The sequence below is a fragment of the Herbaspirillum rubrisubalbicans genome, assembly GCF_003719195.1.
GTDB classification, from domain to species: domain Bacteria; phylum Pseudomonadota; class Gammaproteobacteria; order Burkholderiales; family Burkholderiaceae_D; genus Herbaspirillum; species Herbaspirillum rubrisubalbicans.
The window spans coordinates 2,586,639-2,644,309 of the sequence record NZ_CP024996.1 but is presented as its reverse complement, the minus strand read 5'-3'; the positions used below and the strand labels follow the sequence as shown (position 1 = coordinate 2,644,309).

The following is a 57,671-nucleotide window of genomic DNA, read 5'->3' as shown; positions in this document are numbered from 1 at the left end:
GAGCGGCATCCAGCCGGCTCCCCTGGGAGGACTGGCATTGCTGCTGGCGCAGCAGCGCGAACACGTCTACCGCTTCCAAAGTGCGCCCCTGCAACAGGCGCTGCAGCAGCTTCTGCCAGCCTACATGGTGCCCGGGGCGCTGATGGCGCTGGACGAGCTACCCCTGAGCGCCACCGGCAAGGTGGACCGCAAGCGCCTGCCCAGGCCGGCCATGCGTGCGGCACTGGCATCGGCCACCTCCGCCGTGGCCGACACTCCATTGGCCCAGCTCTGGCAACAAGCGCTGGGCGTGAGCACACTCACGCCCGACAGTGACTTCTTCGCCCTGGGTGGCGACAGCCTGATTGCGGTGCGTCTCATCGAGCGTATCCGTCATACCCTCCACGCCAATGTGGCGCTGACCGATCTGTTCGAGGCCTCGGGCTTTGGCGCTTTCGAGCGCCGCGTCCTGGCCGCACCTGCTATGGCAGAGACGCACAGTGCTGGCTTGCACCCCGACCCTGTCCACTGGGCCGAGCCCTTCCCGCTGACCGATGTGCAACAGGCTTACTGGATAGGCCGCAAGGCAGGTTTCGAACTGGGCGGCATCTCGACCCATATCTATGCAGAGATCGAGGTGGAGGGCTTCTCCATCGAGCAGTTGCAATCGAGCTGGCAGGCCGTGGTCAGGCGCCACGGCATGCTGCGCGCCGTCATCAGCGACGATGGGCTGCAACAGTGCCTGCCCGAGGTGCCTCCCTACGTCATCACCTACCACGATCTGCGCCAGGCCGACGACGCGGCACACCTGCATTGGCAAGAACAGACCCGCCAGCAGTTGTCGCATGCGGTCCACGACACCACGCGCTGGCCGCTCTTCGCCATTCACGCCGCCAGCCTGGACGCGCAGCGCATCCGCATCTGCATCAGCCTGGATAACCTGATCTGCGATGGCCGCTCCATGCGCCTGATCCTGGCGGAGTGGTCGGCCCGGCTGCGTCACCCGGAACAGTCATGGCCGCTGCTCAGCGCCAGCTTCCGCGACTATGTCCTGTTCCGCGAGGCCCAGCCGGTCAACCAGCAATCGCTGCATTACTGGCTCACACGCCTGCAACAGCTGCCGCCGCCGCCTGTCCTGCCGATGCAGGCCAGGACCAGCGATGCGCTGCCGCATTTCACGCGGCGCCAGATGCGGCTGTCAGCGGATCGCTGGCAACGTCTGCAAGGCTTTGCCACCCAGCGCGGCCTGACCATCAATGCCCTGCTGCTGACGGCCTATGCCGAGCTCATTGCCCACTGGTCGGCGCGTGCCGACTTCACGCTGAGCCTGACCTTGTTCAATCGTCCCGCCGTCCATGCCGACATCGATGGCATGGTGGGCGACTTCACCTCGCTGGTCCTGTTTGCCTTCGACGCCCGCACGCCGGCCAGCTTCCAGCAACGCGCCACGGCCGTGCAAGGCCAGATGTGGCAAGACCTGGAACACCAGGATGTGTCGGCGGTGAGGGTGCTGCGCGAAGCGGCGCGCCAGCGCGGCCAGTTGAACATGGTGGCCGCGCCCGTGGTCTTCACCAGCGGGCTGGGCGTGGCCCAGGGGGGCGATGATCACGACAGCTGGCTGGGGGACTTCGTCTATAGCGTCAGCCAGACGCCCCAGGTCTGGCTGGACCAGCAACTGGTGGAGCGCCACGGCAGGCTGGAGTTGAGCTGGGACAGCGTCGATGGCCTCTTCCCGGAGGGCTTGCTCGATGAGATGTTCCATGCCTACGAACTGCTCTTGCACACCCTGGCCGACCATGACAGCGCCTGGGCCACACCGGCCACGTTGTTGCTGCCGGAGCGGCATGCGCGCCTGCTGGAGAGCACCGCCAGCGCGCCTGCGGCCAACGATGCCGCACCCCAGGCGCATCTGCCCGAGGCCATCGCCGATCAGTTGACCAGCCTGCTGGGGGAGCTGGTGGAATTGCCTGCCCATCTGCTGCAGCGGCGCGACGCCTTGTTGCAGACCAACTTCTTCGAACTGGGCGCCAGCTCGCTAGAGTTGATCCGCCTGCATCAACGCCTGCAGCATCGCTTTGACCTGACCCTGCCGGTGGTCGATGTCTTCAGCCACACCACCCTGGCCAGCCTGGCGACCCATCTGGGACGCCTGGCTGGCCAGCAGCAGCCCGCTGATCCTGCCGCCGCCCCGGACAGCGCTTCCCGCCTTGAACGCCGGCGCAACAATGACCGCGCCCAGAAACGCCGCGCACTCTCCGAATAAGGGCCTGATCATGTCCACTACTTCCTCCTCCTTCATGAACGAACACTACGGCGACACCTTCCCGATTGCCATCGTCGGGGCCGGCTGCCGCATGGCCGATGCCGATGATCTCTTTTCCTTCTGGCGCAAGCTGGCCGACGGCGAAAACATGGTGCGTCGCCTCGACGCCGCCGCGCTGGCCGCAGCGGGTGTGGCGACGGGCATGGCGCAGCATCCGGCCCACGTGCCGGTGGCCGCCGTGATCCCCCAGGCCGACCATTTCGACTGGGGATTCTTTGGCTACTCGCGCCAGGAAGCCGAAACCATCGACCCGCAGCAGCGGCTCTTCCTCATGTGCGCCTGGGAAGCCCTGGAAATGGCGGGCTATCCGCCCGAGGCGCTGGGCCGCAACAATCGCATCGCCGTACTCGGCGCCTGCAAGATGAGTACCTATCCGGCCGGGCGCTTCGAGCAGGTCCAGGAGGTCTCCTCTCCGCTGACCTTCCAGCGCCTCATCGGCAACGACAAGGATTACCTGGCCACGCGCGTGTCCTACAAGCTCAACCTCACCGGCCCCAGCCTGACGGTGCAGACGGCCTGTTCCAGTTCGCTGGTGGCGGTGCACATGGCGTGCGAGCAACTGGTCAGCGGCGAATGCGACATGGCCCTGGCCGGCGGTGTCGGGCTGAGCTTTCCGCAGGAAAGCGGCTATCTGCACCGGGACGGCATGATCTTTTCGGCCCAGGGCCAATGTCGCCCGTTCGATGCCCAGGCCGATGGGGTGACCATCGGCAACGGCGCTGGCGTGGTTTTGCTCAAACCGCTGCAGCGAGCCCTGGCCGACGGAGATCCCATCCTCGCCGTCATCCGCGGCTCGGCCATCAACAATGATGGCCAACGCAAGGCCGGCTTTACCGCCCCCTCGGTGGAAGGCCAACAGGCCGTCATTACCGAAGCCTTGTCGCTGGCCGCCGTCTCGCCGGCCGACATCGGCTTGGTCGAGGCCCATGGCACCGGCACCCCGCTGGGCGATCCCATTGAAGTCCGGGCACTGACCCAGGCATGGCGTCCCCACACCTCGGCCGCCCAGTATTGCGCCCTCGGTTCGGTCAAATCCAATCTCGGCCATCTGGACACGGCGGCCGGCATTGCCAGCCTGCTCAAGGCGGCGCTGGCGGTCCATCACGCCCACATCCCGCCCAGCCTGGGCGTGGAGACACCCAACCCGGCCATCGACTGGCAAGACAGCCCCTTCTATGTGCCACCGGTGCTACTGCCCTGGCCGGACAGCCAGACACCCCGTCGCGCAGGCGTGAGCTCGTTCGCCATCGGCGGCACCAACTGCCATGTGGTGCTGGAAGAGGCCCCGCCGATCACTGCAGCCAGCGCCGACGATGCGATACAGCCGCACAAACATGTGCTGTTGCTCAGCGCCCGCAGCCAGCGCGCACTGAGCCTGCTGGCGCAGCGCCATCTCCAGCGCCTGGAAGATGCGCCCGCCCTGGACCTCGCCGATTACTGCGCCACCAGCCGTCATCACCGGCAACTGTATGGCTGGCGTCTGGCCGTGAGCGGCGCGGACAGGGAGGCGCTGATCGACGAACTGTACCGTTTCCTCGAACAAGTCCCGGCGAGCCTGCATCCGCAATGCTGGGTCATGGGTGCTGACGGCCCCGATGCCGCCGCTCTGGCCGGCATCCTCAGCCAACCGCAGCCCGACTGGCAGGCGCATGTCCTGTTGCGCAGCACGCCACGGCAGCGACAATTGCTGCCCACCGCCCCCTTCGAGGGTGAACGCTGCTGGTACAGTGCGCCGCCCGCCGCTGTGGAAGAAAGAACGTCCACCCCTTGGGAACACCTGTGCCAGACCGGTGAACAGCTCGGCGCCGAACTGGCGGCGGGGCTGGATCTGAGCCAGCTGGCACTGGAAGAACAAGGCGTCACCGCCCTGCATGCGCACTACGTGAGCATGGCCCTGGCCAGTCTGAAGGTGGTGTCCGAGGAGCAATGGAAGAGCGCCCGTCAATGCCTGCAGGACAGCGGCCTGCCGGACCGCTACCTCAATCTGCTGGCGCGGCTGCTACGCGACCTCGCCAGCGCAGGCCAGCTCAGTTGCCAGCGCCAGGACGGCCAGCCGCACTACCGCCGCCTGCGCCTGCCGCAGGCAGATCGCAGCGCCGAATGGCTGGCCACCATGCGCCAGCTCGGTTATGACCATCTGGCGCAACTGGTGGAGCGCAGCGGGCCGCGACTGGCCGACATGCTAAGCCTGAAGGTGAACCCGGTCAGCGTGGTATTCCCGGCGGCCTCCACGGAGGAAGTGGAACACATGTACCAGGACCAGCCCTATTCACGTTACCTCAACCAACTGGCTGCCGGCCTGCTGGCCCGCCATGCCGCCCAGAGCCCCGCGCCGCTGCGCATCCTGGAAATCGGCGGCGGCACCGGCGGCACCACGCGCGATATCCTCGCCGCCTTGCCGGCCGGGCGCTGCCAGCACTACAGCTTCACCGACATCGGGCCGCTATTTCTGCAGCGTGCGGCCAGGAAGTTCGCGGCCTATCCCTTCATGTCCTACGTACCGTTCGACATGAACCAGCCCGCCGCCACTCAGGCGCTGCCGCTGGCGCAATACGATGTCATCGTCGCCGCCAACGTGCTGCACAATGCCCCGCATCTGAGTCACATGCTGCGCAACCTGGCGGGCCTGCTGGCCCCCGGGGGGATCATCATGATGCGCGAGATCACCCAGCCCAAACCCCTGTTTGACTTCGTATTCGGTCCACTGGTCCCACCGCTGGATCCACAGGACCGACGCGCCGGCGAGCTGTTCGCCTCCCGCGAGATCTGGCAGGCCTCGCTGCAGGACGCCGGCTTCGAGGACTTCGCGGCCTTCCCCGCTGCGGATGATGCTGCCAGCAAGCTGGGGGAGCACATCCTGCTGGCGCGCCATGCCCAGGCGCGCCTTGCCCCGGCGGATCTGCCGGGGCAGCCGATCACTCTCACGGACCTGGCGCCGGGCGCCATCGTGGCGCAACTGCTAGATGGGCTCGATGCCGGCCAGACCAGCCCGCGTCTCTGCCTGGAGCAACTGTGCTGGCATCTCGACCTCAGCGACGCACCGCTGCCGCTGACGGCAAGCCTGCAACAGTGGCAGGACCACTTGCAACTGTCGGTACAGCTACCACAGCAACAACGCGCCCTGCTGTTATCGGCACGCCTGCGCCAACTGCGCGCCCTGCCCTGCCAGTTGCCCGCAGGCAGCCTGCCCGGCGGCAAGCTGGCCGACGCAGGCAACGCCTACGACAGCCTGCTGTCGAGCCTGCCGCAGCAAGAACCATCGCCCTATCATCATCAGATCGCCCGCTTATACTGGCCTCAACGGCAGACCGGCAGTAGCCAGTGGTTCCGCCATCCCGACCAGAGCCTGTCGCTGCGCAATGCGCAGGGACAAGCCCTCATGGTCTGGCAGGGACATCGACCGGTCACCGCTCTCCCGCAGCCATGGCGGCGTTCCGGTGAACCATCGGCGACTCTGTATCAGTGGGAATGGCAGCCCTGTCCCCAGAATGCACAGGGAGACGGCGCGCTGCCGCGCAAGCTCCTGTGGCTGGATGCCCAGCCTTGCCCAGCGGCGTGGATGCGCCTGTTGCAGGCAGCAGGGATCACGCTGATCCAGCCAGAACAGCCTGCTTCCTGGACGACCGCTGCACTGATCGCTTTGCTGACCCAGCATCAGCCCGACACGCTGTGCTATCGCGCGCATGACAGGGCTGGCGACGCGCCTGAAGAACAAGTCCAGGCCAGCCAGCAGCAACTGGGCGCACTGGCCGTGCTGGTCCAGGCAATAGCGGCATGGCCGCAACCCATGCGGCTGGTCCTGCTGACCGAACAGAGCCTGGCCGTCTGGCCGGACGACGTCGTACACCATCGCACCGGCCAGGCCTTGTCCTGCGTGCTGGGGGTGGCCCGCCATGAATATCCTGCGCTGGACGCGCTGCATCTGGAACTGGACCCATCGCAGCCGCCGACCACGGCCATGCTGCCCTGGCTGGCAGCGGCCAACGGCAACGTACAGACAGTGATCGCCCAGCGCGGCCAGCAACTCTGGCAGCGCCAGCTGGCGGCGGCACGCGTGCACTCGCTCGCCAGCCTACCCCAGGGCCGATGCGTTATCGTGGGCGGACTGGGAGAGATGGGACTGACGCTGGCGCACTGGCTGCAGCAGCAGGGCGTGCGCGATATCGTCTTGCTGGCACGCCGACGCGCCACTGCCGCCGAGCAGGCAAGGCTGCAGATGCTGAGCCTGGACGGCGCGCTGATCCAGGTCGATGCACAGGCCGACGCTACCGATCCCGCACAGTTCCGCGCCGCGCTGCAACGGCTGGCCGAGGGCCCGGCCATCGGTGCGATCTTCCATCTTGCCGGGGTCGTCAACGATGCACCGCTGGCGCGCTATGAAGCGACGAGCTGGCAGGCGTCGGTGAACACCAAGTACCTGCCGGCCCTGTTGCTGCACGAGTACGAAACCCAGCTATCGCCGCAATTGACGGTCTACTTCTCATCGGCGGCCACGGCCTTCGCGCCAGCGGGCCAGGCCACGCACGCTGGCGCCAACGCGCTGCTGGAAAGCCTGGCGCAGCAACGTAGCCAGGCCGGTTGCGACACCGTGGCGCTGGCCTGGGGGTTCTGGCGCGACATCGCACCGGACCAGCGCCAGGTACTGGCCAGCACCCTGGCGCAACGCGGAATGCTGGGCATGCGCAATAGTGAAGCGCTCGCCCTGCTGGCACAGGCGGTCGCAGGTGAACAGGCCGTGTATGTGGCCTGCCGTCTGGCCTCCACCTTGCCGGCAGAGGCCGTGGGAATCAACCATGCAGCGGCGCTCCCGACAGTGCAAGCCAGTCTGCCTGATGTCTCTGATGTGCGGGGGGTCTCCGGGTCTGGTCTGTTCGAGCAAGTAAGGCGAGACATGGCCGACCTGCTCAAGTGCGATGCCAACAGCCTGCATGGGCATAGCCAACTGATCCAGTCCGGCCTGGATTCGCTGCTATTGCTGGAATTGTGCGAGCGGCTCAACAAGCGCTACGGCATCGATATCTCGGCCAGCACTGCCTTCGCTTCGCAAACGCTGCAAGGCTTCGTTGATGCCCTGGCCGGGCTGATCCCGCAGCAACGCACGCAAGCCCACGGGCCAACGCAAGTGAGCTTGCAAGCGCTCACACCGACGCGCGAAGAAGATCAGACCGGCCCTTATCTGCGCCAGCAACTGGCGCAACTGCTCAAGTGCGCACCGGCCGAGATCGATCCGCTCACGCCGCTGATCCAGCTGGGGCTGGATTCCCTGCTACTGCTGGAACTCAACGAGAGTATCCGGCGCGATACCGGCGTGCATCTCTCTGCCGAAGATATCTTCAAGGCCAGCCATCTGCAGGCCCTCACCGAACTACTACGCCAGAAGCAAGCCCATGCCACCCCGGCCCCAGCGCAGGAAACCCCGCTGCTGCGCCAGGCGCTGCAAGCGCTGGAGCGGCAACGCCCCGGATGGCTGCTGGACAATGGCGATACCGCCCGTCCCGCCAGCGCCGCACCACCACGCCTGCAAGGGTTGCGCGCGCTGCGCTGGCAACAGGCACATGCAGACCGGCCGCCACAGCTCTATGTCGAATACGACAAGACCGAGTCCTTCCCCCTGGCCCGCTTCGAGCAAGCCTGGGACAGGCTGCTGCAACGGCACCCCATCCTGCGCTGCGGCATCGCCAGCGATGGCCAGTTGCGTCCGGTCGCCGAGGTACACCAGCGCATCACGCACCATCATCTGACGGCGCAGCAGGGCGACTCCCTGGCGGTAGCGCGCCAGCAGTTGCGGCAACGACTGAGCAGCTATCGTTTCGCACCGGGGGAATGGCCGCTGTTCCAGTGGCACGCCAGCCACCTTCCGGGGGAACGGCTGTGCCTGCATCTGCTGGTCCACACTCTGCTGGTGGATATCGAGAGCTTCCGCATCATGCTGCGTGAGCTGCACCTGCTCATCAACGATCCCGACTATGGCCTGCCCAGCCTGGCCTTTGACGGACTGGACTATCTGCATGCCGAAACAGCACTGAGCCAGACCCCCCTGGCGCAGTCGCATCTGCAGCAGTACCGCAACATCGTGGCCGGCTATCCCACGCCGCCCGAACTGCCGGTCCATGCCAGCCAGCGCGCAGGTGCTGCGCTGCTGACGTGGCGCCGCACCCTGGCGCGCCCGGACTGGCTGCAGCTGAAGCAACAAGGGGAACAAGCCGGCGTGAGCGGCACCGTAGTGCTGCTGGCGGCCTTGGCCATGGCGCTACAACCGTGGACGCAACAGTCCGCCTTTTCGCTGCGGCTGGACTATCCCGATCGCCTGCCGCTGCATGCCCACATCATGAACGTGATGCTCGATGCCAGCACCTGCGCCGTGCTGCCCTGCGACCTGACGGCCAGCCATGTCACGGCCCTCATGCAACAGTGCCAGCAGGCTCTGCAGCAACGCTTGCAGCTGTTCATCCCCGACCCCGCAGCAGTCTTGCAGGACCATCAGCACAGCACCCTGGGCAGCACCCATCTGGGGGCGCTGCCGCCGGTGGCCATGACCAGCCTACTGGGCGTGCGCCAGGCCTACAGCATCCCGGAAGTGTCCGATCCGCTGCTGGGCATGCCCAGCTACGAAACCGCCAGCCAAGCCGATACCTGGCTGCACCTGCAGGTGCTGGAAGAGGAAAGCGCCCTGCTCTACAACATCGACCTCGACACCAGGATATTCCCGGAAGAAGTCGGCGAGACTGTCATCCTGCGCCTGGAAGCGATCCTGCATGCGCTGGCCCGTTCAGCCGACAACTGGCAACGCCCGCCCACGGCGCTGATCCAGGCCGAGGCCGATCTTGCCGACATGGCCGCCTTTGCCGCTGAACTTCCCCGGCTGTCTTCGCTGCGCAAGAAAGGCCACCCATGAACGCCGACAAGAACTTGGCAACCAGGCCGCCGCACAAGGTCATCGTCTGCGGCACCCGTTTCGGCGAACACTACCTGGCGGCGCTGGCGCAGCAAAGACCGGGCTACCAGCTGTGCGGCATCCTGGCCAGAGGGAGTGCGCGCTCGGTCGCGCTGGCGCGGCAACTGGACATTCCCCTGTACCGGCAGGTGGATCAGTTACCCGCAGATATCGATATCGCCTGCGTGGCGGTGAGGACCAGCATCGTCGGCGGCGATGGCACACGGCTGGCCAGCGCATTACTGCAACGTGGCATCCATGTGCTTCAAGAGCATCCGCTGCACCCCACCGATACCCAGCGCCTCTTGAGCACGGCGCGCGAGCATGGCGTGCGGTACCAGATCAATACGCTGTATCCCCATCTGCCCGCCGGCCAGCGCTTCATCCAGTACGTGCGCCAGGGCCTGACGCAACAGCCGCTGTGGTTCATCGAGATGACGACCAGCCTGCAACTGCTGTACTCCAGCCTGGATATCCTGGGACGCGCCCTGGGCGGCTTGGCGCCCTTTGCTGTAAGCGCGCCCTTGAGCCTGGAGACGCTGCCCCGACCAGCGCACCCCTGGCCGTTTCGCTCGCTGCAGGGTGTGCTGGCGGGGATTCCCTTGAGCCTGCATCTGCAAACCTATCTGGACCACCGCGACCTGGACCACCACAGTCTGGTGATGCACCGGATCAGTTGCGGTGGACCGCAGGGCAATATCCTGCTGGCCAACAGCTATGGCCCCGTAGTCTGGAGCCACCCGATCTACGCGCCCAACTATCAGGAGGATGGCGCCGACGCCTCATACCTCCTCAACGGCGAAGCGCTGCGCAGCAGCCGCTATAACCGCCAGCCCACCTCCATCACCTTCGGGCCGGCGCAGGCGCCCAGCCTCAATGAGGCGGTCGAAGAGGACATTCCCCATGCCATCTTCCGGGCGCTGGACGAACTCATGCAGGAACCCAGCCCGGATAGTCCGCACTGGGTCCAGCATGGCCAGTCCTGGCTGGACATCATGCGCGCCGTCGGCCAGCCCGTCATGACCGAGCTGGCTCCGCCCTGCCCGCCCTTCCCTGATCCCGTTTCCTACGCCAGAGAACATGCCCATGCTGGACGCTAACCATCGCCGCAACCGGCTGGCCTACCAGGGTCTGGCCACCCTGCTGGAACACGCCGGGCTGGCCGACCATGCCCACTATCTGAACTGGGGCTATCACAGCGACTGCCCGGACAGGGACCAGGCCTGCCATCGCATCGCGGATCACGAGCCCAATCACAGCCAGGCCCGCCTGGTGCTGGAAATCATCGGCAAGACGCCCCTGGATGGCAAACGGATCATGGACATCGGCTGTGGCCGGGGTGGAGCGCTGGCCCTGCTGCAGCGTTTCTATGCGCCCACGCAACTGATAGGCATCGACATCAGCCCCAGCAATATCGCTTACTGCCGCCAGCAACACCAGGGGCGGCGCCTGCGCTTCCAGCTGGGGGACGCCTGCCGCCTGCCGCATCCCGACAATAGTGTGGATGTAGTGCTGAACATGGAATCCTCGGGCGCCTACAGCGACCTGCCGGCGTTTTTCGAACAGGTGCAGCGCATCCTGGCCCCGCAGGGTTATTTCTGTTTCAGCGACGTCATCGACCAGAACAGCCTGCCGCTGCTGCAAGAGGCCCTGACCCTGTGCGGCCTGGAGCTGCAGCAGCACCGCTCGGTCAGGCAAGAGGTGCTGGCTTCGCGCCGACGCGCCTCGCCCCATTTGTGGCGGCGATTGCAGCAGGTCCTGGCGGAGCTGGACAATCCCTCCTTGCACGCTGAACTGCAACAGTATCTGGCCAACCCCGACTCGCCCCTCTTTGCCGCTCTGGAAGAGGGCCGCGCCGACTACATCATCCAGCACTGGCGCAAGAGCACCCGGCGAGCGCAGCCGATTGGCCCTGCACTGCAGGAAGCGCTGCGCCAGCGCGGCCAGCGGCTGGAACAAGTGCAACAACCGCGACAAACACAGCCACCGACGCCACGGCCGGCCACGCCCGCCGAGCGGGGTGGCAGCTGGCTGCCGCTCAGTCATCCGGCCATGCAAGCCAGACCCGGTCATTGCCAACTGTTCGCGCTACCTTATGCAGGCGGCGGCGCGTCCATCTATCGGGACTGGACGTCGGCCAGCGCGCACTGGAGCCTGCATCCGCTCCAGTTGCCCGGGCACGAGAACCGGCTGGCCGAAGCCGCCCATGTGGACATGGACAAGCTGGTGCAGCAACTGGCCGCGGTATTACAGCCCTATGTGCAGCAGCCCTGGGCGCTGCTGGGCTGTAGCCTGGGCGGCAAAATCGCGTTCGAACTGGCGCGTCACTTCAGCGCCCAGGGAACACCGCCGCAGCATCTCATCGTGCTGGCCTGTCCCGCTCCCAGCGTGCCGGTACGACAAGCGCTTTCGCACCTGCCGCCGGCCCAGTTCGCCCACGCCGTGGCCCAACTGGGCGGCACGCCCACCGATATCCTGCAGCATACCGACATGATGCAGACCGTCATGCCGGCCCTGCGCAGCGACAGCCAGCTGGCCGAACACTATTGTTGCGCCAGTGACTGCAGCATCGATGCGCCCATCACGCTCTTCTATGCCGAGGACGATCATCTGGTCACGCCTGAGCAGGCGTTGCAATGGCGCAACCACACCCGTGGGCGGTTTTCAGCGCAAGCCGTGGCGGGCGGCCACTTCTTCCTGCGTCAGCAGCGGCCACAACTGCTGGCGTGCATCGATCAACTGCTGTCCAGCCCTTGGACAGAGGAAATAGCACACGCATGATCTCTTCCACACCAACCAGCCCCTACCTGCCCTTCAACGATACGCATCGCAGTGGCATGACCTTGTTCTGCCTGCACCACGCCGGTAGCAATGCGGCCAGCTTCCGCAGCTGGCAAGCCTATTTTGCCGGCTACGGCATCCACATCGCCCCCCTCGAATTGCCCGGACACGGAACGCGCCGCAGCCAATCCCTGCATACCAGCCATCTCACGCTGATCGAGGACATGAGCCACGCTTTGCTCGGGCTACTTCCCGAACGCTATGCCATCTATGGACACAGCCTGGGTGCGCTGCTGGGCTTTGAACTGGCCAGCGCCCTGCAAGCGCAGGGTCGGCCACCGCAGGCCTTGTTCGTTTCGGGCAGGCGACCGCCGCAACTGCCGACACCGATGCCCTGGCGTCATCAGATGGGCGATGCCGAGCTGGTCGAGCAATTGCTGGCACTGGGTGGCAATGGCACCACACTGCTGGCGCACCCGGAACTGCAAGCGCTTTTTCTTCCCGTCATCCGCGCCGACTTTGCCATCACCGAGTGCTATCAATACCAGCCCAGACCGGCGCTGCAATGCCCGCTGCATAGCTTCGTCGGAGAGCGTGATCCCGAAGTGAGCGCGGCACAAATGGCGCTGTGGCAAATGCATACAGCAGCGGACTTCAGCCAGCAGGTCATTGCGGGCGCACATTTCCCCGATGAACAAGCCCAGCAGGGGCTATGGCAGCAGATTGCACGCCGGGCGGTGCAGGGCAGGGAGAAGGTTTGATGATTTGATGGCTTGATCCCGACATCAACATCGATCATCGATAAAGACAAAGGCAAAGATAGAAACGGAATATCAACAACAAAAACAAGAACAGGCAAAGGCCTGCGCCTTTGCCTGTTTTTTTACTTGCTTCGACCAGTGATCACGCCACGACTACGCTGATCAACTGGCCCTGCGCTCCGCTCAGAAATCGTAACGCAGCTTCACGCCGAACTCCCGGCCTTCGCCCAGGGTACCGAACCTCAGTCCGTTGGAGGTAGCGGCATAGTTCAGATAACGCTTGTCGAAGGCATTGTTGATGTAGAAGCTCACATCGAGCTTGCTGGTAGCGCGCCACGACACCTGGCCATCCACCAGCATGTAGCCCTGCTGCTTCAGGCTATTGGCCGCATCGAACTGCTGCTGGCCGATGTAGCGCGCTGCCACGCGCGGACGTACCATGCCCACGTCGGTAGCAATGCGGCCGCTCAGGCTGGCCGCCAGGATATAGCGGGGCACGAAGGGCAGCTTGTTGCCGGTGTAGTCGGTGCTGCTGTTGACGTGATAGTCGGTGAAGATCGAATCGACCACCTGCGCATCCAGGCCCAGCGTCCAGTTGCGCAACACTTCAGCCGACAGGTTGGCTTCGATGCCGCGAGAGCGGGCTTGTCCGGCGTTGGTCAGGTACTGGCTGCCGACGATGCCCTGGTACAGCTGGGTATTGCGGCTTTCGATCTGAAACACGGCGGCGCGAGCGCTCACCTTCTGGTCCGGGGTGTTGAACTTGAGCCCCATCTCATAGTTCAGCGAGGTCTCGGGACGATAGGAGCGGCTGTCGTTGGCGCTGGTCGGCTGGAGATTGTAGCCGCCCGGCTTGTAACCCTGGCTGAGGCTGGCGTAGGAACGCAGCGAAGGTGTGAGCTGATAGCCCGTGCTCAACTTGCCCAGCGCCTTGTTGCTGCTGGTGCTGGCGGCATAGGCAGCCACCCCTTCGATGGGTAGCACCCCGGAGGTCTCGGCCTTGTCCTGCACCAGGCGCGCACCGGCGCTGACATCCCAACGCGGGGTAACGTGCCAGGTCCCGTCGACGAACACGGCGGCCGAGTCGGTGGTGGTCTGCGAGCTGTCGGTGCCGAAGGTCGGGAATAGCACGTAACTGCTGCGCTGCTTGTAGCGACCGTGTTCAAAGTAGGCGCCCACCACGCCATCCCATGCACGGCCCGTGCCGCGGGTGGCCAAGCGGACTTCCTGCGACAGACTCTCCTGGCTTTCGGGCATGGACTTGCCCTGCGCACCCAGCAGCCGCTCGCGGATATCGACCTTGTTGCGGGCCGTGACCAGGCTGAGGCGATAGTCGCTGAAGTCGTAATCGGCGCTCAGCGACATGTTGTCGATACAGCGCTTCATATAGGAGTTCATCGTAGCCAGCCCCGGTACGGAGTTGCCGTCCAGGATGACCCGGTTGCTGAAATTGGTGTAGGAGACGTAGTTGTCTTCGGCAGAGCGGACGCACTCATGGCTGGCCATGAAACGCACGTCCAGCGGCCCGCCCACGGGGGCATAGCGCAGCTTGACCTGACCGGCCACATCCTCGCGCATGCCCACATTGTCCTGCCCACTGGAGAGGCTACGCAGGAAGCCGTCGGCGCTGTCGTAAGCAATCACGGCTTCGCCATACAGGGAGTCCTTGACCAGCGGTCCTGAGATGGAAGCAGTGGTGGTGCGGCGGCCACGGTTGCCAAACCCACCTTCGACATGGCCGGCCAGTTCATTGTCAGGCTGGCGCGTGACGATATTGATCACCCCGGCGGCGGCATTGCGGCCAAACAGGCTGCCCTGGGGGCCTCGCAGCAGTTCCACCTGTTCCACATTGGTAAGCAGCTGCGACTGCGCCGTCACGAACTGCGGCACACCGTCCACATACATCACCACGGCCGGATTGTAGGTATTGAGGGAGGCCACGCCACGCAGCGACGGTGTGATGAACGCGCTGTTGCCCTGTTGCGGCAGATACAGGTCAGGCAAGGCGCGTTGCAGATCATCGGTGCGGCTGACGTTGGCTTGCTCCAGCGTCGCACCTGAGACTACGCTGATGGAGCCGTTGATCTTCTGCTCGGTCTTGCCCTGCTTGCTTGCCTGCACCGTCACCTCGGGCAGGGCGGCCCCTTGCGAAGCACTCTCCTGCGCCACGCCCAGCGGCGAATACAGAGTCATCGCCCCGGTGAGGGCCAGACAGATCGGCTTTCTTTGGAACATGTTTTTGTTGTCCTTAATCTCGTACCTGCAGGTGTCTTGAGAAGACCGCGATGGCATGCCAGCACGCCAATGCGATCCCCTCTCCACTGTTCACGGGCAAGAAACAAGGCTAAGAACAGATTACGCGCCGATGCCGCTATTGAGATCTGCATGCCAGTGTCCTCCCCGGGCAAATTACGCGAGGTAGCACAGATGACACCCCGCTCCAGAACATCGGCCTCGAACGCTACGCAACACCTTCCTGGTATCAAAAAGTTCACGGTTGAATGATTACGACGATTTACAGCGAATCAGATAATAACAATAATGATTCGCATTTGCATCAAAATTTGATAGTATCGCTCGCACGTCCTCCAGGCGTCCACGGCAAAACGTCAACGCCACCTCATGAACAAAAAGGGAAAACCGAGATGAGCATCATCAGCACCCACGACTGGCCCATCGTCCACTACCAGATGCCCGATCATGTCGCCGACGCCGACGCCGACGGCGTCATTGCGCAGCTCGACGCCGTGCTGGCGCGCGGCGCGAAATTCGTTCTGGTCTTTTCCGGGGCGGAGCTGCCGCGCGATTCTGCGCATTTCATGAAGCTGTATGCGCAGTGGAGCAAACGCACCCTGGCCGAACAACGCAAGTGGTGCCTGGGCGCAGTGCGCATCGAGCCTGACGAGCGCAAACGCAATGCCTTCTGGCGCAAGGCGCTGATTTATGTGATGTCCAGCCGCTCGCCCTATCCCTACAAGATCGTGGCCGACAAGGATGCCGCGCTGGCCCAGGCCAACCACTGGCTGGCCGCCTGAGCAGGCCGGATTCCAAGAAAGGTGCTGCCGTGCAAGCGACTCCTCTGACCCCATCGGATGCGGCCCCTCCTGAGGCTGCCTCTGCTTCCGCAGCGCGCGCTGCCCCTGCGCCTGGCGCAGTCTCCCGGCTGCTGGCGCTGACCCGTACGAGACCAGGTCCCCTGCTCATTGCCACGCTGGCCGGCATTGCTGCGGCCATCCTGAGCCTCACGCCCAACTTAGTGGCCTATCAGTTCAGCCTGGCGCTGCTGCATGCGTCGCTCGACCAGGAGCGCCTCATTGCCCTGGTCGGCTGGCTCATTGGCGGGACGCTGGCGGGGCGGCTGTGCTTCCTGGCCAGCCAGGTGAGCTCGCACCTGATGGCGGCAGACATCCAGACCGAGCTGCGCGGCCAGTTGCTCTCCAGGCTGGTCAATGTGCCACTGGGCTTTTTCCAGGACCATTCTTCACAGAAGATCCGGCAGGTGGTGATCGACGACGTCGAGCAACTCGAAGATGGCCTGGCCCATCTGATCCCGGAACTGACTTCGCACTTCATTGCACCGCTCATCGTCATCGCCGCCCTCTTCGCAGTGGACTGGCGACTCAGCCTGGCTTCGCTGTCGAGCCTGGTACTGGGGATGGTGGCCTGCATGCTGCTCATGCGCAAGCGGCACGACATTGCCCAGGACTTCTATCTCAACCAGGGCAAGCTGTTCAAGGCCATGACCGAGATCCTGCGCACCATGCCCGCCGCACGCCTGTTCAACAGCGGGGCCGCCATGCAGGCCCGGGTGGAAGAAGCCAATGGTGACTATGTCGGCACCGCCCATCGCTGGGTGCGTGGCGCGCTGCTGCCCAATCTGGTGATGCAGGTGCTGGTGAGCTCACCGCTGCTGTTGCTGCTGCCGCTGGGCCTGTGGTGGCACCAGCAGGGCAGCCTGGACCTGGCCACCCTGTGCTTCTTTGTCTTCTTCACGCCTGGGCTGGGCAACCTCTTGACCAAGCTGGCCGGTTTTTCCAATCGCTTCGTGCAACAGCAACAGGCCTTCGAACACCTGGACATATTGCTGGGCGCTCCTGAACAGAGCGAGGGCAGCCACACGTCCCTGCCCGAGAAAATCACCATCCGCTGCGAGCAGGTTTCGTTCTCCTATCACCAGCAGGCGGTGCTGGACAATCTCAGCCTGACCCTGCATCCCGGCACCACTACCGCCCTGGTCGGCGGCAGCGGTTCGGGCAAATCGACGCTGGTGAAGCTCTTGCTGCGTCACTGGGATGTGACCAGCGGCCGCATCCTGCTGGGTGAGCGACCGATCAACGACTACACGCGCGAGACATTGCGCCAGAACATCACCTGCATCTTCCAGGAAAACCAGCTCTTCGACATGAGCATTGCCGACAACATCCGCTTGGGCAAACCTACCGCCACCGAAGAGGAAGTCATCCAAGCAGCGCGGGCGGCACAGGCGCATGAGTTCATCATGGCGCTGCCGCAGGGCTACCAGACCCTGCTGGCGCCGGGCAGCGCACTGCTCTCGGGCGGCGAACAACAACGTCTGGCCATCGCCCGGGCCATTCTCAAGAATGCGCCCATCCTGCTGCTGGACGAAGCCACCTCCCAGGCCGACGCCCTCAATGAACATCGCATCCAACTGGCCCTCTCGGCCCTGGCCGCTGACAAGACCGTACTGGTCATCGCCCACCGCCTGAGCAGCATCGCGCACGCCGACCAGATCGTCGTGCTGGAACAAGGGCGCGTGGTCGAGCAAGGCCAGCATGCCGCACTGCTGCTGCAGCAAGGGCGCTATGCCAGCCTGTGGCAAATGCAGCACGCCCACGCCGTCACGCCCGCGCAGCCAACCTCCGAACCCTCTTCTCCCGCCCTCTCATGACGACCCGACAGACCCTGAGCTGGAAGCAGATTGTCCACACCTGGTTCGGCAACACCCCCGCCCAGGAACGGCGACGTTATCTGCGCGCACTGTGCATCATGATGCTGGATGGTCTGCTCAGCGCTATCCCCTATCTCTGCGCGGCCATCTTGCTGGGCAGCCTGCTGCGCGGGGCGCAGGCAGCACCACCTTACTGGACGGTGCTGCTGGCGTGCGCCTGCCCGCTGCTGCGGCTGCTGATGACTTCCTCGGCGCAGACTGCCCTGTTCATGGAGGGCTATCGCGTCACCGGGCAATTACGCTCCAGCCTGGTCGCCCACGCCATGAAGGTTCCTCTGGGCTTGCTCGCGCGCGCTTTTCCCAGCGAGCGCCTGTCGCGCTTCATCGTGCATGACCTGCGCTGGGTGGAAGAATTTTCTTCCTTCGGGATCGCCCAGCAGATCAGCAACGCGTTGCTGCTGACTGCCCTGATCGGCGCGCTGGGGTGGCTGGACCTGACGCTGGCCTTGTTGGTCGTGGTCTTGCTGGCCGTAGCGGTACTGGTGCTGGAGCAGATCGGGCGCAGGATGTTGGCCAGCGCACGGCAGCAGCAGGCGCAGCTGGAACAGGTCTCGCGCCATCTGGGCGAACTCAGCGCCGGCCTGCCGGTACTGCGCGCCTACCAGGACGATGCCCGCATCAAGCAGCGATTTACCCAGCACAACCAGCAACTGCGACAGTTTTACCAGCGCACCAGCTGGAAGCTGGCGCCAGGTCTGTTGCTCGCCAACAGCCTGTTCGGCCTAGTGATGGCAGCCGCCCTGAGCTTTGCCGGATGGCGCTATCTGGACGGCCATCTCGACGGCGCCCAACTGCTCATCGTGCTGGCGGTGCTGAGCACCCTGAGCCAGCCCATAGAATCCCTGTTGGCGCAACGCTTCCAGGCACTGGCCAGCAAGGAAGCCATGGCCGCTCATGCCGCCCTGCTGGCCCATCCCGCTCTTCCCGACGGCCACGCGGAGGTGGCAGCGGGAGAGGCGCAGATCCGGCTGGAGCAGGTCAGCTTCGGTTACCGGCCTGGCGAGCCGGTGCTGCACAATCTTGATCTCGATTTCCCCGCTGGCAAGACCACCGTGATCGTCGGCCCCAGCGGCGCGGGCAAGTCGACCCTGCTGCAACTGCTGGCGCGCTTCCACGACACCAGCAGTGGTCGCATCCTGGTGGACGGTCAGGATATCCGCGCGGTTGCGCTGGGCGACCATCTGGCGCGCATCAGCATGGTGTTCCAGGATGGCCTGCTGTTCCAGGACAGCATCGCCAGCAACATCGCAGCCGGCGCCCGCCATGCCACGCCGGAGCAACTACGCGCCGCTCTGCGCGCCGCCCAGTGCGAAGCTTTCGTAGATGCGATGCCGGATGGAGCCGACACCCAGTTGGCTGAATTGGGACGCAATCTCTCCGGCGGACAGAAGCAAAGACTCACCATCGCCCGCGCCTTGCTCAAGGATGCACCTATCGTGCTGTTCGACGAAATGACCTCGGCGCTGGATGCTGAAAATGATCACGCCATCCGCTGCGCGCTGCGTGAGCTGCTGCCAGGACGCACAACCATCATGGTGGCGCACCGCCTGGATCACGCGGTCGCGGCAGACCAGGTCGTAGTGATGGATCAGGGCAAGGTGATCGACTGCGGCAGCCATGCCGAACTGCTACGCCGCTGCACGCTTTACCAGCAGCTTTGGTCGGCATGGAGCCAAGGGCAGTCCTGGCAGTTGGGCCTGCATTGAGCAACTCAGATTGACGTTCTGATGTCATCGCCGCGACGTTGATCTGACTACGGGCTTGCGGCAGCCCTTACCATCCCCCCGCCCCATACCCTTCCATGGGCATGCTTCATGCAAAGTGTTGCGGGATTGCTGCGCGCCATGCAACCTCTGAAACCTCAACCACGAGATGTCTGTTGTCGGTACAGTTGGCGCATTTATAGAGTCGGCATCCTCAGGCCAGGGTACATCTGCGCGCTCTGGCTAGCGCCCAACCATCGCGGCTCAAACGGAGCAACGATGCTCGTGGACGAAGCAAACAGATGGCTATTTACTCGGGGAGTTGAGAGCGTAAATGCATGGGTTGCCAATTCAAATGCCCGAGCTGCGGCGTTCTACCGCAAGTTCGGTTTTACGCCGACCGCACGCACTCAGCGCCTCCCCTCAAACCCATTGGAACTTGAGACTCTTTGGGTCATATCGAGGCCCACAGGGAAGTTCTACAGCTAGGTTGTATTTTAGCTGTCCGCACGCTCTCGCCAAGCGTGCGGTGACACGCGCTAATACCGGCCTAGCCAATCCAGGCGCTCAAGCCTTGGACCGCCACATTGTTCACACCAGACCCGGCGACGCGACACGTGAAGCGGCCGGACTACGTCTGGCCACCAACGCATCCCGCTGCCTGATCAGCCCAATGACCTTCTCTGTCGCAGCGAGCAGTTTCGCATAAAAATGAAGTTGAATCGCCGTTCTTTGGCAAGTGGATACCGCATCACTCTTTAGTACCTCACGAATAGCTATGATCTCTCTCACATTGAGATCCTTATTCAATAGGTGATTTGCCTCCCCAATCTGCTCAATTCTCTGAATAGGCACAGGCATCAATTTACGCCACTTATATAACAATAAAGACAGTTCTCTAGACGCTTGCTTAGCTTGAAGTAGCAGTGATAGCTGCTTCTGGTCGTGGGCCCTATCCAAGCTTTGCGAGAGATTATAGGCATCACTTTTGGTGAACTTAGTGAAAGCTTCCCAAACGTAGTCGTAGGTGGCGCTCTCAGCAAACTGTTGCAAAAGACGCGGTCTGGATCTGAACGACTCTCCAGAAAACGGGGTCGGATCTCCGCGGCGAGCGAGCTCGGCTAATTTGCTTCCTGCACCCGCTGACAACATACTTCCGATAGCGCTTAGGGCGACATTTCGCAAAACATCCTGCGCCTGAAATGAGAAATCCCGCCATGAGCGCTGCGGATTAATCGAATGCCTTAAACGCTCCTTCATTTCCCACATGACATCCTTGGCATAGTTTGTAAAAGCAGCGGCATCGCCCCATGAAAGAAGCGGCTTATCCGCCTGCGGTTTTGTCAACTTGAAGAGATTAAGCGTTTGCGTTCCGCCAATGAGGTTCTCCGACCGAACTTGCGATATCCATGGTATAGCCTTGCCCATGCCGATCGTAAAATTAGAAACAGCCCCGGCACTGGCCGCCAGCACAGAGGTACCGAATACTGGCAACGGAGACTCCAACAATTGCCCTGTCGAAAGCGCTCTGCGGGCGGTATTAAAAGCTCCATTAAGTCCCGGCCTGAACCAGGACAACATACCCTTTCCTCTAATATTCCCTTGCCATCGTGCGCACACGGCCCTAAGCTCAGCGGCTTTATCTTTTAACATCGTTAGAGTCGGATCACTATCATGAGGCAAACTCGGATCCGCGTCATCCTTTCCCCTTTCAGCATGCCCGCCATCATCATCAGAAGCAGGACACCAATATTCCTTCGTTCCATTCACCAGTCGCAGCCGAACTGGCCCAGGGTCGGGAGCTAGCAGATGTACGTCAACCGGATCCAGCCGAGCTAAATTTAAAAGGCTTGCGCGCCTGTCCATTGCTTCCAATAACCAGACCTCCGCCATATAGGCAGTAGCACCTCCTACGGCACCACCGATCATCGTCGAACTAAACTCAGTATTCAGTTCACCAATATCTCTACCTTCTTCATTCTTGTGCGGGTCAAGTGCAGTGACGGCTGCATTACGAATCGGTTCTAGCGAAGCGGTATAAATAAATTGCCGAATACCGTCATAGAGAGCAGGCAACAAAGCCTCTTTCACCGGCGCACGCATGTCCACCCCCAACACGTAGGCTGGGCCAAAAGCTTGCTGCCTAGCCTTGACATGTTGCGCTGCCCAATCAACAAAGAGTCGCTCCAGTTGTCTCTGTTTCTCATGGTACGGCTGATCTTCGGCCGCGCGAGTGGACCAAGGAATTTCATCGAGTGCAACCTGCACCAGCGTCTGCTCGGAAATATCAATGCTAACTTCGCTCTCTCGGCTCTCTGAAGCCCGTATATTTCTGCAAGCCATTTCGTCGCGCAAGCGCTTGCTCGTGGAGCTTTCTTCGAACCGCGTTCTTCGAGTATGAGCATTCAAAGAACATTCAACGGCAGGTGAAGGGCCTGGTAAAGGTGACGAATGAACTTCTTCTATCTCGACTTCAACTTCAGGATTTACTGGATCATACGCCGCTGCGTCAGGAATTCTCATGGTTTACTTTCAACCCTTCTATATCAGTAAGTGTAGTAAAGCGGAAACGCAGTTTCGGCAAGCTTTACTGACTCGCTATACGTACGCGGCAACAGTAAAAGCCCGCTGAAGCGTCACTCGCTCCCATGAAATAAGTAACTCCTCTTACAGGAAAGAATCCGTACAAAATGATAAGTCTCAGAGCCGGTTTTTATGGCATGAGCACCCGGGGCTCTCAAACTTTAGCCGTACTGTTAATTTGCTCGAAGAATTGATCAACTCCAATTTCCCCCTTCACTACCTGACAACGGCAGCGACACGGACCACCACCGCATCAAGAGCAAATTAAAAGGACTGAGTCCTGTGCAGTACAGAACGCAGTCCTTGAGGCCTTAACCGGCATTGACCGTGCAACTTTATGGGGTCAGTTCATAAAGTCCGGGGCCTTTTTTCTCGCTAGATGTGCTAGATGTTTTAGTAGCAAATCTTCACGCCGTCAATATCTTCGCAAGCTCTGGTGTAACGGTGACCACTGGCCAAGGTAGGCTCCGCAAAGACAGAGGATGCGAAACCAACCAACAAAACAGCAGCTACAACAGTCTTGATGATACGCATGGAATATAACTCCTTACAAATGTGGTTAATGTCATCTCAACGGGAGATGACGTATTCATTCTTATATAAGCTCGCATTTTTAGGCTGACAAATTACTTACGAACTAATGACCTGAAAATAAGAATCGTAAGGTTTTGTAAATATTAACTACCGCCTTTCTCTTCTTTGATAAACGCTGATTCCACTATGAAAAAAAATATAATGAAAGCGTTTAAATGAAAGCTCTACCGTTGAAATTTGATCTGCATGGAAATGAAATAGGACAGTGAAATTAGGCTCAACAATAGATTTTCCTAAGCACCCTCGCATTTTTATTCGCACAAATTACATTTAAAACGGAGCATGGAATAGCCCCTTGAATCTCAGGACACGAAGACTCTCTTAAAATAGAGGACAGTCTTATGACCAGTTTTACGACTAGGCAAACCGTGGACCATATCGAGATTCTGACCGAGCCGGAGCGTCGCAGAAGACGCACGCCCCAAGAGAAAATAGCCATCGTCCAGGAGACCTTGGCTCCTGGAGCTTCCGTATCAGCCGTTGCCAGGCGACACGGGGTGAACGCGAACCAGGTGTTTGGTTGGCGCAAGCAGTACCAGGAAGGCAGTCTGACCGCCGTCAAGGCTGGCGAGACGGTAGTGCCGGCCTCGGAGCTGGCCGCGGCCATCAAGGAAATCAAAGAACTGCAGCGGCTGTTGGGCAAGAAGAGCATGGAGAACGAGATTCTGCGCGAGGCCGTCGAATGGGGCCGGTCAAAAAACCTGATTGCGCGCTCGCCCTTGCTGCCGGAGGACGACCAATGAAAGTGGTTTGTGACGTTCTCGGTGTGGCGCGCTCTGCAGTGGCAGTAAAACGAGCCCGGAGCCCGGAATGGCGAGATGGCCGCAGTGTTCGCAAAGTCGACGACAGCGGCTTGCTCGAAGAGATTGAACTGCATGTTGCGAGCTTGCCGAGCTATGGCTATCGCCGCATCTGGGCTTTGCTGCGACGTAGCCGGGAATCCCTGGGCCAGGCGTGCGTGAACCATAAGCGGGTCTATCGCGTCATGCGAGAGCACGAGTTGCTGCTGCGCCGCCCTGGTGTGAGACGTGACAATCGACGCCACGATGGTAGCGTAGCGGTCAAGCAAAGTAATGCGCGCTGGTGTTCGGACGGCTTCGAATTCCGTTGCGATGACGGGTCTGCATTGCGAGTGACGTTTGCGCTGGATTGTTGTGACCGTGAGGCCATCAGCTGGGCGGCCACTACCGGTGGGCATAGCGGGGATGTCGTGCGCGACGTGATGCTGGCTGCCGTAGAGCAGCGGTTTGGGAGCACGCAGACTCCAGAGGTGATTGAATGGCTCAGCGACAACGGCTCTGCCTACATCGACCATCGCACACGCAGCTTCGCGCGCGAGCTGGGACTGGAGCCCTTGACCACGCCCGTGCGCTCGCCACAGAGTAACGGCATGGCGGAGCGGTTCGTAAAAACGATGAAACATGATTACATCGCCTTCATGGACAAGCCCGATGTGCCCACGGCGCTCACACATCTGGCCTCTGCCTTCGAGCAATACAATGAGCACCATCCGCACAAGGCCCTGAAATACCGCTCGCCTCGCGAGTTCAGACGGGCTGCAGCATCACTAACTTAACGATGTCTGAGTGTCCTGAATTGCGGGGGCAACTACAGAGCATCCAGCAAAGTCCCGAGCGTGCTGTACGCCATCAGTAACGCCGTAATCATGCGTTTCATTTCTTCCCCTCGATATGAACTGAAGTACGACGCGATCCAGCTTGTATCCCGTCCAGCAACCCAGTGCCTGAAGTGTCTTGCGATCCAACATCTTGCCTCCTGAGGACTATTCAATAAGCCGTCAGGAAACAAAACTCAGCAAATCAGTCCACGGAACTCTTCGAAGAATTTTTTTTTGCCTCGAACAACGGCTGCCCTACCGCTGCAAAAAGAATTTCATAAACAATAAGCTTTCTCATTCGTCATCCAGAGAGCGGACCATCCGGCCCGCGCCAGCGCCGCTGGCGATCCCTCATTGCGACCACCGCTCTCGACCATGATGACAAGAACATTGCGCAAGCCTTCCTCCTGCCCCCCGGCCTCCCTGCCCCAGCGCCTGATGGTGCGCTCCCTGCGCCTGGCGCTGCTGGGCCTGTCAGTCTCTGCCCCGGCCTGGGCCCAGACTCAGACTCAGACCACCACCAGCGACAGCGCCCTGCCTCAGGTCACCGTCACCGCCGGTCAGCAGGAACAGGCCACCGGTCCGGTGCATGGCTTCGTGGCCAAACGCAGCGCCACCGCCACCAAGACCGATACCCCGATCACCGAGATCCCGCAATCGATCTCGGTGGTGACCGCCGACCAGATCGCCGCCCAGCAGGCGCGCAGCGTCTCTGAAGCGCTGGGCTATACCAGCGGCGTACAAGTGTCCACCGGTGCCTTTGCCGTGGTCGATACCGGTTCGCTGCTGCGCGGCTTTGCGCTCAACAATGGCGGTTCCTTCTATCGCGACGGGATGCTCACCGCGTCCAACGCCAGCTACAGCCGCTATGCCCCCGAACCCTATGGCCTGGAGCGCATCGAGCTGCTGCACGGCCCGGCCTCGGTGATGTTCGGCCAGAATTCGCCAGGCGGATTGATCAACGTGGTCTCCAAGAAACCGACCACCAGCCCCCTGCACGAATTGCAGGTACAAGTCGGCAGCTTCGACCGCAAGCAGGTGGCCGGCGACTTCGGTGGCGCGCTCGATGAGGCCGGCGTGTGGTCCTACCGCATCACGGGCCTGGCGCGCGATGCCGGCACCCAGGTCGATGGCACGGTGGATCGGCGTGTCTTCCTGGCACCAGCCATTACCTGGCACCCCTCGGCAGCGACCGAGTGGACCGGGCGCTTCGAATACCAGCGCAGCGATGGCCTGGCCAATAACCTGTTCCCGGCCAGCGGCACGGTCAGCGCCAATCCCAATGGCCAGATTCCCACCAGCACCGCCGTGGGGCGCAGCGCCGACAACAACGAGCACTACGAGAACTGGTCGCTGTCTTCGCAGTTCTCGCACCAGTTCAACGAGGTCTGGAGCTTCCGCCAGAATCTGCGCTATACCGACTACAACGGCGAGCGCAACAGTATGCGTTTCGCCGCCTTCTACCCGGCCACGCAATCGGCCACGGCAGCGCTGCAGCGCTGGCGCCTGGGCACCGACTCCGACACCTTCACCACCGACAACCAATTGCAGGCCGACTTCAGCACCGGCGCGGTCAAGCACAAGGTCTTGATGGGAGTGGATTTCCACCACACCGGCGGCACCGTGCGCGGCTACGTCAGCCCCAATACCCTGGCCGGCTACGTGCTCTCCAATCTCTACACCACCAACTACCGCACCCTGCCCGCAGTGGCGGAAAACTACAACCTGCGCACCGTCGATGACCAGTTGGGCGTCTATCTTCAGGATCAACTGCAGATTGCCGAGCGCTGGTTCGTCTCGGCCGGCCTGCGCCACGACCGTTCGCAACAGACCGTCAACAATGCCATCGCCCGCACCAGCAGCGAGCGCAGCGACCGCGCCAATACCCGCAACCTGGGCCTGGTGCATGAACTGGCCAATGGTCTGTCGCCCTACCTGAGCTATACCGAATCCTTCACCCCCACCACCGGTACCAGCTTCGGCGGCGACATGCTCAAACCGGAACGCGCCAAGCAATACGAAGCCGGGCTCAAGTACGCGCCGCTCAATACCAATGCCCTCTTCACGCTAGCCGTGTTCGACCTGCGCCGCCAGAACGTGGCCACCGCCGACCTGCTTCATGCGGGCTACTCGCTGCAGACCGGTGCCGCGCGTTCCAAAGGAGTGGAGCTGGAGGGCAAGGTCGCGCTCACCGATGGCCTGAGCCTGACTTCCAGCTACAGCTACACCAATGCCAAGGTGACCAGCAATACCTCCACCAGTAGCGCCACCAGCACCGAAGGCAAGGCCCTGCCGGGCGCAGCCAAGCACAACGCGGGCGTGCTGGTGGACTATGGCTTCCAGCGCGGCATGTTAGCCGGCACCCATCTCTCGGCCGGGGTGCGCTACATCGGCCGCGCCTATGGCAATGCGCTCAATACCTTCGAGACACCGGCCGTGACCCTGCTGGACTTCGGAGCCCGTCTCGACCTGGGACGCTGGAACGCTGACTGGCGCAACATCGAGCTGGCCCTCAAGCTCAACAACGTTACCGATCGCGTCTATGCCTTCTGCTCGGAATACTGCGAGTACGGCGCGCGTCGCACCGGTCTGATCCAGTTGAGCACGCGATGGTAAGCAGCCTGGCCGCCTGGCTGTGCCGTCACGCGCCGCGCCGCCAGCACCTGGTGCTGATGCACCGCTGGAACGGGCTAGTCATCGCCCTGTTCCTGCTGGTGGCCAGCATCACCGGCAGCCTGCTGGTGTTCGAGGATGAACTGGAACTGTGGCTGGCGCCCGAGCTGCACCTGGCCCAGCCCGCCGCGGGGCAATCGGCCACGGCGCTGCTCGATCCTTACCAGTTGCGGCAACGGGTGGCACAAGAGCTGGCACCGCGCGCCCAGCTCAACCAGTTGATGCTGCATCCCCAGCCGGGCCGCACGGTGCGTTTCCTGGTCGAGCCGGCGATGGATCCGGCCAGCGGCCGGCCCTATGTGCTGGGCTACGATGAAATCTGGGTCAATCCCTACACCGGGGCGATCCAAGGCCGGCGCGACCGCCAGAAGATCAGTCTCAAGCCCGCCGAGCTGATGCCCTTCATCTTCAACCTGCATCATTCGCTGGCCCTGCCCCGCGTGGCAGGGGCGCTGCTGATGGGTACGGTGGCGACCTTGTGGACCCTGGATTGCCTGGTCGGCTTGATCCTCACCTGGCCACGGGCGCGGCCGTTCCTGGTGAAGTGGAAACCGGCCTGGCTGATCAAATGGCAGGCCGGTTTCTATCGCGTCAACCTTGACCTGCACCGCGCCTGCGCGCTGTGGCTGTGGGTGGTGCTGTTGTTGCTGGCCTGGTCCAGCGTGATGTTCAACCTGCGCGACCAGATCTACCTGCCGGTCATGTCGCGCCTGCTGCCCTTCGACACCAGTTGGCGCGGCCCCGCGCGCTTACCGCAGCCCATGGCGCAGCCGCCCATGGACTGGCCGCAGGCCCATGCGATGGCGCGCCAAGCCATGGCCGGCTTTGCCCGGGAACGCGGGCTGCACATCGATTTCGAGGACAGGTTAAGTTTCGACCGTCGCCGTGGCTTGTATGCATACATGGTCCACAGCAATGCAGACTTGCGCAGCGACGCCGGCAATACCGGTCTGCTCATCGATGCCCGCAGCGGCCAGATACTCGGCCATTGGCTGCCCACCGGCGACCGCAGCGGCAATACCTTCAGCAACTGGATCGGTGCACTGCACATGGGCCAGGTGTGGGGACTGCCGTGGCGCATCTTCCTGGCCGCATTGGGCTTGGTGGTGAGCCTGCTGACGGTGACCGGCATCGTGATCTGGTGGAAAAAGCGCGCCGCCCGCAGAGCGCCCACCAAGCAGTGCAGGCCCTAGGCCAGGTGCTGGCGGCAACTGGCCAGCGCATCGCGGATCAGAAAATTGACCAGCGTCACCGACACCCCGAGTTCGGCGGCGATCTCGCGCTGGCTCAGGCCGGCCAGCCGGTACAGCTCGAAGGCACGCCGCGTGCGCGCCGGCAAGCTGTCCAGCGCCTGGCTGATGCACGCCAATGTCTGGCGGCCGATGGCGATGGCTTCCGGGCCTTGGGCTTCTTCATGCACGGCCAGGCCGTCTTCCTCGGCGGCGAAGACATCGCTCTCGAAGGCGCTGCGGCGATGGTGGTCGATGGCCAGGTTGCGCACAATGCGCAGTAGATAGGCCTGCGGCTGGCGGATGTCGAAGGATGCCGGGACTTCATGGATCTTCAGGTAGGCATCCTGCACCACGTCTTCGGCCCGATACGGACAACCGAGGATACGCTGGGCCGCCTCGCGCAGGCGTTGACGCTGGCCGATGAAATGCTGGTGCAGGGAAAGGTCGAAGCCGGCAGCTTGTATGGATTCTGGTCGCATGGTCTTCCCTACCAACGATAACGGGCACTCAAGACCGCCATCCGTTCTTCGGCCCAGAAACAGGTCAGCGTGGGTTCGGCCAGGCAAGAGGTATTGCGCCGGTTGGCCAGGTTGCTGACGTTGAGGCTGTAGCGCCAGCGCCCCTGGTCCAGCCGCAGCATGGCGTCCAGCAGCACGGTGGCGGCATTGCACACGCTGTTGTCGGCATTGGCGTAGCTGGCGCCACTGTAGCGCGCGCCGCCGCCCAGCCCCAGGCCGGGCCAGGCATCGCCCGGGGTGTAGTCCAGCCACAGGCTGGCGGCCTGACGCGGCACCAGCACCGGCGACTTGCCCAGCAAGCCGGGATCGGCCTGGGCGATATTGAGGGCCTGGGTATAGCTATAGGCGGCCAGCAGGTTCAGGCCCGGCCACAGTTCGCCGCGTGCTTCCAGTTCCAGCCCGCGCGAGCGCACCTGGCTCTGGTCAACGTAGAAATTGGCATGGCCAGGATCGTTCGAGAGCACGTGATCCTTGGTGATCTGGAACAATGCCGCCGTGTAGATCGCCCGCCCCTGCTGCGGCTGGAACTTGAGGCCGGCTTCGAGCTGACGTGCATGAGTGGGGGCAAAGGGCTGGCCATTGGCATCCTGGCCAGGCTGGGGTAGGAAGGCGGTGCTGTAGTTAAGGTAAGGCGCCAGCGTGGGGGTGAGCTTCCAAGAGACGCCGAGGCGATGGCTCCAGGCGTGAGCCCGGGTGTCCTGGCGCGTCTGGGCCAGCGTATTGCGGTTGGTATCGATGACGCGATCGTAGCGGCTGCCCAGGGTCCACACCAGCGGCCCCTGGCGGATCTGGTCCTGCAGGTAGAGGCCGCTTTGCTGCATGTCTTCTGCCAATTGCGCAACCAACTGCGAGGCCATGGCAATGGGCAGCCCATACACCGGTTGCGCCAGATCCAGGCTGGGTGCATCGCCGCGATAGCGCTGCTCGCGCTGGCGCAGGCGCGTCAGGTCCAGCCCCAGCAGCAGGGTGTGGTCAAGCGCGCCCTGCCGCCACTGGCCCTGCAGGCGGGTATCGAGCTGGCTGCTCTCAAGCTGGGTATCGTAACGGGCGCTGCTGCGCGCCAGCAGGTTGCCGTTGAGGCTGCCGGGATTCAACACCGAGTACTGCGAGCGCAGGCCGGCTTGGCGGAAATCCTGCTGCAGGCGCCACTGATCGTCGAGACGATGCTCCAGTTGCCAGCCCAGCGACCATTGCTCGCCGCGCTGCTGATCGATGCCGGGGTCACCCACCAGGGTATGCGTGAGGCTGCCATCGGGCCGCACCGCCGTCCAGCGACCGCTGCCATTGCGGTCCTGCAGATAATCGGCCAGCAGGATCAGGCTGGTCTGCGGTGCCAGTTGCAGCTTCAGCGAAGGCGCCAGATAGAGACGATCGTTCTCGACGGCGCGGCCATTGCCGTAACTGAACTGGGTGTGGCTGTCCAGCGCCAGCCCGACGATACGCCCCTGCAACCGGCCATCGTCGGCGTGGCCGCTCAGGTCGGCGGCCAGTTGGCGGCGCTGGAAATTGCCCAGCGACGCCAGGATCTCATCCGGGGCGTCGCTGCCGGCCAGCTTGCTGATGCGATTGACCACCCCGCCCGGATCGGCCTGCCCGAAGCTGGCCGAGGCCGCGCCGCGCAGCACTTCGACCCGCTCCAGCCCGTAGGCTTCGGTGCGGAACATGCCGAAGCCGGACACCATCTGGCGCAGGCCATTGAGGTAATTGCTGGTGTTCTGGGCATTGATGAAGCCACGCAGGTTGAAATAGTCGTAACCGCGCGGATCGACCCCGTGGGTCTCGGTATTGGCGCCGGGCAGATAGCGCAGCACGTCCAGGATGCTGTCGGCGCCACGCGCCTCCATCTCCGCCCGCCCCACCACCGACAGCGATTGCGGGATCTCCAGCAAGGGCGTGGCCGTGCGGGTGGCGGTCTGGCTGCTGCTGGCGGCGTAGCCGGATTCATCGTCGCCCGCCACCAGCGGATCGCGGCCACCAACGATGGTGACCAGTTTGAGGGGTTGCGCCTGCTGCGGCACCGCTGCACCCTGCGACCACGAGGGCAGTTCCCACTGCACGGCATAGCTACCATGACCGGCACGCACCGCCCGCAGACCACTGCCGACCAGCAGGCGCGCCAACCCCTCTTCCACGGCCAGATCGCCTTGCAGCGCGGGCGCCTGCCGTCCCTGCACCATGTCTGGCGCGTAGGACAAGGTGATGGCGGCCTGCCGCGCGAAGCGATTCAGGGCGTCCTCCAGCGGGCCGGCGCTGATCTGGTAGTGGCGTCGGGCCGGGTCAAGCTCTTGCGACCAGCCCGCCACGCTCACCAGCAGCAGGCTCCAGGCCAGCAGCAAGCGCCACAGCCCCTGGCCGGGGCGGCCAGCATGGCAAGGTGAGGATGGCAGGCAGGTGGGGTTGGGCATCTCGGAAGAAAAATTCATCAGGTTCTACTGGTATGCCGAACCAGCCCTTCAAAACCCGTAATGCCCTTCCCAATTATTCATATCGACCTCAGGCGGGCACGACCCGCACCCAGAACCGCGTGCGTCGCTCGATGGCCACCGGCAGTGCCTGGGCCAGTGACTCCAGGGCAGCATCGCTATCTTGCAGTTGGAACACCCCCGACACCCGCAACTGCGCCACGGCGGCATCGCATTGCAACCAGCCATGGCGGTAACGCGCGATCTCGGCCAGCACCTCGGCCAGCCGCATCTGGCGCGCCACCAGACTGCCCTCCAGCCAGGCCGTCGGGTCCATGGCGGCCGAGCCGGTGGCTTGCCGTCGCAGATGGCCTTGGGCATCGATGTCCACGGTTTCACCGGGTTCGATGACCGTCCTGGGTTCCTGGCCGGTGGCGACGGCGACCCGGCCTTCGAGCACGGTCAGGCGCGTGCTGCCCTGCTGCTGGCGCACGTCGAAGCGCGTGCCCAGCGCCTGCAGGCGGGCCTGGGCGGTCTGCACCAGGAAGGGCCGATGCTGCGGGGCCAGCGCATCCTTGCCGGTGTCGATGAAGATGTCGCCTTGCTGCAGCACCAGCAGCCGCTGCCGGCCGTCGAAACGCAACTGCACGCTGGTATCGGTATCCAGGGTCAGTTGTGTGCCATCGCCCAAGGCCAGGCGTCTGTGCTGGCCGGTCGCGGTGGCGTAGCGCTGGCCGTCCAGCCCTTCCCACAGACCGGCTTGGCGCGCGGCCAGCGCCCCCAGGGCCAGACCGCCCAGCCCCAGTGTCACGCCACCCAGCCAGCGCCGGCGCGCCTGACGGCGCGTGCGGGTGCGGGTCAGCTCGGACAGCGGCTGCTGCCATTGCTCAGGTGGCACCGGCAAGGCCACCAGGCGCTGGAACTGGGCTTCAGCAGCCATCAGCTCGCCCCATACAGCCTCATGGCGCGCATCAGCCAGGCGCCAGGCATCGATGCGCGCTTGCAAGACGGCGTCCGGGGCGGTACGGCCAGCGTCGGCGCGCAACTTGACCAGCCAGGCGATGGCCTGATCCAGGACCGGGTCGGCCGCGGCGGCGGGCGGCTGGGGGGATGGGCGGGCGGCCATGGTGCAGAGGTGCCGGGGTGCTGAGGATGGCCGCCTAGCGCTGCCAGGATTGCCGCATCAGATAGCAATGACGGATGGCAGCGGCCATGTATTTCTCCACGCTGCTCAGTGACACGCCCATGCTCCGCGCGATCTCGGGATAGCTCATCTCTTCCAAGCGCGACATCAGGAAAGCCTCGCGCGCCCTGGCACCCAGGCCTTCGAGCATGGCATCGATGGCCGCCAGCGCCTCCACCAGCAGCAACCGCGCCTCGGGCGAGATCGCCTGCGGCTCGGGCAGGCGGGCGATGGCGTCCAGGCAGGCGCGTTCGACTTCATCACGTCGCACCTTGTCCACCACCAGCCCATGGGCGATGCGACTGAGCCAGGCACGCGGCTCACGCACTTCGTCGAGCGCACGCGGCTTGCCCAGCACCCGCACGAAGGTATCCTGCGCCAGATCGGCTGCATCGACGCTACTGCCCAGGCGCGCCCGCAACCATTGCTGCAGCCAGCCATGATGCTGGCGATAGAGCGTGTGGAAGCGCTGGGCATCGGCGGAGTGCGGGACGGACATGGGGGCGAAGGTGAAGGGCATAGATAGTAATAATTCTCATTTTATTCTTGGATGTGAAGTTTTACAACGCGCCCCTGCTTTGCCGCTGGTTTTCCAGCCAAGCCAGTCCAATTGGACTAGTTTCATGACAACAAGTACCCGCTAGAATGCTGGCTGTAGATGAGTCACCCTGGAGGGGGGAAAAGACCGGACCGCCTGGCGCGGCGCCGGCAGCTCGGGGGGGACTCATCTGCTTCACTTCCTGCCCTGCTTCATCCCCTGCGCTTGACGCTTCCCGAACCGCCTTTTATCTCCGCCCAGCCTGTCAGGCCGAGATGAAATCCAGCAGATGCGCTGCGACCTCTTCCGGGCACTCTTCCATGACGAAATGTCCGCAATCGGCAATGACTTGTCCGCATACATTGCTGGCGATGCCTTGCAAGGTCTGGAACAGCGAGGATGCCACTGACAATTGCCCGCCGATGGCCATGACCGGCATCTCCAGTTTCCTGGCAGCCCTGGCCTGGTTGGCCTGCAGCGCTTGGCGCGAGAACGATTCCCGATAGTAGGCAAAGGCCGCCCTGGTTCCTCCGGGTTGCGTATAGATGCGCGTGTATTCATCCAGGACCGCCGGCGTAAACACCCACGGGCGCGCCGCTTTCTGGGTGAACAACCACGTCAGGTATGGCCGCTCGTGTCCCCGGACCAGAATCTCGGGCAGGTCGGGCAGGCGATTGAAGGAAAAATGCCAGGTCCGTTTATTGATCTCATCCGTGGGGATCTCCGTGGTGGGCAATGGAGAAATGCCCGGCAAGGCGGCATCCAGCAAGCTCAGGGTGCGCACATCCTCGGGCCAGTCGGCCGCATAGGCATAGGCGATCCAGGCCCCCACGTCATGGCCGGCCACATCCAGCTTGCCGGCTTCCAGCAATCCCGTCAGTTGGGCAAAGCGGTGGATTTCAGCGGCCACGATGCCGGGCGTGAATCCGTCTTGGGGATGGGCCGAATCGCCCATGCCGCGCGGGTCAATGGCAATCACCCGACGTCCGGCGCGCGCCAGGCGGGGGATCACATCGCGCCAGGCAAACCAGCTCTGCGGCCAGCCCGGTATCAGCAGGACCGGCGCGCCCGTGCCGGCTTCGACGTAATGGAGGCGGATGCCATCGACATCGATGAGTTTGTGGTGTAACGCGATGTCGTTCTCGTAGTGTGAAGGGTTCATGGGTTCAATTCTTGCTTGGGTGCGTTGGATGGAAAGGGAGGACGAACATGCCGACAGGACGCAAAACGGGATATTTATATAGGATCACATCGTTTCCTAATTAGGTAAAAAAAGCGGCGTCCAGCAGACGCCAAGGGCTCACTTCGCACTCAATCACATTCAATCCAGCATCTTCATGGCCATGGCCAGCATCTTCTTGTTCAAATGCGGGCGATGCGCATCGCTTTTGCCCACCACCCGCAAGCCTTGCAGGAAACACAGCAGGGACTTGGCAGCCACCGGAGCATTGAGCTGCGCGGCAATGGAGTGATCTTCCATACCGACCCGGATCAACTCGGCCAAGACGGCTTCCAGGCGCTTGAGCGCCTGTTCAAACAACTGCGCGATCTCTTCTTCCAGTACGCTGGCTTCCACGCCGGTGGCGACCACCAGGCAGCCGAGGCGGCCTGGTTCTCCAGAGGATTGCTCCAGATAATGCGCCAGCAGGCGCGCAACCCGCTCGCGACCGCTGCCCTCGGCGCGTGCAATGGCCCGGATGCGCTCGTGACCACTGGCGACATAGCGCTCGAATGCGGCCATGTAGATGGATTTCTTGTCCTTGAAAGCCTTGTAGAGACTGCCACGCGTCAGACCGGTGGCCTCGACCAGGTCGGCAATCGAGGTCGCACCATAGCCGCGCTGGCGGAACAGGCGGATGGCGCGCTCAAGGACTTCATCGTAGTCGAATTTCCGGGGGCGACCACGCTGGTTTTTTGCGGACAGTTGTGACATTGCGCGATTATGGATCAATTCGTTTCCATATTCAAGTGTGGACAGATCCTGCAGCAACAAGCGCGCGTCTGCATCCCTACAGTGTTCCGTAGCCGCTCCTTTTGCCTTACTCTATCGCCGTCCGGGCAAGCCGCCCGGTGCACTGGAGCGAGGGGATGAGGATACTGCTGGTAGAAGACGACACCATGATCGGCGAAGAAGTGCGTAGCGCCTTGAAGGACGCTTCCTATGCGGCCGACTGGGTCAGCGACGGTGCCCGTGCGCTGGCCGCACTGGCGCAGCAGGATTACGAGGCCGTGCTGCTGGACCTGGGCCTGCCCGGCGCCGATGGGCTCTCGGTATTGCGCCAGCTGCGCAGCCACTCGACCATCCCGGTGCTCATCATCACCGCCCGCGACGGCGTGCAGGATCGCATCGCCGGGCTCGATACCGGTGCCGACGACTACCTGCTCAAGCCCTTCGACATGGGCGAACTGCTGGCGCGCCTGCGCGCGGTAATGCGGCGCAAGTCGGGTGCGGCCACCGATGTCCTGGACAACGGCCAGTTGGCGCTGGATGTGGCCGCCAAGACCGCGCGCTGGCAGCAACAGCCGCCGGTGGCGTTGTCGGCCCGTGAATTCGCGCTGTTACTGGCCCTCATGCGTCGTCCCGGCGCCATCCTCTCGCGCACCGAACTGGAAGAACGCATCTATGGCTGGGGTGAGGAAGTGGAAAGCAATGCGGTGGAATTCCTGATCCATTCACTGCGCAAGAAACTGGACCGCGACGCCATCAAGAACGTCAGGGGCATGGGATGGATGGTCGCACGCCACACCGGCCACGCATGAGGCGCTCCCTCCAGGCACGCCTGTCGCTGGCGCTGACGCTGGCCATCCTGCTGGTGGCCGTGGGGGCTGGTGGCTTCGGTTTCATCAGTGCCTACCGCGAGTCCATCCGGGTGCAGGACGACCTGCTCATGCAGGTCGGCGCACTGCTGGCCCGCGTCGGCGGCAGCTTGCCAGCCGAGGGCGCGGTGGGTAGCTATCCGGGCAACGATCACGAATCGCGCATCAGCGTGCAATGGTTGCCCGGGCCAGACACCGATACCGATACGGTCGGGGTCAAGGACGAACTGCCGCTGCCGGCCGGGCTGAAGGATGGCTTCCAGACCGTCTTCATGGTGCACGAGGATTTCCGCGTCTACGTCCAGCCGCTGCCCTCGGGCCGGCGCATCGTGCTCGCGCAGGAAACTGACGCCCGCAATAGCATCGCCTACCAAAGCGCCTGGCGCGCACTGCTCCCTGTGCTGATCCTGGTGCCGGTGCTGCTGTTGGCGCTACGCCGCATCGTGCGCAAGCTGTTCGCCCCGCTGTCTAGCCTGCGCCAGGAGATCGACCAGCGCCGCGACGACCAGCTCGCCCCCATTGCCACGGCCGCCCTGCCCACGGAAATCGCCCCCTTCGTGGAAGCCATCAACCGCCTGCTGACCCGCGTGCAGAACGCCATGACCACCCAGCGCCGCTTCGTGGCCGATGCCGCCCATGAATTGCGCACACCGCTCACGGCCCTGTCCTTGCAGGCAGAACGGCTGCAACAGAGCGAGCTCTCCGACACCGCCCGCGAACGTCTGCAACGCCTGAGCAGCGGTATCGAGCGCAGCAAGGCGCTGGTGACGCAATTGCTGGCCCTGGCGCGGACCCAGTCCCAAGGGATGACCGAGCCAGTGGCGCGCAGCCGCTTCGCCTTGCGCGAGGCGGTGCGACCGGTGCTGGAAGACTTATTACCGTTGGCCCAGCACAAGGACATCGACCTGGGCGTCGACAGCAGCCTGGACGCCGAGGTGGACACCAGCCTGGCCGACCTGCAATTACTGTTAAGCAACCTGATCGACAACGCCATCCGCTACACCCCGGCCGGTGGCTGCATCAGCCTGGCCCTGGTGACGGGCGCCCAGGTCCGGCCTGGCATGGCAAGACTGGAGCTCACCGACAACGGCCCCGGCATCCCGGCCGCCGAGCGCGAGCGCGTGTTCGAGCCCTTCTACCGGCTTGATCCGTCCGCTGCGCCCGGTTCCGGGCTGGGCCTGGCCATTGCGCAATCGCTGGCCCAGCGGCTGGGCATCACCATTGGGCTGGAGATGGCCGATCCAGTGGCGCAGCGCGGTTTGCGGGTGGTGTTGGATATTCCGGCGCCGGAGTGACGTTTTTTTGAGGCAAGCTAATCTTGGACTAAGTTTCAGGGTTTACCATCTCGCTACCGATGTGCATCTAGGAATCCGAATGAACAATATCGACAATCCCCTCCCGCAACCCACCCGCTATCACCCCTATTCCGTGATCCTGCACTGGGTCATGTTCCTGCTCTTCGTGGTGGCGCTGGCCACCATCGAGTATCGCGAAGACATCCCCAAGGGCGACCCACTGCGCGACCTGCTGCGCACGGTACACATGCACGCCGGCCAACTGGTGCTGATCCTGGTGATACTGCGCCTGATCGCCCGCAAGATGCTGGGCGTGCCGCCCGAGCTGCCCATGCCCAAGTTGCAGCGCCTGGGCGCGCACGCGGTGCACTTGCTGCTGTATGTCGTGATGATCGGCCTGCCGCTGACCGGCATCCTGTTCACCCAGGCTGGTGGCCGCGATGTGGTGTTCTTCGGCATGACCCTGCCGGTGATCCTGGCCAAGGACATGGCCCTGCGCGGACCGATCAAGGAAGTGCATGAATTGATGGGCAACGCGGTCTATTTCCTGGTCGGCCTGCACGTGCTGGGCGCGCTGTGGCACCAACTGTTCGACCGGATGCCGATCCTGCAGCGCATGTCGCTGCGGTCTTCCGGCAAGCCCTGAACCAGCAGCACCCCAACTGCCCGGCCCATGCGCCGGGCTTTTTTCATGTCGATGCGCAACGATCCTGGTCCGCTACGGTAGGAAAATGCAGCCGGCATTCGGCCCCTGCGCCATCGCTGCGGTTGCCCAGGCTGATGCTGGCGCCATAGCCCTCCAGCACGGCGCGCACGATGGATAGTCCCAGCCCGGCGCCGCTGGTCTGCTGCACTTGCGAGGCGCGCCCACGATAGAAACGCTCGAACAGCAGGCCCATGTCGGTGGCCGCCACGCCCGGCCCGCGGTCGGCCACCACCAGGGTGGCACCACTGGCATCGCTGCTGACGCTGACCTCGATGGCGGTATCCGGTGGCGAGAACTTGATGGCGTTATCCAGCAGGTTGTTCAACACCAGCATGGCGGCCCGCTCGCCGATGCGTGCCTGGACCGCTTGCGGCGCCTGCAGGACCAGGCGGATGCGGCGCGCCTCGGCCACGCCCTGCCAGCGGGCCAGGGCTTCGCGCACCAGGGAATCCAGGCCAATGCACTCCATGCTGCGCCCCTCCTGCCCCGCATCCAGCCGCGCCAGTTGCAGCAATTCCTCGACCATGCTGGTGAGCCCACCCACTTCATCCAGGCAGGATTGCAGGGTCGCCACATAATCCTCGGCCGAACGCGGGCGGCGCAGGGCCAGTTCGATCTCGGTGCGCAGGCGTGACAAGGGCGAGCGAATCTCGTGGGCCGCGTTGGCGGTGAAATTGCGTTGCAGCTCGAAGGCCCGCTCCAGCCGCGCCAGCATGGAATTGAGGGTGTCCACCAGATGCCCGATTTCATCGTCGCTGTCGGGGTCGGCCAGGCGTTCGCCGAGATTGGCGTCGCTGATGCGCCGCGCCTGCGCCGCAATGCGGTCCACGGTGCCGAACAGGCGATTGGTCAGCAAGGCACTGGCCGCTGCCAGGGCCACCAGCAGCGCCACCGCCAGCCCGGCGAAGAGCAAGGCGGCCGAGCCCAGGATATGGTCGGCATCATCCAGGGAACCGGCCACCAGTACCGCGTACCGCTGCTGGCCCAGACGCACCGGCACCGAGACCATGCGCAGCGGTTCTTCGCTAGCATGGGGCAAGGTCTCGAAGACGGTCTGTCCTTGGGCCAATCGCTTGAGCAGGCTGGCCGAGACCGGCAGCGTGCCGGCGCCGAGGTTGTTGCTGCGCCCGAGGATGTGACCATCGGCATCAATGATCTGCACCAGCCGATCCAGCCGCACCAGCGACGGCGGCGCAGTACCCGGACTGGGCTCATGGACGTGGATCGAGGGGTCGCGCCCTTCGGCAATCAGGCCGGCCTCGGTCTCGCCCAGCGCCAGCAGCGCCGCATCCAGTTGCCCTCGCACTGATTCCGACAGCAGCCACCAGCCGGTGGCGGCGGCGCAGGTGACGATCATCACCACCGCCATCAGGTGGACCAGCAACAGGCGTTTGCGGAATCCCATGATTATTGCTGCCCTTGGCGTCGGATGCAAAAACCCTGACCGCGCAGGGTTTCGATCATGGCCGGGCGACCTTCGGTATCGATCTTGCGGCGCAGGTTCTTGATGTGGACATCGATCAGGTTGTCGATGGCAATGAGGTCGGCGTGCCACACTTGCTCGGCCAGTTGCTGGCGGCTCACCACGTTGCCGGCATGGCGCACCAGCAGCACCAGCACCGCGTATTCCTTTTGCGTGAGATCGAGCCGCTGGCCGTCGCGCAACACCTCATGGGCCAACAGGTCGATGCGCAGGTCGGCCAGTTGCAGATGCATCACCTGAAGCTGGCTGGGACGGCGCAGCAAGGCGTGCAGGCGCGCCAGCAATTCCTCGAAGGCGAAGGGCTTGGCCAGGTAATCATCCACACCGGCATTGAGGCCCTCGACCTTTTCTCCCAACGCGTCGCGTGCGGTCAGCATCAGGATCGGCCATTGCACCTGGGCCTGACGCACGCGCTGGCACAGGGTCAGGCCGTCGATGCCGGGCAACATGCGGTCGAAGATGGCCACATCGAAAGCGCTGCCGAGATGGGCCAGCGCCTCTTCGCCGCTGTGCGCCACGACCACCTCGAAGCCCTCTTCCTGCAAGCCCTGGGCCAGCAGCCGTGCGGCTTTCTTGTCATCTTCCACCAGCAGGATATGCATGAAGTCCTGGTCCCATCGATCATCAAAAACGTTATCCAAAGCGTTGTCAGCAAGTCCGCTTCCTGAAGAACAATTCAGAAACTGCTGCATTCGGGCCACCTATCATAGCGAAGTTTTCTGCAGCTCGACAGCACACGCAGGCTGGTGCGGCGAGCGCGAAACGCATCGGCGTTCACGCCACGGGGGGATACCACCCATCCCCATCTCCACGCATCACGCACAGCCCACGGTGCCACCATGAACCACAACATCCTTACGCGCAGGCGCCTGGTCGTCCTGCTCGGCGCAGTCGTCACGCTTGCCCTGACCGTTCGCGGCGTATTGCCGCTCATGGCCAATGAGGTCAAGAGCCCGGTCGCCAGTCCCGTACTCACTCATGAAGGTGAGACCATCGTCATCCCTCCCGCGTCGGCCTTGCGCGATAGTCTGAAGACCGCCTTGATCGAACAGCGCAGCATCGCCATCCCCTTCAGCCTGCCGGCCTCGGTGGAAGCCGATCCGGCACGGCTGGCCAAGATCCTGCCGCCCACCACCGGACGTATCGTGAGCATCCAGAAGCGGCTGGGCGATGCAGTCAAGGCCGGTGATGTGCTCTTCGAGATCGAATCCTCGGACCTGGCCCAGGCCGTGAGCGATGAGCGCAAGGCGCAATCCACGCTGGCCCTCACGCGCCGCAACCTGGAACGCCAGCGCAGCCTGGACCGGGCCAACATCTCCGCGCGACGCGACCTGGAACAGGCGCAAAGCGACTATGAACAAGCCGACAGCGAAGCCGCCCGCGCTCACGCCCGCGTGGCCGCACTGGGCGGTACGGCAGCCTCCGGCGGCTCTGCCAGGCTGGCCGTGCGCGCGCCGGTCAGCGGTCACGTGATTGAGCTCAATGCCGCCGTCGGCAGCTTCTGGAATGACAACACCGCCTCAGTGATGACGGTGGCCGACCTGTCTTCGGTCTATGTCACCGCCAGCGCCCAGGAAAAAGACCTGGCGCGCCTGCACATCGGCCAGGATGCCGAGATCGCGCTGGACGCCTATCCCGGCCAGCCGCTGCAGGCCAAGGTCAAATCGGTGGGCCAGGTGCTGGACCCGGATACCCGTACCGTGAAGGTGCGCATCCTGGTGACCAACACCGATGAACGACTCAAGCCCGGCATGTTCGCCCAGGCCACCTTGCGTGAGCAGGCCCATGCCGGCCTGCTGGTGCCGATGACGGCGGTGGTGCAAAGCGGCTTTGCCAATCGTGTCTTCGTCGAGGTCGCGCCCTGGAAGTTCGAGGCCCGCAAGATCATGCTGGGCGCGCAGGTGGGCAATGACGTCGAGGTCACCGATGGCCTGCAGGCCGGCACCCGCGTGGTGGTCAAGGATGGAGTGCTGCTCAATGATTGAACGTCTTGTCTCCCTCTGCTTCCAGCGGCGCGGCATCGTCCAGCTGGTGTTCCTGCTGGCCGCGTTGTATGGCTGGTACTGCTGGAACCAGCTGCCCCTTGAAGCCTATCCCGACATTGCCGATGTCACCTCACAAGTGGTGACCCAGGTCAATGGCCTGGCTGCCGAAGAAGTGGAACAGCAGATCACCATCCCGCTGGAGCGCCAGATCATGGGCACCCCGGGAATGCATGTGATGCGCTCAGAAAGCACCTTCGGCCTATCCCTGATCACCGTGGTCTTCAATGACGGCGCCGAAGACTACTGGTCGCGCCAGCGCCTGCAGGAACGCATCTCTGCGGTCAGCCTGCCCTACGGCGCACAACCGGGACTGGATGCCCTGACCTCGCCCATCGGCGAGATCTACCGCTATACCCTGCAATCGAAGACACGCGACCTGCGCGAACTGTCCGAACTGCAGTTCTGGAAGGTCATTCCGCGCTTGAAGCAGGTGCCGGGCGTGGTGGACGTCTCCAACTTCGGCGGCCTGACCACCCAGTTCATGCTGGAACTGGACCCGGCCAAGCTGATCAAGTACAACACCTCGCTGAACCAGATCAGCCAGGCCATCTCGGCCAACAACGCCAATGCCGGCGGCAGCATCATGAAGCGCGGTGAACAGGGTCTGGTCATTCGTGGCGTCGGTCTGATCCGCAGTCTCGATGACCTGGGCAACATCGTGGTGTCGCAAAAGAATGGCGTGCCGGTGCTGGTCAAGGACCTGGGCCGCGTGGTGCTAGGCAACCAGGAACGCCACGGCGTGCTGGGTATCGACCACCAGTCCGACGCCATCGAAGGCATCACCCTGTTGCTCAAGAATGAAAACCCCTCGCGCGTGATGGACGGCGTGCACGCGGCGGTGCAGGACTTGAACGACCATATCCTGCCCAAGGATGTGAAGATCGTTCCCTACATCGACCGCAGCAAGCTGGTCGAGGCGACCGTACACACGGTGGGCAAGACCCTCGTCGAAGGCATGTTGCTGGTCTCGCTGGTGCTGTTCCTGTTCCTGGGCAGCCCGCGCGCGGCGGCCATCGTGGCCATCACGATTCCGCTGTCGCTGTTGACGGCCTTCATCCTGATGCACCACTTCAATATTCCGGCCAACCTGCTCTCGCTGGGGGCGATTGACTTCGGCATCCTGGTCGATGGCGCCATCGTGCTGGTGGAAAGCATCCTGCGCCTGCGCGAGGAGCGACCGCAAGGCGAGATCAGCGGTGAGGACGTGCTGCGCCTGATGCGCCAACTGGCGCGCCCGATCTTCTTCGGCATGTTGGTCATCATCATCGCCTACCTGCCGCTGTTCGCCTTCCAGCGCATCGAATACAAGCTGTTCTCGCCAATGGCCTTCGCGGTCGGCTTCGCCCTGGTGGGCGCCCTGCTGGTGGCCTTGTTGTTGACGCCCGGCTTGTCGTGGATGGCCTATCGGCGACCGGTCAAGGTGTTCCACAATCCGGTGCTGGTGTGGCTGGAGCCACGCTATCGCAAGGTGCTGGACAAACTGGTGGGCAAGTCGCGCTTCGTACTGGCCGCCACGCTACTGACCCTGGCAGCCATCGGTGTGCTGGGGGCGACCATCGGTCGCGACTTCCTGCCTTACCTGGATGAGGGGTCGATCTGGTTGCAGGTGCAACTGCCACCGGGGATCTCGCTGGACAAGGCTAGCGAACTGGCCGACCGCCTGCGTGCGGCGACCCATGAATTCCCTGAGGTCGAGCACATCGTCACCCAGGTCGGTCGCAACGATGATGGTACCGATCCCTTCACGCCTTCGCACATCGAATGCGCGGTGACCCTGCACCCCTATTCGGAATGGAAATCCGGCTGGACCAAGCAGGAACTGATCGCCCACATGTCGGAGCGCTACAAGAAACTGGCCGGCATCGATGTCGGCTTTACCCAGCCCATGATCGATGGCGTGCTCGACAAGCTTTCCGGTTCGCACAGCGACCTGGCGGTGAAAATCTTTGGCAATGACTTCGGCGAAATGCGCGTGCTGGCCAATGCGGTCCAGGGCGTGTTGCAGGACGTACCGGGTGCGGCCGACGTGGTGATCGACCAGGAACCGCGCCTGCCGCAGGTGCGGGTGAACGTGGATCGTGCCGCAGCAGCCCGCCTGGGCATCAACGTCTCCGACATCATGGCCCTGATCCAGACCGGCATCGGCGGCAGCCCCGTGACCCAGGTCTTCATCGAGGAACGCAGCTACAACGTGGCCGCAGTCTTCAATGATGGCGCACGCTCCACCCCCGAAGCGCTGGGCAACCTGACCCTGGTGGCCGCCAATGGCGCGCATGTGGCCTTGTCGCAGGTGGCGCATATCACCATGGAAGATGGCGAAACCACCATCACCCGGGAAATGAACCGCCGTCATCTGACCGTGCGCCTGAACCTGCGCGGCCGCGACCTGGCTTCCTTCCTGGATGACGCCAAGGCGCGCATCGCCCAGCAGGTGCACTACGACCATTCGCGCTACGAGATCGCCTGGGGCGGCCAGTTCGAGAACCAGCAACGGGCCCAGTCACGCCTGGCGCTGATCCTGCCGATGGCACTGGCCTTCATGTTCGTGCTGCTCTTTGCCGAGTTCAAGAACCTGCGCCAGCCAGCACTGATCCTGCTGTGCGTGCCGCTGGCGACGCTGGGTGGCCTGGTGGCGCTGCACCTGCGCGACATGACCCTGAACGTTTCTTCCGCGGTGGGCTTCATTGCGCTATTCGGGGTGGCGGTCTTGAACGCCATCATCATGATGTCCAACCTGAACCGCTGGGTCAGCCAATCCGGCCTGCCCTTGCGCGAGGCGGTCATCGGCGGGGCGCTGGAACGGATGCGACCGGTGCTGATGACGGCCACCGTGGCCGCGCTCGGCCTGGTGCCGGCCGCCATCGCCCATGGCCTGGGCAGCGACGTGCAACGGCCGCTGGCGACCGTGGTGGTGGGTGGGCTCATGAGCGCCACCGTGCTGACCCTGGTGCTGCTGCCAGCGCTGTACTACCTGATCGAATCGAAGCTGGCCCAGCGTGCCGGCAGCGCCCCGCATGACCATGCCAACGCCCGTTGAGGATGCCCCCATCATGTCCCTGAGATTGTCTCCCTCCCTCCCCTTGCGCTGGCGCGGCCTGGCCGGCGCCACCGCGCTGGGCCTGAGCTTCGGCCTGCCGCTGGGCGGCTGCGCCGTCGGCCCGGATTTCAAGCAACCGGCGGCGCCCCAGGTCAGCGCCTACACCGCCGAACATATCGAAGCCTCGCAGGCCATCGACGGCCAGCGCTTCGTCGCGGGTCAGGATGTGGCCGGCCAATGGTGGAAGGCCTTCGGCTCGCCGGTGTTGGATAGCCTGGTCGATGACGCCCTGGCCCACAACGCCGACCTGCAAGCGGCCCAGGCCGCGCTGCGTGCCGCCCGCGAAACGGCGGCCTCGCAAAGTGGTTCACTCTTGCCCAGTGTCGACCTGCACTTCATGCCGACACGCCAGAAGGTGGCCGACACCCTGGCCAGCCCGCTGGCCGACAACAGCTACATCTACAACCTGCATACCGCCCAGCTCAACATCGCCTACAGCCCCGACATCTTCGGCGGCACCCGGCGCCAGATCGAGGCCGGTCGGGCCCAGGCCGAGGTGCAGCGCTTCCAGCGCAATGCCACCTACCTGACCCTGATATCGAACGTGGTGCTGGCCGTGGTCAACGAAGCCGCGCTGCGCGAACAATTGCAGGCTGCCGAAAAGGCCGAGGCACTGGCCACGCAGCAGCTCGAACTGGTACGCCAGCAGCGCGCACTCGGGGCACTGGGCCTGGCTGACGTGGCCGCCCAGGAAAGCCTGCTGGCCCAGGCCCAGGCGGTCTTGCCGCCTCTGCGCAAGCAACTGGCGCAGCAACGCGACCAGATCGCGGTACTGGTCGGTCGTTTCCCCGGACAAGGCGGCACGCCCACGCTGGCCTTGTCAGCTCTGAAGCTGCCATCTGAATTGCCCTTGAGCCTGCCCTCCACGCTGGTGCAGCAGCGTCCTGACGTGCGTGCCGCCCAGGCGCAATGGCAGGCCGCCTCGGCCCAGGTCGGGGTGGCCATCGCCAATCGCCTGCCCGCCTTCAACATCACCGGCACCATCGGCAGCTCGGCACAGGACATCTCCAAGCTCTTTACGTCCGGTCCCGGCTTCTGGACCCTGGGCCTGGACCTGGCCACGCCCATCTTCCACGGCGGCAGCCTGCAGCACCAGCAACGCTCCGCCGAGGCCGGCTTGGAGCAGGCCAGTGCGCAATACCGCAGCGTGGTGCTGGGCGCGTTCCAGAACGTGGCCGATACCTTGCACGCCATGGCTGCCGATGCCGATGCCTTAAAGGCCGCCGCCCGCGCCGAAGACGCCGCCCAGCGCAGCTTCGATGCCGCTCAGGCGCAATGGAAGGCGGGCCTGGCCGGCTATCCGCAAGTGCTGCTGGCACAGCAGAACCTGCTCACGGCCAGCCAGTCGCGCGTGCAGGCGCAGGCAGGCCGACTGGCCGATACCGTGGCGCTGTTCCAGGCGCTCGGAGGCGGCTGGTGGCACCAGGATCTGTAACAGCGACATCGATGAAAAAAAGGGAGAGGCGGCCAGCGTGTCGCCAGCCATAGCCATGCACATGAAACGCTACCTGATGGCGCTACTGCTGCCGCTGCCCGTGCTGGCCCTGGCCACAGAAGAATCCAGCGATGAAGACTGGAACCTGCATGGCCAGGCCACCTACGTGTGGCAACGCAAGTCGCCCTTCCAGGCTGCCTACAGCGGCCCCAACAGTCTGGGCACCCAGGCCGAGAAGTCGTATTCCTTCTCCGGTACGCTGTTCTTCGGGCTGCGCCTGGCACCCGGCAGTGAACTGTACTTCAACCCCGAGGTGGTGCAATCGGTGCCCATGTCGGGCCTCACCGGGCTGGGCGGGATGATCAATTCGGAGCAGCAGAAGAGCTCCGGCCCCAATCCCACCTTCTATCGCGCCCGCCTGTTCCTGCGCCAGACCTGGAACCTGGACGGCGAGGCGACCCGACTGGATTCCGGCCAGAACCAACTGGCCAGTACCGTCAGCGCGCGTCGGGTGGTGGTGACTGCCGGCAACTACGCCATCACCGATATCTTCGACAACAACGCCTACGCCCACGATGGCCGCACCCAGTTCCTCAACTGGTCACTCCTGACCTACGGTGCATTCGACTACGCCGCCGATACTCGCGGCTACACCTGGGGCGCGGCGCTTGAGTACTACGACCAGGACTGGGTGTATCGCTATGGTCGCTACCTCGTGCCGGAGCAATCCAACGGCCAGCAACTCGATACCCGCATCTTGCGCCATTACGGCGACCAGGCCGAAATCGAGCACGACCACCAGATCGGCGGCCAGCCGGGCAAGCTGCGCCTGCTGGTATTCCACAACCGCGTGGTCAGCGGCAGTTTCCGCGATGCCCTGGCCGCAGCCGCAGCCAATGGCGGCCCGCCCTCGGTGGCGGCGGTACGCAAGCCACAGGACAAGTACGGCCTGGGCTTTTCGGCCGAACAGAACCTGGCCGCCGATATCGGCATCTTCTTGCGCGCCAGCTGGAACGATGGCAAGACCGAGACCTATGCCTTTACCGAGGTCGAGCGTTCCCTCACGGTGGGCGCCTCCATCAGCGGGCAGCGCTGGGAGCGTGCCGACGATGTACTGGGCGTAGCGCTCATCCGCAACGGCTTGTCGGCGGCCCATCGGGATTACCTGGCCGCGGGCGGCATGGGCGTGTTCATCGGCGATGGCCGCATCAACTATCGGCCCGAGCAGATCCTGGAGGCCTACTACAACCTGCGCCTGGCCAAGGACAGCACCGTGGCGCTGGATCTGCAAAAGATCTTCAACCCGGCCTACAACGCCGACCGCGGGCCGGTACTGGTACTGGGTGCGCGGCTGCATACCGAATTCTGATACGGGCGCTACCTGCATCGCCCCCAAAGCTAGGAGACCTAGTCATGACCCTGTCCTGCAAGAACACCGCCACGCTGCTGGCAATACTGACCCTGCTGGCCCTGTCGGCCTGCTCATGGACGAGCCCGTCCGACATTCACACCTCCGTAGGTGTGGTGCAAGGCTTCATCGATGCCCAAGCCCAGGTCGGGTTACTGCCCCCCTGCGTGGCCAGCCACCTCACGCAGTTGCGTGAGGGCACCCGCTTTGCGGTCATCCGCTATGAACATTGGGCCAGTCATTTCAAGACCACCACGTATGCCGTGATCCCCTCGGCAATGAAGCTGCAGCTGCATCAACGCGTGGAGATCGAAGCGGGGCAATGTTCCCATGACGAACTGGCCGTCATCGTGCAAGATACGAATCTTCCCGACCATGAAGGAGCCAAGTGATGCCGGACAAGAACGAGAAGAACGACAAGACCACCATCCACTGGCTGGCGCAGCCCGAGGAACACGACTACCCGGCGGCCCAGTCCTTTCTGAACCTGCTCTATGACGACAAGCAGAGCGCCGACCTGGTGCAGCGCCTGCGGGCTGCGCCGATGTCCGGCTTCAAGGCCAAGGATATCCTGCGCGCCTCCGGCCTCTCGCCGCTGGGCATGAACAACGCCCATGTCGAAAAGGACGTGCAGAAGATCAAGGCTGGCACACCGCTCTCGCCGCTGCTGCTGATGCGCCAGGAAGGCGTGCGCACCGTGGTGGCCGATGGCTACCATCGGCTGTGCGCCGTCTACAGCCTGGACGAAGACGCCACGATCCCCTGCAAGATCGTCTGAACCATTCCAGGTCGCCGCTGTAGCACTGGCCGCTTCAGGCCGCCATATCGATCACCAGGCCATCATCCTCAGGTACATCGCCATGGTCCAGCCGGAAGGCGCCGACCAGCTTGCTCATGCGCTCGGTGGCCAGGCGCATGGCCTCGGCGGCGGCCGCCGATTGCTGGACCAGCACGGCGTTGTGCTGGGTCACCTGATCCATGGCGCTCACCGCCTGGGCGATCTGCACTACGCCGGCGGACTGCTGCACGCTCACGCTGGCCATCTCGGCAATCACCTGGCTGACCCGGTCGACCTTGCTCACCACCTCCTGCATGGTCTGACCGGCCACCTGAGCGCGCTGGCAGCCCTCTTCGATACTCTGTACCGAGGCCCCGATCAGGCGCTTGATTTCATGCGCGGCGTCCGCCGAGCGCTGCGCCAGAACCCGCACTTCGCTGGCCACCACGGCAAAGCTGCGGCCCTCGCTGCCAGCGCGAGCCGCTTCCACGGCAGCGTTCAAGGCCAGGATATTGGTCTGGAAGGCGATGGCATCGATCACCGAGATGATGTCCACGATACGTCCGGCCGCGCCCTGCAACACGTTCATGGCCTCGACTACTTGGCTGACCGCCGCCCCGCCATCGACCGCTCCCCGTGCTGCCGACTCGGCCAGGGCACTGGCTTGACGGGCGTGTTGCGCGCTCTGTTGCACGGTACTGCTCAATTGCTCCATGGCCGCCGCCGTCTGTTGCAGCGAACTGGCCTGCTGCTCCGAACGCATGGCCAGATCCAGCGCGCCGTCGGCGATGTCGCCGGCCGAACCGCGCATGACCCGCGCACTCTGCCGCACCTGGCGCACGATATGGCTCAAGCCCTGGCGCATGTGTTGCAGGGATGAGAGCAATTGCCCGGTTTCGCCCTTGAGCTCGACCTCGATGACCCCGCTCAGATCGCCCTGCGCCACGCGGGTGGCCACCTGGGCGGCCTGGGACAGCGGCCCGGCAATCAGGCGATACAGGCTCACCAGGCTCAATGCCAGCACCACCAGCACCAGCCCCGCCAACACATAGGTGAGGACATTGAGGCGATCGGCCCGTTGTTGTGCCTGGGCGATCTCATACGTGGTGCGGGCCTCCAGCATGGCCAGGAAATCGTCGACCGGGCGCATGATCCTGGCCTTCTCCAGATGGTAGGCATGGTCGTGCATGAGCGTGCGAGCTTGCTCCAGGTCCGGTTCGGCCAGACGAAAAAAGCCCCCCTGTTGATCCTGGTAACGCCCCTTGATCATCTGCATGGCACGCGTCTCGGTAGCCACCAGGGCGTCGGAATTGTTCTTGGCCTCCATCAGCTTGTCCATTTCCGCCCGGCTGAAGCCGGCCTGGCGCATGAGGCTCTCCAGCGAAGCCGTCAGCGTGCTGTCCGGGCGCGGCGGCTGGCCATCGGCGGCAACCAGATCCCAGTAGATGCGCTGGTAGTGCTGCGGGCGGGGCCGCTTGCCATCGCGGATATCCAGGATGGCCTGATATTGCTGCTCATAGTCGGGGTTGCCGGTCACCACATAGGTACGCGCCAGGCGCGTGAGGTCGTCCGAACTCTGGCGTAGTTCACTGGCCAGTTGCTGGGACAGATGATGCCGCGCGTGGGCTTCGGCCAGGACATGGTTGGCCTGCGCCTCGGCCACCGCCACGGCCACCAGCAGCGCCATGATGAGCACCACGGAGACCGTCAGCGCCAGCAAGATCTGCCTGATCGAAAAACGTTTGTAAATGGACATCTTTTCCCTCCCTGTTCGTCTGTAGATGCAGCAGCCTCTGCGCCTACAGCCTGATGGGCTGTGCTTGGCGGGCCGGCAGGGGGGACGATACGTGGGGCAGAAGGACTTGGGCGGAATGACAAAAATATGCTGGAACAATCTCGAATTACTTCGTTTTTTCTCTCGAATAAATTTGAATTTCTCTCTAAAACTATCCTGTTTAATGACAAAAACATCAGCCCATATTCTTGCTATCAGAGACAGTTTGCTCACGATCAGGTGAGCGTCAGCAGAAAACCGCATCAAGGTTCACAATAGCGGTCCTACTGATGCAGCATCCTTCCCCCTTTCCATGAGCACCCTCGCCAAGCATCCTCCCAACCACCCGCGTTTCCTGCTGTTCCTGATCTGTGCCTTCGCCTCGGCCGGTCAGTTGGCCATCGACCTGTACGTGCCGGCCTTGCCGAAGATGGCCATCGACTACGGCACCTCGGCCCAGGCCATCCAGATCAGCGTGACCGCCTACCTGATCGCCTATGCCTTCGGTCAACTGGTGTTCGGCCCGCTGGCCGACGCCTATGGCCGCAAGCGCGTCCTGATGCTGGGCCTGGGCCTGTTCACGCTGGGCTGCGTGCTCTCGCTGGCAGCACCCAACCTGGAAACCTTCGTCGCCGCGCGGGTGCTGCAAGGCTTTGGCATTGCCGCCACCAACCTGCTGGCCAAGGCCATCATCACCGACTCCTTCAGCGGGCAAACCCTGATCCATGCCTACACCTACATGGCCACCGCCTGGGGGCTAGCGCCCATCGTGGCGCCGGTGATCGGCGCGCACCTGCAGGAAGCCTTTGGCTGGCGCTCCTGCCTGGTATTCCTGTTGGTCTATTCCTTGGGGATGTGGGTCATCCTGTGGCGCTACCGTGAAACCCTGGCCCAGCCGGTGCACCTGCATCCGGGCACGCTGTTCAAGAATGCCCGCCTGGTGCTGGCCAGCCCGGTGTTCCAGAGCTGCTTCCTGGCGCAGGGCCTGTGCTACAGCATCCTGCTGGTGTTCAACATCGTCGGGCCCTTCATGGTGCAAAACACCCTGCAGCAGCCACCGACCTTCTTCGGTTACCTGGCCCTGGCCATTGGCATGATGTATTTCCTGGGTGGCATTTCCAACCGCCTGCACCACCCTCGCCTACCCACCGCCGAGCAGCGCCTGCGCATCGGCGCGCGGGTCATGACGCTGGCCGCTTTCGTGATGCTGGCATTGGCACTGGGCCTGGGCTTGCGAGTGTGGACTTTGATCGTGCCGGTGCTGGTGATGGCTTTCTGCGCCGGCGCGATGTATCCGACGCTGATGGCCAAGGGCAATTCCATCTTCCCGCACATTGCCGGCCTGACCAGCGCCATCCTGGGCTTTGCGCTGCTGCTGGTGTCGTCGGCCATGATGGGGCTGGCCGGTTTCGTATCCATCCATAGCCTTACGCCCCTGGCCGTGTTCTTTTGCATCGTCGCGCTGACGGTGGTGGCCATGGTGGGCAAGCTGCTGCATCACCTGCAGGTGCCGACAGCGGCAGTGTTGCCAACCGGCCTATCAGAAAAACCCTGATAGCCGACCACGCACAGCAGGCATACGATGGGGCCATCGACACTGATTCATTCTCAGGAGAACGCCATGGCCATCATCCCCACCCTGCTGCACTACGCTAGCTACCTCGCGGCTTTCTATGCCTTGTACCTGTTGGCGGGCGCGCTGGGCTTCGGCTTGTTCGTCTGGCAATCGGTCTATCACAAAGCGGCGCGTCAGCCGGTGCGGGTGAAGGTGCGCAATGAACGTGCGCAAGCGCATGAGCGCGATACCTATCACCGCTAAACACTGCTGATCCCGTTGCGGCATGAAAGGGTTGGATTCTCTGAATCCGGCCCTTTTTCATTAGAGATCAGAGGTCAGAGGACTTCGGAAAACCACAAAAAAATTAAAACAATTTAAAACAATTCCTGCTGGGGTGAAGTCACTGCGGCAAAGCTGTCGCCCACGAACACCAGGATGGCATCGGCTACCGGCGCCAGTTGGCGCTCCAGGTAGTGCGCATAGTCGATGGCGGCGCGGCGCTTTTCCAGCGGTTCCGGGCCGGCCGTGGTCATGACGTAGTTGATCCAGCCCCCTTGCTGGTATTGCAGGGGCCGCCCGCCCTCTTCATTGACCTGATCGGCCAGGCGCGCCGCGCGCACATGGGGCGGCACGTTCTTTTCGTAATGGTCGAGCTGGCGCCGCAGGCGCTTGCGATAGACCAGCAGTTCATCCAGTCGCCCAGCCAGCAGATCGGCCACGTAGCCGGTGATGAAGTCACGATAGGGTTCGCCGCGGAAGATGCGCAGGTACAGCGCCTGCTGGAAGCGCTGGGCCAGCGGCGACCAGTCGGTGCGTACCGTTTCCAGCCCCTTGTAGGTGACCTTGTCCTGGCCATCGGCGCTGCGCACGTAGCCGGCGTAACGCTTCTTGCTGCCGGTATCGGAACCGCGGATGTTGGGCATCAGGAAGCGCTGGTAATGCACCTCGAACTGCAGCTCCAGCGCACTCTCCAACCCATATTGCTCGGATAGATGTCGGCGCCACCAGTCATTGATGAGCGCGGTCAGTTGCAGGCCGATCTGGCGCGCCTGCGCATCGTCATGGGGTTTGCGTAGCCAGACGAAGGTGGAATCGGTGTCGCCATAGATCACTTCGACACCCTGCTGCTCGATCAGCTCGCGCGTGCGATGCATGATTTCGTGACCGCGCCGGGTGATGGATGAGGCCAGGCGCGAATCGAAGAAGCGGCAGGCGGTCGAGCCCAGGACTCCGTAGAAGGAATTCATGATGATCTTCAGCGCCTGCTGCAAGGGCTTGTTGCCCTGGGCCTTGGCCACTTCGCGGCCCTGCCAGATCTGTTCGATGATGGCCGGCAGGCTATGGCTCCGGCGCGAAAAGCGCGCCCCGTTGAAACCAGGCACGGTCTGCGCCTCCGGTTCATTGAGGGTGCCATCGACCAAGCCCACCGGATCGATCAGGAAGGTGCGGATGATGCTGGGATACAGGCTCTTGTAATCCAGCACGATCACCGAGTCATACAGCCCCGGGCGAGAATCCATGACGAAGCCGCCCGGACTGGCCAGCGCTTCGGCCTCACCCAGGTTGGGCGCCACATAGCCCTTGCGATGCATATGCGGCAGGTAGAGATGGGTGAAGGCGGCCACCGAGCCGCCGCTGCGGTCGGCCTGCAGGCCGGTGACGCTGGCGCGTTCCAGCAGGAAGGAGAGGATTTCGGTCTTGGCAAAGATGCGCGTGACCAGCTCGCAATCCTTGAGGTTGTAGGTAGCCAGGGCTGCCTTGTCCTCGGCAAACATGCGGTCGATCTCATCCATGCGCTGGTAGGGCGTGGCAATCGCCTTGCCCTCGCCCAGCAGCGATTGCGCCACGTTTTCCAGGCTGAAGGAGGGAAAGTTCCAGAACGCCGAGCGCAGACTTTCGATACCATCGATCACCAGCCGGCCAGGCGCACTCACCAGCAGGTGGTTGGCGCGCAGGCCGTGTTGGCGCCACTCCAGCACGCGCCCGGCACGGCCCAGGCGCAACGTGGTCTGGTATTTCTGCGCTTGCTTTTGCAATACATTAAGGTCGAACTGGACCAGGTTCCAGCCGATGATGGCATCCGGGTCGTGACGTGCCATCCAGGCATTGAGGCAGTCGATCAGCTCCTTGCGCGTGGCGCAGAACTGCAGCTCGAAATCCACCGCCTCGACCGCCCCGCTGGGTGGTCCCAGTGCATAGACGCTGCGCTGGCCGCAGCCTTCGATGGCGATGCTGTAGAGCTCGCCCTGCCAACTGGTTTCGATATCCAGCGAGGCCAGCTTCAGGGGTGGCCGATAGCCCGGCAAGGGGCGGATGCGCGCTTCGACCAGCGCGCCGTGACCGTCATCCACGCCCTGGAAGGCCAACGGTGCGTTGATGAAGCGCTCCATCAGGTAGCGCTCGGGCGGGCGGATGTCGGCTTCATAGACGGCAATACCGGCGGCCAGCAGGGTCTTTTCCATCTTCAGCAGCTTGCGGTACTGGCGCGCATACAAACCCAGCACCGGACGCTGGCTGAAATCCTTCAAATGCTCCAGCGGGCGCAACTCCATGCCGCGTTCGTCCTGGATCAACGCCTGCACCCGCTCGGCCTGTTCCTGCGGCACGAAGGCCACGGCCGGTTGCGGTGGCAGACGCAGGCATTGTGGCCCGTCGTCGGTGGCCAGCCATAGTTCGATCTCGACCCCGGCCGGCGTATCGCGCCAATGGCGCGATACGATGAAACCGGCGCGCTCGCCTGGGCGTAGCTGCGACGGGGGCAAATGGTCCTGTGCGACGGTCACCGGATTGACTACTTGATGTGGTTGAAGACCGCGATTCTACTTGGATGTGCCGGCCCTTGCGCAAACGCCGCAAGCATCGATTGTGAAGAATGCCCAACGCGCTTTTTCAGGTGCAAAGATTTTGGAAAAAATCCCTTTCTTCTCCGCGTTTTGGCGGCGTGGTGGCGGTGCCATGCTGGCGCCCCATCAGTTCCAGCAATACGGAGAGTCTCGCCATGAAAGCCCTGCCCCTCGTTCTCCTGTTCAGCAGCGCGGCCCTGCTGGCCAGCTTCAAGGCCCCGACCGCGCAAGCCGCCAGCTTCGATTGCAGCAAGGCCGGCTCAGCCAATGAAAAAACCATCTGCCACGATCCTCAGCTCTCGGCCTTGGATGATCAGTTGGGACACGCCTACCGCCAGGCCCGTCGGGCCGCCACCGATGTGCGTGCCTTTCGCGCCGCCAGCGACGCCCAGTGGCTCTGGCGCGAACATCATTGCCATGATCGCGATTGCCTGCTGGCCTGGTATCAGCGACGCCAGGCCGAGCTGCAGGCGCAGGCCGAGCCGGTGACGGCCTCCGTTGCCGCGCCGGCCCTGGCTTCACTCGCCCCCGCCGCGCCCATTCCCCCGGCTGCCCCACCCTTGCAACTGAGACTGAACGACCGCCAGATCGAAGGCGTGGCCCCGAATGGCGCCTCGCCCTGGCCGCATTACACGCGGGCTGAACACGGCCAGTATTTCTACCGCGATCCCCAGGCCAGCGATGCGCAGCCGCTGGTGGCAGTGCGTTACTACGGCGTGGAAAACGGCCAGTACATCCTGGAGGCGGTGCGCGGCAACACCGTGCTGCGCTACACCTGCAGCGCCGACTGCCACTACATCTCGCAACTGGCGCTGCCGGGCGACATCGAAAAGGATACGGTGATCGTCGACAATGAACGCGGCTCGCTGCCGGCGCTCATCGTCAGCGATGCGGTCAATGGCTTGCTGGCGCCCTCGCTGTCGCGTTAAGGCTGCGTACGGCGCCCACTGTACTCAACCGGCACGCGAGGCGGTCGCCCGCATCGCCACCGCCTGGCCACGATAGAGAATCAAGGTGGCCAGCAGCCCGCACAGGGCCGCGAAGGTCAGCCACAGACCGGGTGCGGCCTTGTCGCCGGTGAGCTCGATGAGCCAGGTCGAGATGGCCGGCGTGAAACCGCCGAAGACTGCCGTGGCCAGGCTGAAGGCCAGCGAGAATCCGGCCACACGGATCTGTTCCGGCATGATCTCGGTGAGCGCGGCCACCATGGCACCGTTGTACATGCCAAAGAAGAAGGATAGCCACAGCAGCACCAGCAACATGCGCTCGACACTGGGCGCGGCGGCCAGCCACGACAAAGCTGGATAGGCCGTCAGGATGGCCAGCACGGTAATGGCCAGCAGCACCGGACGACGACCGATGCGGTCCGACACCATGCCGCCGATGGGCAGCCAGCAGAAATTGGACAGGCCCACCAGCAAGGTCACCACCAGGCTGGCCTGGGTCGAGAGCTTCAACACCGCGCGACCGAAGGTGGGGGTATAGACTGTGATGAGATAGAAGGTGGTGGTGGTCATGGCCACCAGCAGCATCCCGGCAATCACCGTCTTCCAGTTGGCCAGCATGGTGCGATAGACCTCGCCCAGTGCGGGACGATGGGCGCGCGCCTGGAAGGCCTCGGTCTCCTGCAGCGAGCGGCGCAGCAAGAAGATGAAGGGCACGATGAGACAACCCACGAAGAAGGGAATGCGCCAGCCCCAGGCGGCAATCTGCGCTGCATCCAACCAGGCATTGAGGGCATAGCCCATCAGCGCCGCCACCACGATGGCGATCTGCTGACTGGCCGATTGCCAGGCGGTATAGAAACCCTTGCGCCCGGGTGTAGCCATCTCGGCCAGGTAGACCGACACCCCGCCCAACTCGGCACCGGCCGAGAAGCCCTGCAACAGCCGTCCGGCCAGTACCAGCAGCGGTGCCAGCAGACCGATGCTGGCGTAGCCGGGTACGCAGGCGATCAGGATGGTGCCGCTGGCCATGATGGAGAGCGTGACGATGAGCCCCTTGCGACGGCCCACTTCATCGATGTAGGCCCCCAGAATGATGGCACCCAGCGGACGCATCAGAAAGCCGGCCCCGAACACCGCAAAGGTCAGCATCAGCGAGGCGAATTCACTGCTGGCCGGGAAGAACACCTTGGAAATGTGGGTGGCATAGAAGCCGAACAGGAAGAAATCGAACTGTTCCAGAAAATTGCCGCTGGTCACGCGCAGGACGGCGCCTGCGCGCGAACCGCGCACGTGGGGGTGGGTGCTCATGATGAGGTCTCCTTGATGTTGTTGTCGGCGACGCGGTGTCGCCGTGGAAGTAGCGAGAGATGCAAAGCCCCGGAGGTGGCAGCAATACCACCACCCGGGATCCGGGTCTGGATCAGGCCGAGCCGGGATCGTGGCGCAGCGGCTGGCGCTTCTCGATGGCCGACTTGAGCAGCGCCGCGCTGCGGTAGATGCCATGGGCGAACTTGCCGTAGGGCAGCGTGAGGAAGAGCGCCATCACGCACCCCAGGTGCAGTGCCAGCAGGAGCGCCATGGCCGCACTGTCGCGCCAGGCCAGCAGGGCCAGGCCGGTGGCGCTGATCAACAGCAGCAAGACGATGAAGGCGCGATCCATGGGGCGCTGACGGAGGTCGCCGCGGACCGGGTCACGCCGCAGGTTCAGCCACAGCAACCCGGCCGGGCCGATCAGCAGACCGATGCCACCGGTTGTACCCAGCAGAACCGGCAGGCTCCAGAACGGATACGGTGCTTCCAGCGCCAGCAGGTAGTGGTACAGGGTCGCCACCGAGGTCGCGGCAAAGCACAGCATGAAACCGTAGAAGGTCAGATGGTGGAAGCGCCGACGCAGCAGCGTATAGGCGTCGTCGGCCTCATTGCAGCCCTCGCCGTGACCACCGCCCAGGTAGGTGAGTGTCAGTACGTTGTGGCTGGCCTCGGCCGCTGCTGCAGCACTGGCACCACTGGCGGTGCCGGCGGCGATTTCCCGCCAGAAGCGCCGTACCCCCACCGCCAGCGCCAGTACCGCCAGACCGAAGACGGTACCGAACATCGCCGCCAACCGGCCATGCGGAAAGACCGCGTAGAAGTTGCCGCCAGCCGGACTGGCCACCAACGTGCCATTGGCCGCCAGCGCCAGCAGCAGGAACAGCACCAGCGCGCCGGCCAGCGCCAGCGCCACGGTCAGGCCGTTACGCCGGTACAGCGCGCCGGCGGCGGCCGGCCAGGCGTAGCTGGAATAGGTATCGAGCCGCACCCGTGCCATGGCCTTGGGCACGTTGACTGCAAACTCATGCGGCGGCGCATATTGGCAGGCGTGATAGCAGGCCCCGCAGTTGTGGCACAGGTTGGCCAGGTAATGCACATCGGCCTTGCCGAATTCCAGGCGCCGTGTCATGGCCGGGAACACCGCGCAGAACCCTTCACAATAACGGCAGGCATTGCAGATCTGCATCTGCCGCGCCACCTCGGTTTCATCGGCATTCATGGCCGTGACCGGGACGATGGGAATGATGCGTGCCCGTCTCTGGGCATCGGTGGTACCAGTGGTGACGGAGCCGACCGGCTGCGCATCGCGGCGCGCGATCTCGGTCAGGGATTCAAGCTGTTGCATGGAAAACTCCAGAGTGGCGGGCGGCCGCCTGTGCCGCC

At 63.5% G+C, this 57,671-nt stretch carries 40 protein-coding genes and 1 pseudogene (2 of these 41 cut by a window edge); 24 read left to right on the top strand and 17 right to left on the bottom strand.

Annotation, left to right across the window (positions count from 1 at the left end; all coding sequences use genetic code 11):
* The 5 genes in view from RC54_RS11865 to RC54_RS11845 are tightly spaced (at most 10 nt apart) and all read left to right on the top strand, a layout consistent with a single transcriptional unit that may run on beyond the window.
* Window positions 1-2,242: the 3' end of a hybrid non-ribosomal peptide synthetase/type I polyketide synthase gene (locus tag RC54_RS11865; RefSeq protein ID WP_061790392.1), read on the top strand. Its footprint begins 10,277 nt before the window's first position; 2,242 of the gene's 12,519 nt are visible here — the last part of the coding sequence; its start codon lies beyond the left edge, outside the window; its stop codon occupies window positions 2,240-2,242.
* 10 nt (window positions 2,243-2,252) lie between these two features.
* Entirely contained in the window at window positions 2,253-9,197 is a 6,945-nt protein-coding gene (locus RC54_RS11860) for a beta-ketoacyl synthase N-terminal-like domain-containing protein (protein WP_082803194.1), read from the top strand.
* Window positions 9,194-10,336, top strand: coding sequence for a Gfo/Idh/MocA family oxidoreductase (locus RC54_RS11855; protein WP_061790390.1), 1,143 nt, complete (start codon window positions 9,194-9,196; stop codon window positions 10,334-10,336). Before RC54_RS11860 ends, RC54_RS11855 begins: the two co-directional genes overlap by 4 nt.
* Window positions 10,323-12,017, top strand: a complete 1,695-nt coding sequence (locus RC54_RS11850) for a thioesterase domain-containing protein (RefSeq protein ID WP_061790389.1) — start codon at window positions 10,323-10,325, stop codon at window positions 12,015-12,017. Before RC54_RS11855 ends, RC54_RS11850 begins: the two co-directional genes overlap by 14 nt.
* Window positions 12,014-12,778: a thioesterase II family protein gene (locus RC54_RS11845; protein ID WP_058895442.1), complete on the top strand. Its 765-nt coding sequence runs from the start codon at window positions 12,014-12,016 to the stop codon at window positions 12,776-12,778. Before RC54_RS11850 ends, RC54_RS11845 begins: the two co-directional genes overlap by 4 nt.
* Before the next feature lie 183 nt (window positions 12,779-12,961).
* Here RC54_RS11845 and RC54_RS11840 read toward each other — a convergent pair whose 3' ends face one another.
* The gene (locus tag RC54_RS11840; RefSeq protein WP_164471205.1) at window positions 12,962-15,013 is read right to left on the bottom strand and encodes a TonB-dependent receptor; all 2,052 of its coding nucleotides are present in this window, start codon (window positions 15,011-15,013) and stop codon (window positions 12,962-12,964) included.
* A gap of 410 nt (window positions 15,014-15,423) precedes the next feature.
* Between RC54_RS11840 and RC54_RS11835 the strand changes: the two genes are divergently transcribed.
* The 4 genes from RC54_RS11835 (at window position 15,424) to RC54_RS25970 (ending at window position 19,939) form a co-directional block, all read left to right on the top strand.
* A complete protein-coding gene (locus tag RC54_RS11835; RefSeq protein ID WP_061790387.1) occupies window positions 15,424-15,813 on the top strand; it encodes a hypothetical protein in 390 nt (129 codons plus the stop codon).
* 29 nt (window positions 15,814-15,842) lie between these two features.
* Complete coding sequence (locus tag RC54_RS11830; protein WP_082803189.1) at window positions 15,843-17,687, top strand: ABC transporter ATP-binding protein; 1,845 nt, start codon at window positions 15,843-15,845, stop codon at window positions 17,685-17,687.
* Window positions 17,684-19,453: an ABC transporter ATP-binding protein gene (locus tag RC54_RS11825; protein WP_061790385.1), complete on the top strand. Its 1,770-nt coding sequence runs from the start codon at window positions 17,684-17,686 to the stop codon at window positions 19,451-19,453. Before RC54_RS11830 ends, RC54_RS11825 begins: the two co-directional genes overlap by 4 nt.
* 108 nt (window positions 19,454-19,561) lie before the next feature.
* Window positions 19,562-19,939 (top strand): GNAT family N-acetyltransferase, encoded by a 378-nt coding sequence (locus tag RC54_RS25970; protein WP_082803188.1) that lies wholly within the window; start codon window positions 19,562-19,564, stop codon window positions 19,937-19,939.
* On the opposite strand, the pseudogene RC54_RS11815 reads toward RC54_RS25970, so the two are convergent.
* The 3 genes and pseudogenes from RC54_RS11815 to RC54_RS25165 form a co-directional block, all read right to left on the bottom strand.
* Window positions 19,928-20,073, bottom strand: a pseudogene (locus tag RC54_RS11815) (ISL3 family transposase); the annotation flags it as partial. The gene RC54_RS25970 and the pseudogene RC54_RS11815 overlap by 12 nt on opposite strands.
* Complete coding sequence (gene xopF2 / locus RC54_RS25170) at window positions 20,042-21,793, bottom strand: type III secretion system effector XopF2 (protein WP_061790384.1); 1,752 nt, start codon at window positions 21,791-21,793, stop codon at window positions 20,042-20,044. The pseudogene RC54_RS11815 and the gene xopF2, both read right to left, overlap by 32 nt.
* A gap of 633 nt (window positions 21,794-22,426) precedes the next feature.
* On the bottom strand, window positions 22,427-22,567 hold the full coding sequence (locus tag RC54_RS25165) for a hypothetical protein (protein ID WP_164471204.1): 141 nt from the start codon (window positions 22,565-22,567) through the stop codon (window positions 22,427-22,429).
* 401 nt (window positions 22,568-22,968) lie between these two features.
* On the opposite strand from RC54_RS25165, the gene RC54_RS11810 reads away from it, so the two are divergent.
* From RC54_RS11810 to RC54_RS11795, 3 genes are all read left to right on the top strand, one after another.
* Window positions 22,969-24,203, top strand: a protein-coding gene (locus RC54_RS11810; RefSeq protein WP_123020437.1) for an IS3 family transposase whose coding sequence is annotated in 2 segments (ribosomal slippage) — window positions 22,969-23,329 and window positions 23,329-24,203 — 1,236 coding nt in all. Because the reading frame shifts where the segments join, the coding sequence is not laid out codon by codon here.
* 417 nt (window positions 24,204-24,620) lie between these two features.
* Window positions 24,621-26,861: a TonB-dependent siderophore receptor gene (locus tag RC54_RS11800; protein WP_244216474.1), complete on the top strand. Its 2,241-nt coding sequence runs from the start codon at window positions 24,621-24,623 to the stop codon at window positions 26,859-26,861.
* A complete protein-coding gene (locus RC54_RS11795; RefSeq protein WP_058895435.1) occupies window positions 26,855-28,111 on the top strand; it encodes a PepSY-associated TM helix domain-containing protein in 1,257 nt (418 codons plus the stop codon). Before RC54_RS11800 ends, RC54_RS11795 begins: the two co-directional genes overlap by 7 nt.
* On the opposite strand, the gene RC54_RS11790 is transcribed toward RC54_RS11795, so the two are convergent.
* From RC54_RS11790 to RC54_RS11765, 6 genes are all read right to left on the bottom strand, one after another.
* Complete coding sequence (locus RC54_RS11790; RefSeq protein WP_058895434.1) at window positions 28,108-28,629, bottom strand: RNA polymerase factor sigma-70; 522 nt, start codon at window positions 28,627-28,629, stop codon at window positions 28,108-28,110. The two genes, RC54_RS11795 and RC54_RS11790, sit on opposite strands and share 4 nt — an antisense overlap.
* 8 nt (window positions 28,630-28,637) lie before the next feature.
* Window positions 28,638-31,091, bottom strand: coding sequence for a TonB-dependent siderophore receptor (locus RC54_RS11785; protein WP_061789131.1), 2,454 nt, complete (start codon window positions 31,089-31,091; stop codon window positions 28,638-28,640).
* A 70-nt stretch (window positions 31,092-31,161) separates the two neighbouring features.
* A complete protein-coding gene (locus RC54_RS11780) occupies window positions 31,162-32,196 on the bottom strand; it encodes a FecR family protein (protein ID WP_061789132.1) in 1,035 nt (344 codons plus the stop codon).
* Window positions 32,197-32,230: 34 nt separating this feature from the next.
* Window positions 32,231-32,752 (bottom strand): sigma-70 family RNA polymerase sigma factor, encoded by a 522-nt coding sequence (locus RC54_RS11775; protein ID WP_058897550.1) that lies wholly within the window; start codon window positions 32,750-32,752, stop codon window positions 32,231-32,233.
* 304 nt (window positions 32,753-33,056) lie between these two features.
* Entirely contained in the window at window positions 33,057-33,953 is an 897-nt protein-coding gene (locus tag RC54_RS11770; RefSeq protein ID WP_061789133.1) for an alpha/beta fold hydrolase, read from the bottom strand.
* A gap of 159 nt (window positions 33,954-34,112) precedes the next feature.
* The gene (locus RC54_RS11765; RefSeq protein WP_061789134.1) at window positions 34,113-34,724 is read right to left on the bottom strand and encodes a TetR/AcrR family transcriptional regulator; all 612 of its coding nucleotides are present in this window, start codon (window positions 34,722-34,724) and stop codon (window positions 34,113-34,115) included.
* 155 nt (window positions 34,725-34,879) lie between these two features.
* Between RC54_RS11765 and RC54_RS11760 the strand changes: the two genes are divergently transcribed.
* The 3 genes from RC54_RS11760 to RC54_RS11750 all read left to right on the top strand — a co-directional run bounded on the left by RC54_RS11760 (window position 34,880) and on the right by RC54_RS11750 (window position 37,549).
* A complete protein-coding gene (locus tag RC54_RS11760) occupies window positions 34,880-35,551 on the top strand; it encodes a response regulator transcription factor (protein ID WP_061789135.1) in 672 nt (223 codons plus the stop codon).
* Complete coding sequence (locus RC54_RS11755) at window positions 35,548-36,903, top strand: sensor histidine kinase (protein WP_061789136.1); 1,356 nt, start codon at window positions 35,548-35,550, stop codon at window positions 36,901-36,903. The genes RC54_RS11760 and RC54_RS11755 overlap by 4 nt, the downstream gene beginning before the upstream one ends.
* Before the next feature lie 79 nt (window positions 36,904-36,982).
* Window positions 36,983-37,549: a cytochrome b gene (locus tag RC54_RS11750; RefSeq protein ID WP_058895427.1), complete on the top strand. Its 567-nt coding sequence runs from the start codon at window positions 36,983-36,985 to the stop codon at window positions 37,547-37,549.
* Between the two features lie 43 nt (window positions 37,550-37,592).
* Here RC54_RS11750 and RC54_RS11745 read toward each other — a convergent pair whose 3' ends face one another.
* Both RC54_RS11745 and RC54_RS11740 read right to left on the bottom strand, forming a co-directional pair.
* Window positions 37,593-39,014 carry a sensor histidine kinase gene (locus RC54_RS11745; protein WP_061789137.1) on the bottom strand — a complete coding sequence of 474 codons (1,422 nt, stop codon included), beginning with the start codon at window positions 39,012-39,014 and terminating at the stop codon, window positions 37,593-37,595.
* 2 nt (window positions 39,015-39,016) lie between these two features.
* Window positions 39,017-39,694, bottom strand: a complete 678-nt coding sequence (locus RC54_RS11740) for a response regulator transcription factor (protein WP_058895425.1) — start codon at window positions 39,692-39,694, stop codon at window positions 39,017-39,019.
* Between the two features lie 237 nt (window positions 39,695-39,931).
* Between RC54_RS11740 and RC54_RS11735 the strand changes: the two genes are divergently transcribed.
* Genes RC54_RS11735 through RC54_RS11710 form a run of 6 tightly spaced genes read left to right on the top strand, consistent with a single transcriptional unit; the run spans window position 39,932 to window position 47,855 of the window.
* On the top strand, window positions 39,932-41,077 hold the full coding sequence (locus tag RC54_RS11735; RefSeq protein WP_061789138.1) for an efflux RND transporter periplasmic adaptor subunit: 1,146 nt from the start codon (window positions 39,932-39,934) through the stop codon (window positions 41,075-41,077).
* Window positions 41,070-44,174 carry an efflux RND transporter permease subunit gene (locus RC54_RS11730; RefSeq protein WP_058895423.1) on the top strand — a complete coding sequence of 1,035 codons (3,105 nt, stop codon included), beginning with the start codon at window positions 41,070-41,072 and terminating at the stop codon, window positions 44,172-44,174. Before RC54_RS11735 ends, RC54_RS11730 begins: the two co-directional genes overlap by 8 nt.
* Before the next feature lie 13 nt (window positions 44,175-44,187).
* Window positions 44,188-45,669, top strand: a complete 1,482-nt coding sequence (locus tag RC54_RS11725; protein ID WP_231739078.1) for an efflux transporter outer membrane subunit — start codon at window positions 44,188-44,190, stop codon at window positions 45,667-45,669.
* A 37-nt stretch (window positions 45,670-45,706) separates the two neighbouring features.
* A complete protein-coding gene (locus RC54_RS11720) occupies window positions 45,707-47,038 on the top strand; it encodes a carbohydrate porin (RefSeq protein WP_244216473.1) in 1,332 nt (443 codons plus the stop codon).
* A 44-nt stretch (window positions 47,039-47,082) separates the two neighbouring features.
* Window positions 47,083-47,469, top strand: a complete 387-nt coding sequence (locus RC54_RS11715; protein WP_058895420.1) for a hypothetical protein — start codon at window positions 47,083-47,085, stop codon at window positions 47,467-47,469.
* Complete coding sequence (locus tag RC54_RS11710; RefSeq protein WP_058895419.1) at window positions 47,469-47,855, top strand: hypothetical protein; 387 nt, start codon at window positions 47,469-47,471, stop codon at window positions 47,853-47,855. Before RC54_RS11715 ends, RC54_RS11710 begins: the two co-directional genes overlap by 1 nt.
* 34 nt (window positions 47,856-47,889) lie before the next feature.
* On the opposite strand, the gene RC54_RS11705 is transcribed toward RC54_RS11710, so the two are convergent.
* A complete protein-coding gene (locus tag RC54_RS11705) occupies window positions 47,890-49,611 on the bottom strand; it encodes a methyl-accepting chemotaxis protein (protein WP_058895418.1) in 1,722 nt (573 codons plus the stop codon).
* Window positions 49,612-49,942: 331 nt separating this feature from the next.
* Between RC54_RS11705 and RC54_RS11700 the strand changes: the two genes are divergently transcribed.
* Window positions 49,943-51,184, top strand: a complete 1,242-nt coding sequence (locus RC54_RS11700; protein ID WP_058895417.1) for a multidrug effflux MFS transporter — start codon at window positions 49,943-49,945, stop codon at window positions 51,182-51,184.
* 66 nt (window positions 51,185-51,250) lie between these two features.
* Complete coding sequence (locus RC54_RS11695; RefSeq protein WP_061789140.1) at window positions 51,251-51,448, top strand: hypothetical protein; 198 nt, start codon at window positions 51,251-51,253, stop codon at window positions 51,446-51,448.
* Window positions 51,449-51,561: 113 nt separating this feature from the next.
* Here RC54_RS11695 and RC54_RS11690 read toward each other — a convergent pair whose 3' ends face one another.
* On the bottom strand, window positions 51,562-53,970 hold the full coding sequence (locus tag RC54_RS11690) for a DNA polymerase II (protein ID WP_061789141.1): 2,409 nt from the start codon (window positions 53,968-53,970) through the stop codon (window positions 51,562-51,564).
* 215 nt (window positions 53,971-54,185) lie between these two features.
* Between RC54_RS11690 and RC54_RS11685 the strand changes: the two genes are divergently transcribed.
* Window positions 54,186-54,959 (top strand): lysozyme inhibitor LprI family protein, encoded by a 774-nt coding sequence (locus tag RC54_RS11685; protein ID WP_244216472.1) that lies wholly within the window; start codon window positions 54,186-54,188, stop codon window positions 54,957-54,959.
* 24 nt (window positions 54,960-54,983) lie between these two features.
* Here the strand turns inward: RC54_RS11685 and tcuC are convergent, their stop codons facing one another.
* From tcuC to tcuA, 3 genes are all read right to left on the bottom strand, one after another.
* The gene (tcuC, locus tag RC54_RS11680; protein ID WP_058895413.1) at window positions 54,984-56,285 is read right to left on the bottom strand and encodes an MFS transporter; all 1,302 of its coding nucleotides are present in this window, start codon (window positions 56,283-56,285) and stop codon (window positions 54,984-54,986) included.
* A 112-nt stretch (window positions 56,286-56,397) separates the two neighbouring features.
* A complete protein-coding gene (tcuB, locus tag RC54_RS11675; protein WP_058895412.1) occupies window positions 56,398-57,633 on the bottom strand; it encodes a tricarballylate utilization 4Fe-4S protein TcuB in 1,236 nt (411 codons plus the stop codon).
* On the bottom strand, window positions 57,620-57,671 hold the 3' portion of the coding sequence (tcuA, locus tag RC54_RS11670; protein ID WP_017453446.1) for an FAD-dependent tricarballylate dehydrogenase TcuA. The gene runs 1,358 nt beyond the window's last position; only the last 52 of its 1,410 coding nucleotides appear in the window; the start codon falls outside the window, past its right edge; it ends in the stop codon at window positions 57,620-57,622. The genes tcuB and tcuA overlap by 14 nt, the downstream gene beginning before the upstream one ends.

Excerpts from the sequence above, each read along its gene's own strand:
- RC54_RS11860 (WP_082803194.1), top strand. The coding sequence starts at position 2,253 with ATGTCCACTACTTCCTCCTCCTTCATGAACGAACACTACGGCGACACC.
- RC54_RS11855 (WP_061790390.1), top strand. The coding sequence starts at position 9,194 with ATGAACGCCGACAAGAACTTGGCAACCAGGCCGCCGCACAAGGTCATC.
- RC54_RS11850 (WP_061790389.1), top strand. The coding sequence starts at position 10,323 with ATGCTGGACGCTAACCATCGCCGCAACCGGCTGGCCTACCAGGGTCTG.
- RC54_RS11845 (WP_058895442.1), top strand. The coding sequence starts at position 12,014 with ATGATCTCTTCCACACCAACCAGCCCCTACCTGCCCTTCAACGATACG.
- RC54_RS11840 (WP_164471205.1), bottom strand. The coding sequence starts at position 15,013 with ATGTTCCAAAGAAAGCCGATCTGTCTGGCCCTCACCGGGGCGATGACT.
- RC54_RS11835 (WP_061790387.1), top strand. The coding sequence starts at position 15,424 with ATGAGCATCATCAGCACCCACGACTGGCCCATCGTCCACTACCAGATG.
- RC54_RS11825 (WP_061790385.1), top strand. The coding sequence starts at position 17,684 with ATGACGACCCGACAGACCCTGAGCTGGAAGCAGATTGTCCACACCTGG.
- RC54_RS25970 (WP_082803188.1), top strand. The coding sequence starts at position 19,562 with ATGCAAAGTGTTGCGGGATTGCTGCGCGCCATGCAACCTCTGAAACCT.
- xopF2 (WP_061790384.1), bottom strand. The coding sequence starts at position 21,793 with ATGGCTTGCAGAAATATACGGGCTTCAGAGAGCCGAGAGAGCGAAGTT.
- RC54_RS25165 (WP_164471204.1), bottom strand. The coding sequence starts at position 22,567 with ATGCGTATCATCAAGACTGTTGTAGCTGCTGTTTTGTTGGTTGGTTTC.
- RC54_RS11800 (WP_244216474.1), top strand. The coding sequence starts at position 24,621 with ATGATGACAAGAACATTGCGCAAGCCTTCCTCCTGCCCCCCGGCCTCC.
- RC54_RS11795 (WP_058895435.1), top strand. The coding sequence starts at position 26,855 with ATGGTAAGCAGCCTGGCCGCCTGGCTGTGCCGTCACGCGCCGCGCCGC.
- RC54_RS11790 (WP_058895434.1), bottom strand. The coding sequence starts at position 28,629 with ATGCGACCAGAATCCATACAAGCTGCCGGCTTCGACCTTTCCCTGCAC.
- RC54_RS11785 (WP_061789131.1), bottom strand. The coding sequence starts at position 31,091 with ATGAATTTTTCTTCCGAGATGCCCAACCCCACCTGCCTGCCATCCTCA.
- RC54_RS11780 (WP_061789132.1), bottom strand. The coding sequence starts at position 32,196 with ATGGCCGCCCGCCCATCCCCCCAGCCGCCCGCCGCCGCGGCCGACCCG.
- RC54_RS11775 (WP_058897550.1), bottom strand. The coding sequence starts at position 32,752 with ATGTCCGTCCCGCACTCCGCCGATGCCCAGCGCTTCCACACGCTCTAT.
- RC54_RS11770 (WP_061789133.1), bottom strand. The coding sequence starts at position 33,953 with ATGAACCCTTCACACTACGAGAACGACATCGCGTTACACCACAAACTC.
- RC54_RS11765 (WP_061789134.1), bottom strand. The coding sequence starts at position 34,724 with ATGTCACAACTGTCCGCAAAAAACCAGCGTGGTCGCCCCCGGAAATTC.
- RC54_RS11760 (WP_061789135.1), top strand. The coding sequence starts at position 34,880 with ATGAGGATACTGCTGGTAGAAGACGACACCATGATCGGCGAAGAAGTG.
- RC54_RS11755 (WP_061789136.1), top strand. The coding sequence starts at position 35,548 with ATGAGGCGCTCCCTCCAGGCACGCCTGTCGCTGGCGCTGACGCTGGCC.
- RC54_RS11750 (WP_058895427.1), top strand. The coding sequence starts at position 36,983 with ATGAACAATATCGACAATCCCCTCCCGCAACCCACCCGCTATCACCCC.
- RC54_RS11745 (WP_061789137.1), bottom strand. The coding sequence starts at position 39,014 with ATGGGATTCCGCAAACGCCTGTTGCTGGTCCACCTGATGGCGGTGGTG.
- RC54_RS11740 (WP_058895425.1), bottom strand. The coding sequence starts at position 39,694 with ATGCATATCCTGCTGGTGGAAGATGACAAGAAAGCCGCACGGCTGCTG.
- RC54_RS11735 (WP_061789138.1), top strand. The coding sequence starts at position 39,932 with ATGAACCACAACATCCTTACGCGCAGGCGCCTGGTCGTCCTGCTCGGC.
- RC54_RS11730 (WP_058895423.1), top strand. The coding sequence starts at position 41,070 with ATGATTGAACGTCTTGTCTCCCTCTGCTTCCAGCGGCGCGGCATCGTC.
- RC54_RS11725 (WP_231739078.1), top strand. The coding sequence starts at position 44,188 with ATGTCCCTGAGATTGTCTCCCTCCCTCCCCTTGCGCTGGCGCGGCCTG.
- RC54_RS11715 (WP_058895420.1), top strand. The coding sequence starts at position 47,083 with ATGACCCTGTCCTGCAAGAACACCGCCACGCTGCTGGCAATACTGACC.
- RC54_RS11710 (WP_058895419.1), top strand. The coding sequence starts at position 47,469 with ATGCCGGACAAGAACGAGAAGAACGACAAGACCACCATCCACTGGCTG.
- RC54_RS11705 (WP_058895418.1), bottom strand. The coding sequence starts at position 49,611 with ATGTCCATTTACAAACGTTTTTCGATCAGGCAGATCTTGCTGGCGCTG.
- RC54_RS11700 (WP_058895417.1), top strand. The coding sequence starts at position 49,943 with ATGAGCACCCTCGCCAAGCATCCTCCCAACCACCCGCGTTTCCTGCTG.
- RC54_RS11695 (WP_061789140.1), top strand. The coding sequence starts at position 51,251 with ATGGCCATCATCCCCACCCTGCTGCACTACGCTAGCTACCTCGCGGCT.
- RC54_RS11685 (WP_244216472.1), top strand. The coding sequence starts at position 54,186 with ATGAAAGCCCTGCCCCTCGTTCTCCTGTTCAGCAGCGCGGCCCTGCTG.
- tcuC (WP_058895413.1), bottom strand. The coding sequence starts at position 56,285 with ATGAGCACCCACCCCCACGTGCGCGGTTCGCGCGCAGGCGCCGTCCTG.
- tcuB (WP_058895412.1), bottom strand. The coding sequence starts at position 57,633 with ATGCAACAGCTTGAATCCCTGACCGAGATCGCGCGCCGCGATGCGCAG.